This window comes from Streptomyces sp. NPDC002853, from assembly GCF_053591915.1.
Genome location: NZ_JBSFUS010000010.1, coordinates 340,116 through 395,947, shown reverse-complemented (window position 1 = coordinate 395,947; position 55,832 = coordinate 340,116). Strand labels below are relative to the sequence as shown.

General features: G+C 70.9%; 53 protein-coding genes and 1 pseudogene (2 of these 54 cut by a window edge). 26 read left to right on the top strand and 28 right to left on the bottom strand.

What is annotated here, in order from left to right; genetic code table 11:
• Positions 1 to 989 carry the 5' portion of a BACON domain-containing protein gene (locus ACWD02_RS28755; protein WP_451215307.1) on the bottom strand. Its footprint begins 748 nt before the window's first position, so the window shows 989 of its 1,737 coding nt (coding positions 1-989); its start codon is at positions 987 to 989; its stop codon lies off the left edge, out of view.
• Positions 990 to 1,187: 198 nt separating this feature from the next.
• Here ACWD02_RS28755 and radA point away from each other — a divergent pair, with 198 nt between their 5' ends.
• A complete protein-coding gene (radA, locus tag ACWD02_RS28750; protein WP_451215305.1) occupies positions 1,188 to 2,597 on the top strand; it encodes a DNA repair protein RadA in 1,410 nt (469 codons plus the stop codon).
• 79 nt (positions 2,598 to 2,676) lie between these two features.
• Positions 2,677 to 3,801, top strand: a complete 1,125-nt coding sequence (gene disA / locus ACWD02_RS28745) for a DNA integrity scanning diadenylate cyclase DisA (protein WP_363210644.1) — start codon at positions 2,677 to 2,679, stop codon at positions 3,799 to 3,801.
• Positions 3,802 to 3,858: 57 nt separating this feature from the next.
• On the opposite strand, the gene ACWD02_RS28740 is transcribed toward disA, so the two are convergent.
• Positions 3,859 to 4,680, bottom strand: coding sequence for a hypothetical protein (locus tag ACWD02_RS28740; protein ID WP_451215303.1), 822 nt, complete (start codon positions 4,678 to 4,680; stop codon positions 3,859 to 3,861).
• 184 nt (positions 4,681 to 4,864) lie between these two features.
• Here ACWD02_RS28740 and ACWD02_RS28735 point away from each other — a divergent pair, with 184 nt between their 5' ends.
• Complete coding sequence (locus ACWD02_RS28735; protein WP_451215301.1) at positions 4,865 to 5,536, top strand: phosphatase PAP2 family protein; 672 nt, start codon at positions 4,865 to 4,867, stop codon at positions 5,534 to 5,536.
• A gap of 16 nt (positions 5,537 to 5,552) precedes the next feature.
• Here the strand turns inward: ACWD02_RS28735 and ACWD02_RS28730 are convergent, their stop codons facing one another.
• Together ACWD02_RS28730 and ACWD02_RS28725 are read right to left on the bottom strand one after the other, a co-directional pair.
• Positions 5,553 to 6,206: a response regulator transcription factor gene (locus ACWD02_RS28730; protein WP_451215299.1), complete on the bottom strand. Its 654-nt coding sequence runs from the start codon at positions 6,204 to 6,206 to the stop codon at positions 5,553 to 5,555.
• A complete protein-coding gene (locus ACWD02_RS28725; protein ID WP_451215297.1) occupies positions 6,203 to 7,738 on the bottom strand; it encodes a sensor histidine kinase in 1,536 nt (511 codons plus the stop codon). The genes ACWD02_RS28730 and ACWD02_RS28725 overlap by 4 nt, the downstream gene beginning before the upstream one ends.
• A gap of 186 nt (positions 7,739 to 7,924) precedes the next feature.
• Here ACWD02_RS28725 and ACWD02_RS28720 point away from each other — a divergent pair, with 186 nt between their 5' ends.
• From ACWD02_RS28720 to cseC, 5 genes are all read left to right on the top strand, one after another.
• Positions 7,925 to 8,848, top strand: a complete 924-nt coding sequence (locus tag ACWD02_RS28720; RefSeq protein WP_451215295.1) for an A/G-specific adenine glycosylase — start codon at positions 7,925 to 7,927, stop codon at positions 8,846 to 8,848.
• Positions 8,849 to 8,996: 148 nt separating this feature from the next.
• Positions 8,997 to 9,545, top strand: a complete 549-nt coding sequence (locus ACWD02_RS28715) for a SigE family RNA polymerase sigma factor (protein ID WP_344524701.1) — start codon at positions 8,997 to 8,999, stop codon at positions 9,543 to 9,545.
• 20 nt (positions 9,546 to 9,565) lie between these two features.
• On the top strand, positions 9,566 to 10,186 hold the full coding sequence (locus tag ACWD02_RS28710) for a hypothetical protein (RefSeq protein WP_451215293.1): 621 nt from the start codon (positions 9,566 to 9,568) through the stop codon (positions 10,184 to 10,186).
• 18 nt (positions 10,187 to 10,204) lie between these two features.
• On the top strand, positions 10,205 to 10,918 hold the full coding sequence (cseB, locus tag ACWD02_RS28705) for a two-component system response regulator CseB (protein ID WP_451215291.1): 714 nt from the start codon (positions 10,205 to 10,207) through the stop codon (positions 10,916 to 10,918).
• 68 nt (positions 10,919 to 10,986) lie between these two features.
• A complete protein-coding gene (gene cseC, locus ACWD02_RS28700) occupies positions 10,987 to 12,405 on the top strand; it encodes a two-component system sensor histidine kinase CseC (protein ID WP_451215289.1) in 1,419 nt (472 codons plus the stop codon).
• A gap of 82 nt (positions 12,406 to 12,487) precedes the next feature.
• On the opposite strand, the gene ACWD02_RS28695 is transcribed toward cseC, so the two are convergent.
• Positions 12,488 to 14,125: an MDR family MFS transporter gene (locus ACWD02_RS28695; protein ID WP_451215287.1), complete on the bottom strand. Its 1,638-nt coding sequence runs from the start codon at positions 14,123 to 14,125 to the stop codon at positions 12,488 to 12,490.
• Positions 14,126 to 14,327: 202 nt separating this feature from the next.
• Between ACWD02_RS28695 and ACWD02_RS28690 the strand changes: the two genes are divergently transcribed.
• Positions 14,328 to 14,903, top strand: a complete 576-nt coding sequence (locus ACWD02_RS28690; RefSeq protein ID WP_451215285.1) for a TetR/AcrR family transcriptional regulator — start codon at positions 14,328 to 14,330, stop codon at positions 14,901 to 14,903.
• Between the two features lie 13 nt (positions 14,904 to 14,916).
• Here the strand turns inward: ACWD02_RS28690 and ACWD02_RS28685 are convergent, their stop codons facing one another.
• Complete coding sequence (locus tag ACWD02_RS28685; protein WP_451215283.1) at positions 14,917 to 15,597, bottom strand: M23 family metallopeptidase; 681 nt, start codon at positions 15,595 to 15,597, stop codon at positions 14,917 to 14,919.
• A 530-nt stretch (positions 15,598 to 16,127) separates the two neighbouring features.
• On the opposite strand from ACWD02_RS28685, the gene ACWD02_RS28680 reads away from it, so the two are divergent.
• Both ACWD02_RS28680 and ACWD02_RS28675 read left to right on the top strand, forming a co-directional pair.
• A complete protein-coding gene (locus tag ACWD02_RS28680) occupies positions 16,128 to 19,400 on the top strand; it encodes an NACHT domain-containing protein (RefSeq protein ID WP_451215281.1) in 3,273 nt (1,090 codons plus the stop codon).
• Between the two features lie 45 nt (positions 19,401 to 19,445).
• A pseudogene (locus ACWD02_RS28675) lies at positions 19,446 to 19,589 on the top strand (hypothetical protein); the annotation flags it as partial.
• A 27-nt stretch (positions 19,590 to 19,616) separates the two neighbouring features.
• On the opposite strand, the gene ACWD02_RS28670 reads toward ACWD02_RS28675, so the two are convergent.
• Complete coding sequence (locus ACWD02_RS28670) at positions 19,617 to 20,342, bottom strand: DUF4232 domain-containing protein (protein WP_451215279.1); 726 nt, start codon at positions 20,340 to 20,342, stop codon at positions 19,617 to 19,619.
• Between the two features lie 205 nt (positions 20,343 to 20,547).
• Between ACWD02_RS28670 and ACWD02_RS28665 the strand changes: the two genes are divergently transcribed.
• Together ACWD02_RS28665 and ACWD02_RS28660 are read left to right on the top strand one after the other, a co-directional pair.
• Positions 20,548 to 20,982 (top strand): PPOX class F420-dependent oxidoreductase, encoded by a 435-nt coding sequence (locus ACWD02_RS28665; RefSeq protein WP_451215278.1) that lies wholly within the window; start codon positions 20,548 to 20,550, stop codon positions 20,980 to 20,982.
• A gap of 189 nt (positions 20,983 to 21,171) precedes the next feature.
• Positions 21,172 to 23,736, top strand: a complete 2,565-nt coding sequence (locus tag ACWD02_RS28660) for an NACHT domain-containing protein (protein WP_451215277.1) — start codon at positions 21,172 to 21,174, stop codon at positions 23,734 to 23,736.
• A gap of 146 nt (positions 23,737 to 23,882) precedes the next feature.
• Here ACWD02_RS28660 and ACWD02_RS28655 read toward each other — a convergent pair whose 3' ends face one another.
• Positions 23,883 to 26,408 (bottom strand): ATP-dependent Clp protease ATP-binding subunit, encoded by a 2,526-nt coding sequence (locus tag ACWD02_RS28655; protein WP_344524723.1) that lies wholly within the window; start codon positions 26,406 to 26,408, stop codon positions 23,883 to 23,885.
• Between the two features lie 441 nt (positions 26,409 to 26,849).
• Here ACWD02_RS28655 and ACWD02_RS28650 point away from each other — a divergent pair, with 441 nt between their 5' ends.
• Positions 26,850 to 27,443, top strand: a complete 594-nt coding sequence (locus ACWD02_RS28650; RefSeq protein ID WP_451215276.1) for an SCO3374 family protein — start codon at positions 26,850 to 26,852, stop codon at positions 27,441 to 27,443.
• Here the strand turns inward: ACWD02_RS28650 and ACWD02_RS28645 are convergent.
• From ACWD02_RS28645 to ACWD02_RS28595, 11 genes are all read right to left on the bottom strand, one after another.
• A complete protein-coding gene (locus ACWD02_RS28645) occupies positions 27,422 to 27,760 on the bottom strand; it encodes a histone-like nucleoid-structuring protein Lsr2 (protein ID WP_451215275.1) in 339 nt (112 codons plus the stop codon). The genes ACWD02_RS28650 and ACWD02_RS28645 overlap by 22 nt on opposite strands.
• Before the next feature lie 223 nt (positions 27,761 to 27,983).
• Positions 27,984 to 28,517: an amino-acid N-acetyltransferase gene (locus tag ACWD02_RS28640; RefSeq protein ID WP_451215274.1), complete on the bottom strand. Its 534-nt coding sequence runs from the start codon at positions 28,515 to 28,517 to the stop codon at positions 27,984 to 27,986.
• 9 nt (positions 28,518 to 28,526) lie between these two features.
• Positions 28,527 to 28,997: a BlaI/MecI/CopY family transcriptional regulator gene (locus ACWD02_RS28635; RefSeq protein WP_451215273.1), complete on the bottom strand. Its 471-nt coding sequence runs from the start codon at positions 28,995 to 28,997 to the stop codon at positions 28,527 to 28,529.
• 152 nt (positions 28,998 to 29,149) lie between these two features.
• Complete coding sequence (locus ACWD02_RS28630; protein ID WP_451215272.1) at positions 29,150 to 29,320, bottom strand: hypothetical protein; 171 nt, start codon at positions 29,318 to 29,320, stop codon at positions 29,150 to 29,152.
• A 13-nt stretch (positions 29,321 to 29,333) separates the two neighbouring features.
• Complete coding sequence (locus ACWD02_RS28625; protein ID WP_451215271.1) at positions 29,334 to 29,975, bottom strand: hypothetical protein; 642 nt, start codon at positions 29,973 to 29,975, stop codon at positions 29,334 to 29,336.
• Positions 29,976 to 30,050: 75 nt separating this feature from the next.
• Positions 30,051 to 30,392, bottom strand: coding sequence for a hypothetical protein (locus tag ACWD02_RS28620; protein ID WP_451215270.1), 342 nt, complete (start codon positions 30,390 to 30,392; stop codon positions 30,051 to 30,053).
• Between the two features lie 138 nt (positions 30,393 to 30,530).
• Entirely contained in the window at positions 30,531 to 31,337 is an 807-nt protein-coding gene (locus ACWD02_RS28615; RefSeq protein ID WP_363210616.1) for a type III pantothenate kinase, read from the bottom strand.
• A gap of 7 nt (positions 31,338 to 31,344) precedes the next feature.
• Positions 31,345 to 32,328, bottom strand: coding sequence for a carboxylating nicotinate-nucleotide diphosphorylase (gene nadC / locus ACWD02_RS28610; protein WP_451215269.1), 984 nt, complete (start codon positions 32,326 to 32,328; stop codon positions 31,345 to 31,347).
• A 2-nt stretch (positions 32,329 to 32,330) separates the two neighbouring features.
• Complete coding sequence (locus ACWD02_RS28605) at positions 32,331 to 34,043, bottom strand: L-aspartate oxidase (protein WP_451215268.1); 1,713 nt, start codon at positions 34,041 to 34,043, stop codon at positions 32,331 to 32,333.
• On the bottom strand, positions 34,040 to 35,041 hold the full coding sequence (gene panC / locus ACWD02_RS28600; protein ID WP_451215267.1) for a pantoate--beta-alanine ligase: 1,002 nt from the start codon (positions 35,039 to 35,041) through the stop codon (positions 34,040 to 34,042). Before panC ends, ACWD02_RS28605 begins: the two co-directional genes overlap by 4 nt.
• On the bottom strand, positions 35,038 to 35,982 hold the full coding sequence (locus ACWD02_RS28595) for a Rossmann-like and DUF2520 domain-containing protein (RefSeq protein ID WP_451215266.1): 945 nt from the start codon (positions 35,980 to 35,982) through the stop codon (positions 35,038 to 35,040). The genes panC and ACWD02_RS28595 overlap by 4 nt, the downstream gene beginning before the upstream one ends.
• Positions 35,983 to 36,129: 147 nt before the next feature.
• Here ACWD02_RS28595 and ACWD02_RS28590 point away from each other — a divergent pair, with 147 nt between their 5' ends.
• On the top strand, positions 36,130 to 37,293 hold the full coding sequence (locus ACWD02_RS28590; RefSeq protein ID WP_451215265.1) for a threonine aldolase family protein: 1,164 nt from the start codon (positions 36,130 to 36,132) through the stop codon (positions 37,291 to 37,293).
• On the opposite strand, the gene ACWD02_RS28585 is transcribed toward ACWD02_RS28590, so the two are convergent.
• The gene (locus ACWD02_RS28585; RefSeq protein WP_451215264.1) at positions 37,250 to 37,477 is read right to left on the bottom strand and encodes a hypothetical protein; all 228 of its coding nucleotides are present in this window, start codon (positions 37,475 to 37,477) and stop codon (positions 37,250 to 37,252) included. The genes ACWD02_RS28590 and ACWD02_RS28585 overlap by 44 nt on opposite strands.
• Before the next feature lie 222 nt (positions 37,478 to 37,699).
• On the opposite strand from ACWD02_RS28585, the gene ACWD02_RS28580 reads away from it, so the two are divergent.
• Positions 37,700 to 38,812 (top strand): DUF5937 family protein, encoded by a 1,113-nt coding sequence (locus ACWD02_RS28580; RefSeq protein WP_451215359.1) that lies wholly within the window; start codon positions 37,700 to 37,702, stop codon positions 38,810 to 38,812.
• A gap of 32 nt (positions 38,813 to 38,844) precedes the next feature.
• Here ACWD02_RS28580 and ACWD02_RS28575 read toward each other — a convergent pair whose 3' ends face one another.
• Both ACWD02_RS28575 and ACWD02_RS28570 read right to left on the bottom strand, forming a co-directional pair.
• Entirely contained in the window at positions 38,845 to 39,519 is a 675-nt protein-coding gene (locus ACWD02_RS28575) for a response regulator (protein WP_451215263.1), read from the bottom strand.
• 102 nt (positions 39,520 to 39,621) lie between these two features.
• The gene (locus tag ACWD02_RS28570) at positions 39,622 to 40,824 is read right to left on the bottom strand and encodes a sensor histidine kinase (protein ID WP_451215262.1); all 1,203 of its coding nucleotides are present in this window, start codon (positions 40,822 to 40,824) and stop codon (positions 39,622 to 39,624) included.
• A 162-nt stretch (positions 40,825 to 40,986) separates the two neighbouring features.
• On the opposite strand from ACWD02_RS28570, the gene ACWD02_RS28565 reads away from it, so the two are divergent.
• A complete protein-coding gene (locus tag ACWD02_RS28565; RefSeq protein ID WP_451215357.1) occupies positions 40,987 to 41,970 on the top strand; it encodes an SAM-dependent methyltransferase in 984 nt (327 codons plus the stop codon).
• Here ACWD02_RS28565 and ACWD02_RS28560 read toward each other — a convergent pair.
• Positions 41,935 to 43,086: an NADH-quinone oxidoreductase subunit D gene (locus tag ACWD02_RS28560; RefSeq protein ID WP_451215261.1), complete on the bottom strand. Its 1,152-nt coding sequence runs from the start codon at positions 43,084 to 43,086 to the stop codon at positions 41,935 to 41,937. The genes ACWD02_RS28565 and ACWD02_RS28560 overlap by 36 nt on opposite strands.
• Positions 43,087 to 43,149: 63 nt before the next feature.
• Here ACWD02_RS28560 and ACWD02_RS28555 point away from each other — a divergent pair, with 63 nt between their 5' ends.
• Entirely contained in the window at positions 43,150 to 43,668 is a 519-nt protein-coding gene (locus ACWD02_RS28555; protein ID WP_451215260.1) for a PH domain-containing protein, read from the top strand.
• A complete protein-coding gene (locus tag ACWD02_RS28550; protein ID WP_451215259.1) occupies positions 43,665 to 45,008 on the top strand; it encodes a PH domain-containing protein in 1,344 nt (447 codons plus the stop codon). The genes ACWD02_RS28555 and ACWD02_RS28550 overlap by 4 nt, the downstream gene beginning before the upstream one ends.
• 82 nt (positions 45,009 to 45,090) lie before the next feature.
• On the opposite strand, the gene ACWD02_RS28545 is transcribed toward ACWD02_RS28550, so the two are convergent.
• The 4 genes from ACWD02_RS28545 to ACWD02_RS28530 all read right to left on the bottom strand — a co-directional run bounded on the left by ACWD02_RS28545 (position 45,091) and on the right by ACWD02_RS28530 (position 48,684).
• Complete coding sequence (locus ACWD02_RS28545) at positions 45,091 to 46,092, bottom strand: hypothetical protein (protein ID WP_451215258.1); 1,002 nt, start codon at positions 46,090 to 46,092, stop codon at positions 45,091 to 45,093.
• 153 nt (positions 46,093 to 46,245) lie between these two features.
• A complete protein-coding gene (locus ACWD02_RS28540; protein WP_451215257.1) occupies positions 46,246 to 47,220 on the bottom strand; it encodes an ABC transporter substrate-binding protein in 975 nt (324 codons plus the stop codon).
• A 58-nt stretch (positions 47,221 to 47,278) separates the two neighbouring features.
• A complete protein-coding gene (locus ACWD02_RS28535) occupies positions 47,279 to 47,959 on the bottom strand; it encodes an ABC transporter permease (protein WP_451215256.1) in 681 nt (226 codons plus the stop codon).
• Positions 47,956 to 48,684: an ABC transporter permease gene (locus ACWD02_RS28530; RefSeq protein WP_451215255.1), complete on the bottom strand. Its 729-nt coding sequence runs from the start codon at positions 48,682 to 48,684 to the stop codon at positions 47,956 to 47,958. The genes ACWD02_RS28535 and ACWD02_RS28530 overlap by 4 nt, the downstream gene beginning before the upstream one ends.
• A 132-nt stretch (positions 48,685 to 48,816) precedes the next feature.
• Between ACWD02_RS28530 and ACWD02_RS28525 the strand changes: the two genes are divergently transcribed.
• Entirely contained in the window at positions 48,817 to 49,974 is a 1,158-nt protein-coding gene (locus ACWD02_RS28525; RefSeq protein WP_451215254.1) for an ABC transporter ATP-binding protein, read from the top strand.
• 4 nt (positions 49,975 to 49,978) lie between these two features.
• Here the strand turns inward: ACWD02_RS28525 and ACWD02_RS28520 are convergent, their stop codons facing one another.
• Positions 49,979 to 51,097 carry an alpha/beta hydrolase gene (locus ACWD02_RS28520; protein ID WP_451215253.1) on the bottom strand — a complete coding sequence of 373 codons (1,119 nt, stop codon included), beginning with the start codon at positions 51,095 to 51,097 and terminating at the stop codon, positions 49,979 to 49,981.
• 187 nt (positions 51,098 to 51,284) lie between these two features.
• On the opposite strand from ACWD02_RS28520, the gene ACWD02_RS28515 reads away from it, so the two are divergent.
• From ACWD02_RS28515 to ACWD02_RS28490, 6 genes are all read left to right on the top strand, one after another.
• Complete coding sequence (locus tag ACWD02_RS28515; RefSeq protein ID WP_451215252.1) at positions 51,285 to 53,162, top strand: phosphatidylglycerol lysyltransferase domain-containing protein; 1,878 nt, start codon at positions 51,285 to 51,287, stop codon at positions 53,160 to 53,162.
• Between the two features lie 30 nt (positions 53,163 to 53,192).
• Entirely contained in the window at positions 53,193 to 54,065 is an 873-nt protein-coding gene (gene folP / locus ACWD02_RS28510) for a dihydropteroate synthase (protein WP_451215251.1), read from the top strand.
• The gene (locus ACWD02_RS28505; RefSeq protein ID WP_451215250.1) at positions 54,062 to 54,589 is read left to right on the top strand and encodes a nuclear transport factor 2 family protein; all 528 of its coding nucleotides are present in this window, start codon (positions 54,062 to 54,064) and stop codon (positions 54,587 to 54,589) included. The genes folP and ACWD02_RS28505 overlap by 4 nt, the downstream gene beginning before the upstream one ends.
• 133 nt (positions 54,590 to 54,722) lie before the next feature.
• On the top strand, positions 54,723 to 55,082 hold the full coding sequence (folB, locus tag ACWD02_RS28500) for a dihydroneopterin aldolase (RefSeq protein WP_160506392.1): 360 nt from the start codon (positions 54,723 to 54,725) through the stop codon (positions 55,080 to 55,082).
• On the top strand, positions 55,079 to 55,690 hold the full coding sequence (gene folK / locus ACWD02_RS28495) for a 2-amino-4-hydroxy-6-hydroxymethyldihydropteridine diphosphokinase (protein WP_451215249.1): 612 nt from the start codon (positions 55,079 to 55,081) through the stop codon (positions 55,688 to 55,690). Before folB ends, folK begins: the two co-directional genes overlap by 4 nt.
• 84 nt (positions 55,691 to 55,774) lie before the next feature.
• Positions 55,775 to 55,832 carry the 5' end (the start) of a DUF3180 domain-containing protein gene (locus ACWD02_RS28490; protein ID WP_451215248.1) on the top strand. It continues 428 nt past the right edge of the window, so 58 of the gene's 486 nt are visible here — the first part of the coding sequence; the start codon lies at positions 55,775 to 55,777; its stop codon lies beyond the right edge, outside the window.

Below are 55,832 nucleotides of genomic sequence, written 5' to 3'. Positions count from 1 at the left end.
GTCGTCGTCACGGCACGCGCGCGCATCCGGTCGCGGCGGGCGGCGTGGTCCTTGGGGTCCATCGGGAATCCGTGCCGGTCGAAGCGCGGACCGCCGCCCCGCGCGCGCGGGACGTGCGCCATCGCCACGTGCACGGCGGCCCGCGGGGCCTCGATGACCGGCAGGGCGGCGGGGGACGCCGCGGTGCCGGGCCAGGCCGGGGATCCGGCGCGCTCGGCGGTGCGGCGGCAGCGCGGGCAGTCGTCGACGTGCCGGACGAGCTCGCGGCGCAGGGCCGTGCCGAGCAGGAGTTGGTTGTCGCCGGTGAGGCGGGCGACGATCGGGCAGGTGCCGGTCTCCACGACGGCGAGCGCGGCCCGGGTGCGCTCCACCTCGCAGGCGGCGGACGCGAGGAGGTCGCGGGTCTTCACGAGGTCCATGCCGATGACCGCGGCGACTTCCTTGGCGCTGAGCTGGTGGCGTACGGCGAGCTCCAGGGCCTCGCGCTGTTCGGGCGTCGTTCCCGCGGCCTCGGGCCAGGCCAGCTGGGCGAGTTCGCGGCGCCGCTGCCGCTCCTTCTCGTCCGGGAGCGTCTCGGGGCCGTCCGCGGGGCCGTTCGCGGGTCCGTGCGCGGGTCCGTCCGGTTTCGGTGCGCGGGGAGCCGCTCCGGAGGCGTGGGCGCCGCCCTGCCGCTTGCGCTTGGCCTCGGCGAGGGCGCGCAGGCAGACCCAGCGGGCGAGTGCGTACAGCCAGGACCTCAGTTCGGCCTCGGTGGCGGGGCCGCGTGAGCCGCGTCGCTCGGCGATGGCGAGCACGTCGCCCAGGGCGGCGGTCGCGGTGTCGTGATCGCAGAGCACGGACAGGCAGTACGTGAACAGGCCGTCCAGACAGGGCTCATAGCGTGCGGGCGGCGCCTGCGGCACCGAGCGGGGCACAACGCGCTGGCGCGCGTCACGATGCGCCCGGTGTGCGCCGGTTGCTTGGGTGGGGGTTTCCGGCCTGCTGCTCATCACCCGTGCGAAGTTAGGCGGATGATGCCGGGCCTCTCCTCCCACTTGAGCACATTTAATCCTTACGGGTGAACAGATCCCTCAAAAGGGGACAGGAACCCATGATTCCGTGACCCGCGCACGCGCCCGAAACGGTTCGCCTCTCGCACAGTCGGCCGCCGTCGGTGAATGTCAGTGGGGCCCGCTACGGTTCGGTTCATGGCTGCCCGTACGAAGTCCGGCAAAGACCGGCCGTCCTATCGCTGCACCGAGTGCGGCTGGCAGACGGCCAAGTGGCTCGGCCGCTGCCCCGAGTGCCAGGCCTGGGGCACGGTCGAGGAGTACGGCGCGCCCGCTGTCCGCACCACCGCCCCCGGCCGCGTCACCTCCACCGCCCTGCCCATCGGCGAGGTCGACGGCCGCCGGGCCACCGCACGCTCCACCGGCGTCCCCGAGTTCGACCGCGTCCTTGGCGGCGGCCTGGTGCCCGGCGCCGTGGCCCTGCTCGCCGGCGAGCCCGGCGTCGGCAAGTCGACGCTGCTCCTGGACGTCGCGGCGAAGTCGGCAAGCGACGAACACCGCACGTTGTATGTGACGGGTGAGGAGTCCGCGAGCCAGGTCCGGCTGCGCGCCGACCGCATCAAGGCGATCGACGACCACCTCTATCTCGCGGCGGAGACCGATCTGGCCGCCGTCCTCGGGCACTTGGACGCGGTGAAGCCCTCCCTCCTCATCCTCGACTCGGTCCAGACGATCGCCTCCCCGGAGATCGACGGGGCGCCGGGCGGCATGGCCCAGGTCCGCGAGGTGGCGGGTGCGCTGATCCGCGCCTCCAAGGAGCGCGGCATGTCCACGCTCCTGGTCGGCCACGTCACCAAGGACGGCGCCATCGCGGGACCCCGCCTCCTGGAACACCTCGTGGACGTCGTCCTGTCCTTCGAGGGCGACCGCCACGCGCGCCTGCGTCTCGTACGAGGCGTCAAGAACCGCTACGGGACGACGGACGAGGTCGGCTGCTTCGAACTGCACGACGAGGGCATCACCGGCCTCGCCGATCCCAGCGGCCTCTTCCTCACCCGCCGCACGGAGGCCGTCCCCGGCACCTGTCTGACGGTCACGCTCGAAGGCCGCCGCCCCCTGGTGGCCGAGGTCCAGGCCCTCACCGTCGACTCCCAGATCCCCTCCCCCCGGCGCACCACGTCGGGTCTGGAGACCTCCCGCGTCTCGATGATGCTGGCCGTCCTCGAACAGCGGGGCCGCATCACCGCACTCGGCAAGCGCGACATCTACAGCGCGACGGTCGGCGGCGTGAAGCTCTCCGAGCCCGCCGCGGACCTCGCGATCGCCCTCGCCCTGGCCAGTGCGGCGAGCGACACCCCGCTGCCGAAAAATCTCGTCGCGATCGGCGAAGTGGGCCTGGCGGGCGAGGTCAGACGGGTCACGGGAGTGCAGCGCAGGCTCGCCGAAGCGCACCGTCTGGGCTTCACGCACGCCCTTGTCCCGGCCGACCCGGGCAAGATCCCGGCCGGTATGAAGGTCACCGAAGTCGCCGACATGGGGGACGCGCTACGGGTACTTCCGAGGTCGCGTCGCAGAGAGGCCCCACGGGAGGCCGAAGAGCGCCGGTAGACTTTGCCCTGGTCTCGCCCATCCGTACGAAGCGGTCGTACGGACCGGGGCTTGGACAACCCGCGACCCGAGGAGTGCAGTGGCAGCCAACGACCGGGCGTCAGCTCCCGGCAAGCCCGGTGGGAGTTCCGGCGCCGACGGGCTGATGCGCGCCTCCCTGAGCGCGGTCGCGCCCGGCACGGGCCTGCGCGACGGACTGGAACGCATCCTCCGCGGCAACACCGGAGGGCTCATCGTCCTCGGCTGGGACAAAACCGTCGAATCGATGTGTACGGGCGGATTCATCCTGGACGTCGAGTTCACGGCGACGCGGCTGCGCGAGCTGTGCAAGCTCGACGGCGGCATCGTCGTCGACAAGGACATCACCAAGATCCTGCGGGCGGGCGTGCAGCTCGTCCCCGACCCGACGATCCCCACCGAGGAGACGGGCACCCGGCACCGCACCGCGGACCGCGTGTCCAAGCAGGTGGGCTTCCCCATCGTCTCCGTCTCCCAGTCGATGCGCCTCATCGCGCTCTACGTGGACGGGCAGCGCAAGGTCCTCGAGGACTCGGCGGCGATCCTGTCCCGCGCGAACCAGGCCCTCGCGACCCTGGAGCGGTACAAGCTGCGCCTCGACGAGGTGGCGGGCACCCTGTCCGCCCTGGAGATCGAGGACTTGGTGACGGTGCGGGACGTCACCGCCGTCGCCCAGCGCCTGGAGATGGTCCGCCGCATCGCCACGGAGATCGCCGAGTACGTGGTGGAGCTGGGCACCGACGGCCGTCTTCTCGCCCTCCAGCTGGACGAGTTGATCGCGGGCGTCGAGCCCGAGCGCGAGCTGGTCGTCCGGGACTACGTGCCCGAGCCGACCGCCAAGCGCTCCCGCACGGTCGAGGAGGCGCTCTTCGAACTGGACGCGCTGAGCCACGCGGAACTTCTCGAACTGCCCACCGTGGCACGGGCTTTGGGTTACACCGGCTCCCCCGAGGCGCTGGACTCCGCGGTCTCCCCGCGGGGCTTCCGCCTGCTCGCCAAGGTGCCGCGCCTTCCCGGCGCGATCATCGACCGCCTGGTCGAGCACTTCGGGGGGCTGCAGAAGTTGCTCGCCGCGAGCGTCGATGACCTGCAGACCGTGGACGGGGTGGGGGAAGCGCGGGCCCGGAGTGTCCGTGAGGGTCTCTCGCGCCTGGCCGAGTCGTCGATCCTGGAGCGGTACGTCTAAAGCGGGAGGATGCTGCTGGGTGGGTGGTTCACGCCCACCCACCCGGTCACCCGACGGTCAGCTGTCCTCCAGGACGAACGACGTCTTCACCGAACCCAGTCCGGGGGACTTGGCCTCCACGAGATACGTGCCGGGGGACGCGCTGCCCGCCGAAGGCGTCGCGCAGTTCGGCTCGCTCCCCCGGCGGTCCCACTCCACGGTGTGCGTGACGCGCCCGTCGCCCGGCACCCGCAGCAGGAGGCTGCCGCCGCCCGCGGGGCAGTCCGCCGAGGACCAGATCTCCTTGTCGCCGTCCGCCTGAGTGATCGTCAGCACCGTCTTCTTGCCGCCGAGATCCACCTTGCATGCCTTGCCCGCGCTGTTCTGGGCGACGAGTTCGAACTTCGGCTTCTCGCCGACCTCGTACCGGTTGTGGATGCTCTTCAGCTTCAACTTCACGTCACCGCTCACGCAGTTGGGCAGGCTCGACCCCGCGGGCAGTTGTCCGCCCGCACCGCCGCCGCCCTTGGCGCCGTCGTCCGAGCCGCTGCCGTCGCCGCCGCCGGAGCCGCCCGAGCCGTCGGACCCTCCGGGGTCACCTGAGCCGCCGCCGGAGCCACCGGAGCCGCCCGAGCCGGAGTCGCCCCCGTCGCCCGACTCCTCGCGCCCGCCCGGGTTTTGACTGATGGCGGGCCCGGAGCCGGAAGGCCCTGGCGTGATGGACGTGGCGGGCCCGGAGCCCGACGGGCCGTCGGCACCGTCCTTCTTGCCCCCACCGCCCATGGTGATCACCCACACGGCCAGCAGCGCCAGCAGTCCGATCAAGGACAGCAGAACGGCCCTCCGACGCCAGTAGATGGTGGAGGGAAGCGGCCCGACCGGATTGCGCAGAGATCCCACGGCCCAAACCTTACGAGAGATCCGGGCCTTGTCCTGCCCCACCCGCCGCCCAGAGTCACAAAGTTTGCGGATCATCATCACGGAACCACTAACTCCGCTTTCTTACCCCTGTCTTTCGTCAGGGGGCGTGACGGGTCGATCGCCGGGTGTGACGATTCGGACCCACTACGTACCGTCCGTAATCATGGACACCATGACCGACGATCTCTATCGCGATGTCACCGACTTCGCCAACGACACCCCTACCTGGTTCCAGCATCTCGCCGAGGTGTGGACGGAACTCGGACTGCTGCTTTTCGGTGCGCTCTTCATCGTCGCCTGGTGGCGGGCACGGCGTTCGGACCCCCGCGCCCTCGCGATAGCTGTCCTCGCGCCCCTCGTCACGGCGGTGGCCTACGTCTGCAGCGAGATGCTCAAGTCCGCGATCGACGAGGAGCGTCCGTGCCGGGCCGTCGCCGGCGCGGTCACCTCGATCGTCGAGTGCCCCGCGTACGGCGACTGGTCCTTCCCCAGCAACCACTCGACGATCGCGGGTGCCGCCGCCGTGGGTCTGGCGCTCGCCTGGCCGCGGATCGCGGCGCTGACGCTGCCGATGGCCGTCCTCATGGCGTTCTCGCGGGTCTTCGTGGGCGTGCACTATCCGCATGACGTGGCGGTGGGCCTGCTTCTGGGCGCCGCGCTCGCCCTCCTGCTCGTACGTCTGGCGACCCGTCCCGTGGGGCGGGTCGTCGAGACGATGCGCGGTTCGTCGACGGGCGTCGTCAGGTGGTTCGCGGGGCCGGGTGATCCGGCGTCGGCAGCGCAGGAGGGGGCGCGGGCGGGATCGCACCGGCGGCCCGCTTCGCACCGCCGCTGAGGTTCGTGCGGGGGCGTCAGAGCCGCACAAGTCCCGCCTCGTAGGCCACGATCGCCGCCTGGACGCGGTTCTTGACCCCGAGCCGGTCGAGGACCGCGCTCACGTATGCCTTGACCGTGCCCTCCACCAGATGGAGCCGGGCGGCGATCTCCGGGTTGGACAGGCCCTCGCCGACGAGCCCGAGCACCTCGCGCTCGCGCGGGGTGAGGACCGCGGTCCGCGCGCGGGCGTCGGCGCCGCGGGCCATGCGCTGGGCGCCGTAGCCGTCGATGACGTGGCGGGCCACCTTGGGCGAGAGGAAGGCGGCGCCGCCGGCCACCGCGCGTACGCCCGCGATGAGTTCGTGCGGGTCACCGGACTTCAGCAGGAAGCCGGTGGCTCCCCCGCTCAGCGCTCGTGCGACGTACGCGTCCTCGGAGAAGGTCGTCAGCATCGCGACCGCGGTGCCGGGCACCGTCCGTACGATCTCCTCGCCCGCGGCCAGGCCGTCGAGCCCCGGCATACGGATGTCGAGCAGGGCGACGTCGGGCCGGTGGGCCTGGGCCAGGGTGATGGCCTCTCTCCCGTCGCCCGCCTCCGCGACGACCTCGATGTCCTCGCCCGCGCCGAGGATCGCGCGGACGCCCGCGCGGATCATCGCCTCGTCGTCGGCCAGCAGTACGCGGATCACCGCACCCGCTCCTTTCCGTGCTCGGCCCCCGCTTTGGGGATCACGCTCTTGTCCACGAGGGCCCCGTCCCTGAAACAGACCCTGAAGTGCCGGACGGTGACGAAGAGTTCACCGCTGGCGCGGTAGTAGCGGCAGTCCGCTCCTTCGGGCGGCGGAGTCGGGGCGCGCTCCGCGGGCGGGTCGGACGCGGTCAGGCCCGGGAGCAGGCGTTCGGCCTCGGCCTGGGCCTGGCCGACCGACAGGCGGGCGAAGTCGGCCGGTCGCAGGACGGCGTGCGACCGCGAGTACGCGTACCAGGCGAAGGCGCCGCCGACGAGCAGGACTCCGGTGGCCAGGGCGGCGCCGAAGGCGAGCAGGGTCCGGCGGCGGGCATGGGCGAGACCTGGGCCGGTGGGCGCCGGTTCCGCCACCGGGCCGGTGGGCCGCGCGGGAAGCGGCGCTTCGGCGCGGGCCTGGACCCGGGCTTCGACCCGGAAACCGTCGTCGTGCGGGCCCGCGTCGAGAGTGCCGCCGAGGTCTTCGACCCTGGCCCGCAGATTCACCAGGCCGGAGCCCGCGCCGGGGCCGGAACCGGGGCGCTGGGGCGCTCCGTTGGTGACGACGACCGCCGTTTCGCGCACTTCTACCGTGACGGGGGCGCCGGGGGCGTGTCTGGCGGCGTTGGTGAGGGCTTCCTGGACGACGCGGTAGAACGTCCGCTCGGCGGCTTCCGTCCGGGTCACCTCCGTACGCTCCCCTCCCTCACCGTCGTGCAGGTACCGCACCGGCAGCCCTGAATCGGCGGCTCGCTCGACGAGGGCCCGTACGCTTTCGCCCGCCGGGCCGAGGGGTGCGGCCTCGTCGCCCTCCTCCCTCAGCAGCCCGATGATCTCGTGCAGCCGGTCGGTGGCGTCCGACGCGGCCACGCGAAGGTCGGCGGCGGCGGTGCGGTGCCGGTCCGGCAGGTCGGCGGCCACCTGGAGGGCGCCTGCCCGCACCGCGATGAGGCTCAGTTCGTGGCCGAGGGAGTCGTGCATGTCCTGGGCGATGCGGGCGCGTTCCCGCAGCCTGGCCCGGTCGGCGACGATGCGCTGCTCGCGCTCCAGTTGGGCGGCGCGGGTCCAGCCCGCGGCGGAGAGTTCGCGGGCCTGGCGGAGGTAGCGCCCGGCGAGCCAGGGGAAGACGGCCCCGAAGAGCAGGGTTCCCATGAGCACGAGCCACTCCACGACGGGGTCGGCGCCCCGTACGGCGATCTTGGCTGTGCCGATGAGCGCGGTGGCCCCGAAGACGAGTGCCGCGGGGCGGAGTTGGGCGGACCGGCGGCCCATGAGCAGCGCGAGGACGGCCAGGGCGGGGCCGTACGAGACGGTGAACAGGGAAGGTGCCGTGGCGAGGCCAAGTGCCGCGGCCACCGCGAAGGCTCCGGCCGGCCGGCGGTGCCGGACGGCCACGGCCAGGACCAGGGCGGTGGCTCCGGCCGCCTGCAGCCATGCCGGTCGCGGCTCGTTCAAGCCCAGTGGCCCCGCGCTCACCGCGGGGATCACCAGGGCCACCCATAGGAGGGCTCCCCGCCCCCGGCCACTCTTCACCCCCCGAAGCTACTTCTCCCTCCCCGGGCCCCACCCCTGCCGATCGTCAGGTCCTCCCGGCAGAGGAGAGGCCGGCCCGAGCGGGTGGCCGGCATAAAGCGGCCCCGCCTGGCCCGCCCCCCGGTGGGGGCGTGGCAGGATCGTCGTGCCATGACTGCGCCCACGAAGCCCATGCCAATGTCAGACAGCCCCGAGCCCGCCGGCGAGGCCCTGCACGGTCCCGTCATCGCCTGGTTCGACGCGAACGCGCGCGACCTGCCGTGGCGTCGGTCCGACGCCGGGCCCTGGGGCGTGATGGTCAGCGAGTTCATGCTGCAGCAGACGCCGGTCAGCCGCGTCCTGCCGGTGTACGAGCAGTGGATCGCCCGCTGGCCCCGCCCCGCCGACCTCGCCAAGGAAGCCCCGGGTGAGGCCGTCCGCGCCTGGGGACGCCTCGGCTACCCCCGCCGGGCGCTCCGCCTGCACGGCGCCGCCGTCGCCATAACGGAACGGCACGGCGGCGACGTACCGGCCAAGCACGCGCAGCTCCTCGCGCTGCCCGGCATCGGCGAGTACACCGCCGCGGCCGTCGCCTCGTTCGCGTACGGCCAGCGGCACGCCGTGCTCGACACGAACGTGCGCCGCGTCTTCGCGCGCGCCGTCACCGGCGTGCAGTACCCGCCCAACGCCACCACCGCCGCCGAGCGCAAGCTGGCCCGCGCCCTCCTCCCCGAGGACGAGCGCACGGCGTCCCGCTGGGCCGCCGCCTCCATGGAGCTCGGCGCCCTCGTCTGCACCGCCAAGAACGAGAACTGCGCACGGTGCCCCATCGCCGCGCAGTGCGCGTGGCAGGGCGCCGGCAAGCCGGCGCATCAAGGGCCGGCCCGCCGGGGCCAGACGTACGCGGGCACGGACCGCCAGGTCCGCGGCAAGCTGCTCGCGGTGCTCCGCGAGGCCGTCGCCCCCGTGCCGCAGGCGGCCCTCGACCGGGTGTGGGACGAGCCCGTGCAGCGGGCCCGCGCCCTGGACGGACTCGTCTCCGACGGTCTCGTCGAGCCGCTTCCCGAGGGGCTCTACCGGCTCCCCCTGACCTAGCTTTACGCCCCGCCTACTTCTGTTACACAACCGACGGAAGGCCGTGCGCCCGCCGGTGGCTGCTCCGCACAGCCTCGTGACAACGCCTCCGTAGCTTCATAGCCGTACCGCACAAGCAGCGGTGGTCGGTGAACGGAGGCGGTTGGGTATGGCGCACGGCGAGGTGCTCGAGTTCGAAGAGTACGTCCGCACTCGGCAGGACGCCCTGCTGCGCAGTGCCCGGCGCCTGGTCCCCGACCCCGTCGACGCCCAGGACCTCCTTCAGACCGCGCTCGTGCGGACGTACGGCCGCTGGGACGGCATAGCCGACAAGCGGCTCGCGGACGCCTACCTGCGCCGCGTCATGATCAACACGCGTACGGAGTGGTGGCGGGCCCGCAAGCTCGAAGAGGTCCCCACCGAGCAGCTGCCCGACGCCCGCGTGGAAGACTCCACCGAACAGCACGCGGACCGTGCCCTCCTGATGGACATCATGAAGGTCCTCGCACCCAAGCAGCGCAGCGTCGTCGTGCTGCGACACTGGGAGCAGATGTCCACGGAGGAGACGGCCGCGGCACTCGGCATGTCCGCGGGAACGGTCAAGAGCACCCTGCACCGGGCGCTCGCCCGGCTCCGCCAGGAGCTGGAGAGCCGCGACCGCGAGGAGCCCGCCACCGGCGCGCTCGAACGTGAGGAGCGGGAGCGTTGCGCGGCCTAAGCACCCGGGCTGGCAGGACGATGAGGGCGGGGAGCGCGGCGGCTGTCGCACTCGCCGCCATCGGCCTTTTCCTCACCGCCTGCTCGACCGGCGGCTCCGGCGCCCGCGACGAGGGCCCCGGCAACCGCGGCGAGACGGTGATGACCCCCTCGCCGTCCCCGACGCCGTCGACGACGTCCGCGCCTTCGCCGCCCTCCAGCCTGGAGGCAGTCGCACTCGTCAAGGACGACCCGAAGGTGAGCCGGACGGTCAAGCGCGACCTGAAGCCCTGCGTCGCCGACGAGTATCCCGTCGACGTCTCGTACGGCAACCTGACCGGAGGCTCCGCCTCCGATGTCGTGGTGAACATCATGACCTGCGGCGATGCGGTCGGCACCAGCAGTTACGTGTATCGCGTCGAAGGCAAGAAGTACGAGAATGTCTTCCAGGACGAGGAGCCGCCCGTCTACGCGGAGATCGACCGCGGCGACCTGGTGGTGACCAAGCAGGTGTACGAGAAGGGTGACCCGGTGTCGTATCCGTCCGGCGAGGAAGTCATCACGTACCGCTGGTCCTCGAACCACTTCACCGAGACGGACCGCACCCGCAGTCACTACAGCAGCGCGGCGGGCGGCGACGCACCCGCTCCGACGGAGAACTGAGAGAACTGAGAGCCCCCGATGGCAGAGCACACGCATGTCCTGTTCGTCGAGGACGACGACGTCATCCGCGAGGCGACGCAGCTCGCGCTCGAACGGGACGGCTTCGTCGTCACCGCGATGCCCGACGGTCTGCGGGGCCTTGAGGCCTTCCGCGCCGACCGCCCCGACATCGCGCTGCTCGACGTGATGGTGCCGGGGCTCGACGGCGTCTCCCTGTGCCGCCGCATCCGCGACGAGTCGACGGTTCCGGTGATCATGCTCTCGGCGCGTGCCGACTCCATCGACGTCGTGCTCGGCCTGGAGGCGGGTGCCGACGACTACGTGACCAAGCCCTTCGACGGCGCCGTCCTGGTCGCCAGGATTCGCGCCGTCCTCCGCCGCTTCGGGCACGCGAGCGGTGCCGACTCGGGGGCGCCCGTCGGCGGTGAGGGCGGTTCGCCGGACGGCGGCGTACTGCACTTCGGTGATCTGGAGATCGACACGGAGGGCATGGAGGTCCGCAAGGACGGCGCCCCGGTGGCGCTGACGCCGACCGAGATGCGCCTGCTGCTCGAATTCTCGTCCGCGCCCGGCACGGTCCTCTCCCGCGACAAGCTCCTGGAGCGCGTGTGGGACTACGGCTGGGGCGGTGACACCCGCGTCGTCGACGTCCACGTGCAGCGGCTGCGCACGAAGGTGGGCCAGGACCGGATCGAGACGGTCCGCGGCTTCGGCTACAAGCTCAAGGCGTGAGCCGACGGCATGGCTGATCTCATTCACGTCACGCGGCTCGCAGGCGTGGCGCATTCCGGGGGACACATATGAGCGGGGGCACGGTGGCCGGGCTGCGCGCCCGCCTGCGCACGAGGCAGGGCTCAGGCCTGCGCACGAGGCAGGGCTCAGGCCTGCGCGCGAGGCTGGGCTCCGGCCTGCGCACCGGCGTGCGCTGGAAGATCAGCGCGGCCATCGCGCTGGTCGGCGCGCTCGTCGCGGTGGCGCTGAGCCTGGTCGTGCACAACGCGGCGCGCGTGTCGATGCTCGACAACGCGCGCGACGTGCAGGACGAGCGGATTCTCTACGCCCAGCGGATCTACGAGACGTCCGGGCGCACGGGCCAGTTCGGCATGAAGATCGACGACCCGGAGATGCCCAAGGACCTCCTGACGAAGGTGCTCGCCGGGCGGCGCGCGACGTACGTGGAGGACCACGAGGGCGGCGTGCCGGACATCTGGGCGGCGGTGCCCCTGAGCGACGGCCACATCCTGTCGCTGCACACCCGGTTCACCGACCGCAGCGCCACCGTGATGAAGGACCTCGACCAGGCCCTGGTCATCGGCTCCATCTCGGTCGTCTTCGGCGGCTGCGCGCTCGGCGTGCTCATCGGCGGCCAGCTCTCGCGGCGCCTGCGCAAGGCGGCGACCGCGGCGCAGGAGGTCGCCCAGGGGCAGACGGACGTGAGCGTCCGGGATGCCATCGGCGGCGTCGTACGCGATGAGACCGATGACCTCGCGCGGTCGGTGGACGCGATGGCGGACGCGCTCAAGCAGCGCCTGGAAGCGGAGCGGCGGGTGACGGCGGACATCGCGCACGAGCTGCGTACGCCGGTGACCGGCCTGCTCACGGCGGCCGAACTGCTTCCGCCGGGCCGCCCGACCGAGCTGGTCAGGGACCGGGCGCAGGCGATGCGCACACTGGTCGAGGACGTGCTCGAAGTGGCGCGGCTGGACAGCGCGGCCGAGCGTGCCGAGCTGCAGGACCTGATGCTCGGCGAGTTCGTGACGCGGCGGATCGCGGTGCTGAACTCGGACGTGAGCGTGACGGTGGTGCACGAGTCGGAGGTGACCACCGACCCGCGCCGCCTCGAGCGCATCCTCGGCAACCTCCTCGCCAACGCGGCCAAGCACGGCAAGCCGCCGGTCGAGGTCAGCGTCGAGGGCCGCGTGGTGCGGGTGCGCGACCACGGCCCCGGGTTCCCCGCGGGTCTCCTGGAGGAGGGCCCGAGCCGTTTCCGCACCGGCAGCACGGACCGCGCGGGCGTCGGGCACGGCCTGGGCCTGACGATCGCGGCGGGCCAGGCGCGGGTCCTGGGCGCGCGGCTCACCTTCCGCAACGTGACCCCCGCGGGCGCGGCCCCGCAGGACCCGGCGGAGGGCGCGGTGGCAGTCCTCTGGCTGCCGGAACACGCCCCGACGAACACGGGCAGCTTCCCGATCCTGCAGCTCCCGGACAAGTACAAGTAGCGAGTCAAAAGCGGCAGGAGAAACGGGCCCCGGCACCAGAAGGTGCCGGGGCCCGTTCGCTCGGGGGAACAGGGGCCGCAGGTCAGACGGTCTCCGCGACCGCGTCCCGCGGACCGGGGGCGGCGTCCCCAGCCGCACCCTCGGCCGGCTTCTCGCCCCCGGGGGCGGACTCCTCGGGCCCGTCCCCCTTGCCGGGCGCGGCCCCCCGCAGGGGAACCTCCTTGACGAAGAGTGCCGCGATCAGCGCGGCGACCCCGATGATCGCGCCCAGCAGGAACGCCGAGTGCGTACCGGCGGACACCGCGTGCTGGTACGCGTCCCGCACCGCCTCCGGCAGCTTCGCCAGACTGTCCGCGTCCAGCTGCGCCGACTGCTCGGTGACCTTGCCGCCGAGCTCCCCGGCGCGCGAGGCCATCGTGTCCTCGACCCGGCTGTTGAAGAGCGCCCCCATGATCGCGACGCCGAACGAGGAGCCGAGCGTACGGAAGAGCGTGGCCGAGGACGACGCGACGCCCATGTCCTTCATCTCGACGCTGTTCTGCGCGACCAGCATGGTGATCTGCATCAGGCAGCCCATGCCCGCACCGAGCACCGCCATGTAGAGGCCCGACGTGAACCGCGAGGTGTCGGTGTCCATCTGCGACAGCAGGAAGAGGCCGAGGACCATCAGTACGGTGCCGGCGATCGGGAAGATCTTGTACTTGCCGGTGGAGGTGGTGAACCGGCCCGAGAAGAACGAGACGACCATCATCGAGAGCAGCATCGGCAGGAGCAGAAGCCCGGAGTTGGTGGCCGAGGCGCCCTGCACCGCCTGCTGGTAGAGCGGCAGGAACAGCATCGCGCCGAACATCACGAACCCGGTGAGGAAGCCGATCACCGACATGAGCGTGAAGTTGAGGCTGCGGAAGATGTGCAGCGGCAGGATCGGCTCGGCGGCCTTCTTCTGCACGATGACGAAGCTGATGAGCGCGACCACCCCGATCGCGATGAGCTCCATGATCACGGTCGAGGACCACGCGTACTCCGTGCCGCCCCAGGTGGTGACGAGCACGAGCGAGCTGATGCCGACGGTCAGGAGCGCCGCGCCGAGGTAGTCGATGCGCCCCTCCGCCTTCTTCTTCGGCAGGTGAAGGACCGCGGTCACCATGGCGAGCGCGACGGCGCCGAGCGGCAGGTTGATGTAGAAGGCCCAGCGCCAGCCGAGGTGGTCGGTGATGGTGCCGCCGACGAGCGGCCCGCCGATCATGGCGACCGCCATGACGCCGGTCATCATGCCCATGTACTTGCCGCGCTCCCGCGGCGTGACGAGCTCACCGATGATCGCCATGACGCCGACCATCAGGCCGCCCGCGCCCAGTCCCTGCACGGCTCGGAAGCCGATCAGCTGGCCCATGTCCTGCGCCATGCCGCTGAGCACGGAGCCGAGCAGGAAGATGACGATGGAGGTGAGGAAGACGCCCTTGCGCCCGTACATGTCGCCGAGCTTGCCCCAGATGGGGGTCGAGGCGGCGGTCGCGAGCATGTACGCGGTGACGACCCACGACAGGTGCTCCATGCCGCCGAGGTCACCGACGATCGTCGGCATCGCGGGGCTGACGATCATGTTGTCGAGCATCGCGAGCAGGATGGTGACCATCAGCGCCAACATCACGACGCGCACACTGCGCGCCGGCGGCGCGTCCTTCGCCTGCTCCCCCGGCTGTATCTCTGTCTCGGCCATGTTCCCCACTCCCCGGTTCCCCACGTCGTACTCCTACTTACTTGCCGACCGGCAAGCTGACTACACTGAGGGAAACTAGACCCCTAACTAGCCGGGCGTCAAGTAAGTAAAATCGGGTCCAAGGATTCGAGTGTCCGAAGATTCGAGTGTCCGAAGATTCAGGTGTCCGAGGATTCGAGCAGAGGGAGCCAGGGAGCAAGAGATGGTCACCGGCAAGCAGCAGCGCCGCGGGGACACCCGCCAGCGCATCCAGGACGTGGCCCTCGAACTCTTCGCCGAGCAGGGGTACGAGAAGACGTCACTGCGTGAGATCGCGGAGCGTCTGGACGTCACGAAGGCGGCGCTCTACTACCACTTCAAGACCAAGGAAGACATCCTCACCAGCATCTTCGAGGACCTGACCAGGCCGATCGACGAGCTGGTGGAGTGGGGCACGGAGCAGCCGCGCACGCTGGAGACCAAGCGGACGATCCTGACCAGCTACAGCGAGATCCTCAAGGACGCGTCCCCGCTCTTCCGCTTCATGCAGGAGAACCAGGCGACGATGCGGGACCTGAAGACGGGCGAGACCTTCAAGGACCGCATGCTCAGCCTGCTCGACATCCTGCGGGACCCGGACGCGCCGATGACGACCCAGGTGCGCTGCTTCAGCGCGCTGTTCACGATGCACGGCGGGATGTTCGTGCTCAAGGACGCAGAAGGCGACCCCGAGGAGAAGCGCAAGGCCATCCTGGAGGTCGCCATCGATCTGGTGACACAGGCGCACGAGGGCGCCTGAGCAGTCGGGTGGGTCAGACGGTGACACCGTTGGAGCGCAGGAACGCGACCGGGTCGACCGCCGAGCCGTAGTTCGGGGTCGTACGGATCTCGAAGTGCAGGTGCGGGCCGCTGGAGTTACCGGTGTTGCCGGAGGCGGCGATGTGCTGGCCCGTGCCGACGCTCTGGCCGACGCGCACGTCGATCTTCGACAGGTGCGCGTACTGCGAGAACGTGCCGTTGTCGTGCTTGATCACGATGGCGTTGCCGTACGCGGGACCGTCGCCGGCGCCGTTGCCGCCGGCCTTGACGACGGTGCCGTTGTGCACGGCCTCGACCGAGGTGCCGATCGACACGGCGAAGTCCTGGCCGGAGTGCTTGCTGGACCACATGTTGCCGCCGAGACCGAAGGACGCGGAGAGCGTGTACTTGTCGACCGGGTCCTGCCAGCCCGCGGCCTTCTTGGCGGCGGCCTGCTTGGCCTTGGTGGCGGCCTGCTGAGCCTTGGACGCGGCCTTGGCCTGGGCGTCGGCCTGCGCGGCTATCGAGTTGGCGGAGACGCCGGGCAGCGCGCCGCCCTTGGCGTCGGCCGCGGCCGCGATGCCGGTACCGAGAACGGCGGAGGCGCCGAGCCCGAGGGTGGCGACGGTGACGACGGCCGTCCGCGTACGGAGCAGGGACAGGCCGGACTGGGTGGACGTGGCGCGCTTCGACATGGCGGATGACCTCCGGGATGGGGAGCGTGTACGTGACACCGCCGCTGTCGCTGCGTGGCACGTGGGGCTGGTACTGCGTCTGTGACTGCGTCTGGGTCTGGGTCCGAGACACAGAGGGACCCGGCACACGCTTCGCTGCGTTTCCGCCGGGGCCCCACCTTGGTAACCCGCACCCCGCCCCCTGCTCAAACACCCCATCTACTACCTAATGCCGTAGCCAACCGCCCCTCTTTCGACCCCTTGACACCGACAAATTCCGACAATTCCCCCTTCAACCATCTGCCGGAATTGGCGCTCGGAGTCAGGTTTAACCCCACTTCCAAAGGGCACCTCGGGCCAGCACTGGCACGTTCCGCGGGGGGACCCTCCCGACGCACCCAAGGTCCCGGGGGTTGCGGGCCGAAGGTCCCGGCCACCGGTCGGGCCGGTCCCACTATTCCGCCTAGTACCGGACATATCGCCTGTGCGTCATGTCACCGGCTCCCGAGATCCACAACCTCCCGAATGTGACCGGCGCTACGCTGCGGCGCATGGATCCCGCGGCCATAGGCTCCGTCACCCGACTCGCGTCGAGCGTCGTCACTCCCCTGGTCAAGCGCCTCTTCGTACGTGAGGGGCCCGGGGCGGCCCTGGTGGACAAACCCGTCCGCCTCTCGGGGCTCGTGTCCTTCCGGGGCGAGAAGCGGAAGCTGACCGACAAGGATCTGGCGAAGCTTGCGTCGGAGCTGGTGCGCCAGGCCGTACGGACCTCCGGCGAGAGCGCCGTCCCAGCCGACGAGGAGCAGGCGGTGGTCGACGCGCTGGCCCGCACCCTGCACGCCCTGGGCGACCTCACCCTCACGGACGTCCAGGCGGTCGAGCTCGGCCACAACGCCCTCGCCCTGCGCCTGCGCCGGACGAGCGGCAACCCCGACCGTGACCTGTCCGCCGACGCGGCGTACTTCTACGACCGCCTGCTCGACACGACGTGCCTGCACATCCTGCACTTCTTCACGCAACGCTCGGCCTTCGTGGCCCGGACCCTGGTGGAACAGAGCCGCCGCCAGTCGGAACTGATCACCAAGATCGACGAACTGATCGCCCGCAATCCCCTTCCCGGGGCGGAGGACGTGGCCTTCGAGCAGCGGTATCTGGCATACGTCGCGAAGAAGCAGGGGAAGCTGACGATCTTCGGGATCGATCTGGCGAATTCACCGGGCCGATGGCCGCTGGACGCGGCGTACATGCGGCTGGAGGCTGCTCCGTCCGGGGCCTGGAAGGAGATCGCGCAGTCGGTGTGGTCGGCGCACGATCGCCTTCGCGGGCAATACGGCACCTCACACGGCCGCTCCCCCGTACTCGACACGGAGAGGGAGGCGGAGGCCGCCCACGGAGCAGCACAGCGGGAGCACCTCGCACCAGGTGCTTTACGTCCGCTCACCCGGGCCACGACCTACAGAGACGCGGAAACCGCGCACATCCAGGCGGCTGACGCCCCGACCCCCCTTCGCGCCGATCAAGTGCTCAACACCCTCGACCGCGTCCTCCTGCGGGGCGAGGCCGGCTCCGGCAAGACCACGCTCGTCCAGTGGCTGGCGGTGAGCGCCGCGCGTTCCGCCCCGGGCGACGACCACATGACGTACCTCTACGACCGCATCCCTTATGTCCTGCCCCTGCGCACCCTCACCCGGCACGGCGAGCGCCTTCCGGCTCCCGCGGACTTCCTTGCGGCGGTCGGTTCCCCCCTCGCCGGCACGCAGCCCAAGGGCTGGGAGTCCCGCGTACTGACGGCGGGCCGTGGCCTGGTCCTGATCGACGGGATCGACGAGATCCCGGACGCCGAGCGCTCCCGCACCCGCGCCTGGCTCGGCGACCTGATCGACGCCTATCCCGGCAACCGTTGGCTGGTCACATCACGCCCCTCGGCCGTACGTGAGGACTGGCTCGCCGAGGAGGACTTCGCCGAGCTCACGCTCTCCCCGATGAGCCGTGCGGACGCCGCGACGTTCATCAAGCGCTGGCACGTGGCCGCGCGTACGGGTGTGGCGGACGAGGACGCCACGCTCCTTTCGTACGAGAGTCAGCTCCTCGACGCGGTCCACACGAAGCCCGACCTGGGCCTGTTGGCGACCAACCCCCTCATGTGCGGCCTGATCTGCGCGCTGCACCGCGACCGCAGGGGCTTCCTCCCTCTCGGCCGCAAGGACCTCTACACGGCGGCCCTGTCCATGCTCCTGCTCCGCCGGGACCGCGAGCGGCACATGGACGTGCCCGACCTGCGGGAGGAGCCGCAGCTCCAGCTCCTCCAGCGCCTCGCCTACTGGCTGATTCGCAACGGCCGTACGACCATGGACCGTTCGCGGGCGGAGGCGATCATCGCGGACCTGCTCCCCGCGATCCCGGAGGTGGCAGCACTAGGCGACGCCAAGGCGGTCTTCGAGCACTTTCTCCACCGCAGCGGGCTTCTCCGCGAACCGGGACCAGGCACAGTCGATTTCATCCACCGCACGTTCCAGGACTTCCTGGGCGCGCGGGCGGCAGTCGACGAGGGCGACTTCGGTGTGCTGGCACGTCACGCGGCGGACGACCAGTGGGAGGACGTCATCCGCATGGCGGTGGCGCACGCGCGTCCTCGCGAACGAGCCGAACTCTTCCGGGAGTTGCTTGCGTTCGGCGACGGTCACGCCCAGGAGCGGGCGCGGGTGCGAGTCCATCTGCTGGCGGCAGCCTGCCTGGAGCACGCGGCGGAACTCGCACCGGATGTGCGTGAGCAAGTGGAGCTACGGGTGGCGGAGGTGATTCCGCCCCGCACCCCGGAGGATGCCCGCGAGCTGGCGATGGTCGGGCCCATGGTCCTGGACCTGCTGCCTGGTCCGGACAGGCTGGACGAGGAGGAGGCCAGTAACGTCGCGATCACCGCGACAAGCATTCCGTCGGATGCCGCGATCCCCTTCCTCGCGCGGTTCGCCCGCCATCCCGCACTCGGGGTACGCAGCCAGCTCATCTGGGGGTGGAGCCGCTACGACTGCCGCAGGTACGCAGAAGCCGTCATCTCTCAACTGGACGACGGCCAGACTCACTTCACGCTGAGAAGTGACGATCAGGTATGTGAGCTGGAACGCCTGCAGATCCGCCCGAAGCTGCTGGACATCCGCGAGACCGTGACCCCCGAAGCCGCCTCCCGCCTGATCGCGGCGTGCACCCCCTCGTTCCTCGCCATGAAGGTGCCGCCCGGTCGGCTCTCGCCAGCCGCGCTGCACGGGCTGCGTGACCTGAACCAGCTCCGCCTCGCGGGCATCACCGAGCGTTGGAGCCTCGACCTGTTCCCCGCTGATGCTCCGCTGCACATGCTGGGCGTGTTCGACTCCACGGAGGCCGCAGAGGCTCTTCACGGCCTGGACAAGTGGCAGGAGCTGGAGTGGGTCCTGTTCGGTGAAACGGACGGGCCCAGGTCATCCGCCGTCTGGGAAGCTCTCACACGCCTCCCGCACCTCATCCGGCTGGATCTGACGTCCGGCGGACTCCCCCACGCACCGGAAGGGCTGACGTTTCCCGGCGTGACGGAGCTGTCCCTGATGCACGAGGGGCTGCACGAATCCATCGACTGGGCGTCAGCGGCAGCGCACGTCACGCGGCTCTTCCCTGACATCACGCACCTGTCCGTGTACGGGTTCAGCGGACGGGAGAGGGTCAGCGTCGCCCCCTTGGCCCGGCTCACCGCCCTGCGGCACCTGACGATCTCCACGCTCGTGGCGACCGACATCGACGCCCTTCCCCCGCACGTCGAGATACGAGAGCCCCGCGCCCTTCACCGATTGAGCTGAGACCACACCCCTTCCCACCCCCGGTGGGCAGGCGGAGGCGCCAACTGCGGCTGCGTGGCCGCCACCCACGAACCGACCGCGACCATCCATCTCCGGGAGAGCGACACCCCGGAGACCACCCTCACCACGACACCCGGGGCCCTCGCAGCCCTGATGCGTACTCTCAGGAGCTGTCGGGGCCCGGCGTGACGATGGTTCCGCTCAGAGCCAGGTGGCTTACGACGCGCCGCCCTGGCCCGCGCTGCCGATCGGGCCGACGGTGACCGAGGAGCCGGTGCCGTCGCTGACGGGGAGCGTGGCGGCGCCCGGCCACTCCAGGGAGTACGACTTCGTCTCACCGGGAGGGGTCACCACGAGGCCCGTGACGCGGACCCCGGAGCCGCCCGTGTCGTTCATCGGGTAGCTGACGTTGAAGGACACCGACTCCCCGCCCGTGAGAACCATCTGCTCGGCAGGCTTCCCCTCGCGCGTGGCGGACAGATTCCCCGCATTGGTCTTCAGGTCGACGCCCGCGAACCCGGAGAGCAGGCAGCCCCGGTCGCCGGGGTTCTTGAACGTCACCGCGACCGAACCCTTGTCGTCACCGTCGATGGTGCTGTCCGTCGCCGAGATGTCGAGATCATCCGTACGGCACTTCTCGGCCCGCTCGACGTTGCCAGCATCGCTCCCGGCGGCCGTGCCCTGCCCGCCCGAGTTCTTCCCGGCCGAGTCCTTGCCGCCGCCCTGCTCCGAACCGCCCTGCTCCGAACCGCCCGAGCCGGAACCGCCCTGCTCCGACCCGCCGCCCGTGGAGGACGAGCTGGAGGCGGCCGACGGGTCACCCTGCCCCGTCACGTCGTCGCCGTTGCAGGCCGTGAGCGAGAGGCTCGCGGCGACGGTCAGGGCCGCGGCGGCGATGCGGAGGGTGCGGCGACGAGCGGTGGCGGTGGTGTTGGAACGCATGGCGGGATCCCCTGTAGGTAGTTGGTGTCGTCCCCTCCTCGGGAACAGGACCGACTCTGGTCGAGCCCACTAATGCCGAACTCCTACTCGACTAACATCCGCCTAACGAACCGTGCTGAGCAGGGAAAAGGGCCCGGAAAGTCGGTGGGACGCCCCGGGCACGGCGCGACGGAATACCTCGCCCCCGCCCCCAGGTTGGCCCCACATGACGACTGACGCACCCTTCGATCCCCACGCCCTGCTCGCCGGCAGCAGCCTCGGCGTGCTGGCGACCATCAAGGCCGACGGGCGGCCCCAGCTCTCGCCCGTGATGCCGTCGTACGACCAGGCCGCGGGCGTCATCCGCGTGTCGACGACCGCGAGGACGGCGAAGTTCGCGAACCTGCGTCGCGACCCCCGCGCCGCGCTCGAGGTGACGAGCCCCGACGGCCGCGCCTGGGCCACGGCCGAGGGCGACGCCACCCTCATCGGGCCCGGGACCGACCCGCAGGGCCCTGAGGTGCAGGCCCTCGTGGACTACTACCGGGCCGCCGCCGGTGAGCACCCGGACTGGGACGAGTACCGCAGGGTCATGGTCGACGACCGCCGGGTGCTGATCACGATGACGGTCGACAAGGTGTACGGCACGGAGCTCAGCTGAGACCTCGCCACACCGGCGTACGAGGTGCAGGAAAATCCCATCGGCAGTGGCAACCCGGCCGCTCCTGGTGGGATTTCCTTGCAACCCATCCCCCTCACGCTCCCCAAGCCCCCTCCCGCGCGGCCGAGTTGACCTACCCTTGACCCTCCACGGCACGAGAAATCCCACCCGCAGGGACCCCCTATGTCCATGGAGCCCGTTGTCCGCATCCCCTCGACGCTCGCGGCACCCCTCGTACAACGGCTCATCCGCACGCCCCCACCGCGGCCGCCCGCCGCGCCCGACCTGATCGCGGCCCTCACCACCTGGCGCGGCGCCGACGCCCCCGCGACACCGGACGACGTACGCCGCATCGCCGCGGACCTCGCCCACCTCGCGGCCGAGGCGCACTCCGCCCCGGTGGCCGAACTCGCCCCGGTGATCGACGTGTTGACGCGGACCCTCCTCGCGGCCGGCGAGCTCGACCTCACGGACGTGGACGCCGTGCGCCTCGGCCCGCAGGACTACGCGCGGCGCCTGAGGGGCGCCGTGCAGGGCGCGGACCGTGCGCTGTCCCCCGACGCCGCGTCGTTCCACGACAAGCTGCTCGTGGCCGTGTGCCTGCATCTCCTGTACCACTTCGTCCGCCGCTCCCCGCACATCCAGCGGGACCTGGCCGAGCGGGCGAGCCGCATCCGCCAGCTCATCGACCTGAACGACGCGGAGGCCGCCGCCCGCCAGCCCGAACGCTCGCAGGAGGACCGGGACTTCGAGGCCGCGTACGCCGAAGAGGTCGTACGACAGCACGGCTGGCTCACCATCGTCGGCGTGGACCTCGCCAACGCGCCGGACCGCTGGCCCCTGGAGGACACCTACCTCAGCCTGGAGGCCGAGGAGAGCAGCGGCAGCGGCGTACCGGGCGAGCCGCGCACCGTGCTGCTCGCCGACCGGGCCCTTGAGGGGCACGAGCGGGTGCTGCTTCGCGGTGTCGCGGGCTCGGGCAAGACGACCCTTGTCCAGTGGCTCGCCGTGGCCGCGGCGCGCGAGGGCGCCCGCGTGCCCTTCGTCCTGCCCGTACGCCGCTTCGCCCGCGAGGGCTTCCCCGCCCCGGACGACTTCCTGCACGCCGTCAGCCACCCGCTTGCCGACCAGGCTCCGGAGGGCTGGGTCGTGCGCACCCTCCTCGCGGGCCGCGCCATGCTCCTGGTCGACGGGATCGACGAGGCCCCGGAGGCGACCCGCGGCGAGCTGCGCAACCAGCTGCGGCGCCTCCTTCGCATCTTCTCCGGCAACGGCTGCCTGGTGACGTCCCGCCCCTCCGCCGTCGAGGACGGCTGGCTCGCCCAGGAACGCCTCGCCGAAGAGGGCTTCAAGGAACTCTTCCTCGCGCCGATGTCACGCGACCAGGTCACCCACTTCATCCACGACTGGCACGCGGCGGCGATGAGCGACGACCAGTGCAAGGAGCAGTCGGAACGCGACAAGCTGCGGGAGTACGAGCAGCGCCTCCTGCACTCCGTGCGCATCTACCGCGAGCTGCGCCAGCTCGCCACCAACCCCCTGATGTGCGGCCTGATATGCGCCCTCAACCGCGACCGCTCCGGCTCCCTGCCCAAAGGCCGCAAGGAGCTGTACGACGCGGCCCTGGAGATGCTCCTCCAGCGCCGCGACCCCGAGCGTGACGTGTTGTACGCCGATGACGTGCGCCTGCAGCAGGGCCCGCGCGAGCTGCTCCTGCGCAAGCTGGCCCACGCGATGGTGGAGGAGGGCGTATCCGAGCTGCCGCGCGAGCGCGTGGTCGCGATCCTGGACAGCGCGCTGCCCGCCATCCCCTCCGCGCGTGCCGAGGGCGACGGCGAGAAGATCTTCCGTCATCTGCTGCACCGCACGGGGCTCCTGCGTGAACAGGCGGGCCTGTCGGTGGACTTCATCCACCGCACCTTCCAGGACTATCTCGCCGCCAAGGAGATAGTGGCCCGCGGAAAGTTCCGCACCCTCGTCGAGCACGCGCACCGCGCCGAGTGGGAGGAGGTCATCCGCATGGCCGCCGCCCACGCACGCCCCGAGGAGTGCGCCGACTTCCTGGAGCGGCTCCTCGCCGCCGCCCCGAACCTGCGCCGCCCGCACGTGAACCACCGGCGCCTGATGGCCGCGGCCTGCCTCGAGCACGTCACCGAGCTGGACCCGGAGGTGCAGCGGCTCGTTCACGAGCGTACGAAGAACCTCGTGCGCCCCACGACGGAGCTCGCCGCCCGCAGCCTCGGCTGGGTCGGACCCATCGTCCTGGAGCAACTGCCGGACCCCGAGCAGGTGCCGAGCGACCAGCAGGCGCTCCTCCTGGCGATCACGGCCACCCGCGTCCAGGACGACGCCGCCATCGACTACCTCGCCCGTATGCGCCACCGCTCGGCGCTCTCCATCCGGGCCGAGCTGGTCCGCCCGTGGCGCCACTTCGACACGGAGCGGTACGCACGCGAGATCATCGCCCACCTCGATCCGCTCGGCCTGTACTTCCCGGTGTCCGACACGGCCGAGCTGGCGGCGCTGCGGCAGCTGGGCGGGCGCCCGTGGATCCAGGTCGTCGGCGTGATGCGCACCGAGGAGCTCCTGGACGGCCTGGAGCACGAACAGCTCACCCACCTGTGGATCACGGCAGAGCTGGCCGACACGGACATGTCCTGGCTCTCCCGCTTCCCGAACCTGAGCGTCCTACGGGTCAACCCCCGCCTGCGCCGCGTACGGAACGTTCCGGAGGGCATCACGATCACGTCATAACCGCCGGAGGCGCCCCATAGGGGCGCGGGGAACTGCGCGACCAGCCACAAGGCACCCGCAGCCAAAGGTCAAACCAAAAGAGGCTGCCCCGGACCGTAGAAACGATCCGGGGCAGCCCCTTTGATCCTGCTAGCCGGGCCGGAGGCTTACGCCTCCTTGCTCAGGTTCGGCCCCGCGCCACCAGCCGCCTGCTCGATCGGCGGGACATCCGGAAGCGCCGCCTTCTCCTCGCCGCGGAAGGTGAACTTGGCTTCCTCGCCCTCACCCTCCGTGCCGACGACCACGATGTGGCCGGGGCGGAGCTCGCCGAAGAGGATCTTCTCCGACAGGATGTCCTCGACCTCGCGCTGGATCGTCCGGCGCAGCGGCCGGGCGCCCATGACCGGGTCGTAACCCTTCTTCGCGAGCAGCTTCTTCGCGTCACCGCTGAGCTCGATGCCCATGTCGCGGTCCTTGAGACGCTCGTCCACCTTGGCGATCATGAGGTCGACGATCTGGATGATGTCTTCCTCGGTGAGCTGGTGGAAGACCACCGTGTCGTCGACACGGTTCAGGAACTCCGGGCGGAAGTGCTGCTTCAGCTCGTCGTTGACCTTGGTCTTCATGCGCTCGTAGTTCGTCTTGACGTCACCCGACGCGGCGAATCCGAGGTTGAAGCCCTTGGAGATGTCACGCGTGCCGAGGTTGGTCGTCATGATGATGACCGTGTTCTTGAAGTCCACGACCCGGCCCTGGGAGTCGGTCAGACGACCGTCCTCAAGGATCTGCAACAGCGAGTTGAAGATATCCGGGTGCGCCTTCTCGACCTCGTCGAAGAGCACGACCGAGAACGGCTTGCGACGGACCTTCTCCGTCAGCTGACCGCCCTCTTCGTAACCGACATATCCGGGCGGCGAACCGAAGAGACGCGAGACCGTGTGCTTCTCGCTGAACTCCGACATGTCGAGGGAGATCAGGGCGTCCTCGTCACCGAAGAGGAATTCGGCGAGCGTCTTGGAAAGCTCCGTCTTACCGACACCGGACGGGCCGGCGAAGATGAACGAGCCACCGGGACGCTTCGGGTCCTTCAGACCGGCGCGCGTACGGCGAATCGCCTGCGAAAGCGCCTTGATGGCGTCCTTCTGGCCGATGACCCGCTTGTGGAGCTCGTCCTCCATGCGCAGCAGACGCGAGGACTCCTCCTCGGTCAGCTTGAAGACCGGAATGCCGGTGGCCGTGGCCAGGACCTCGGCGATGAGCTCGCCGTCGACCTCGGCGACGACGTCCATGTCGCCGGCCTTCCATTCCTTCTCGCGCTTGGCCTTCGCCGCGAGCAGCTGCTTCTCCTTGTCGCGGAGAGAGGCCGCCTTCTCGAAGTCCTGGGAGTCGATGGCCGACTCCTTGTCGCGACGCACGCCCGCGATCTTCTCGTCGAACTCGCGGAGGTCCGGCGGCGCGGTCATCCGGCGGATGCGCATCCGGGAACCGGCCTCGTCGATCAGGTCGATCGCCTTGTCGGGCAGGAAGCGGTCCGAGATGTACCGGTCGGCCAGGGTGGCGGCCTGGACCAGCGCCTCGTCCGTGATGGAGACCCGGTGGTGGGCCTCGTAACGGTCGCGCAGACCCTTGAGGATCTCGATGGTGTGCGGCAGGGACGGCTCCGCGACCTGGATGGGCTGGAAGCGGCGCTCGAGGGCCGCGTCCTTCTCCAGGTGCTTGCGGTACTCGTCGAGCGTCGTGGCACCGATGGTCTGCAGCTCGCCTCGCGCCAGCATCGGCTTGAGGATGCTCGCGGCGTCGATCGCGCCCTCGGCGGCGCCGGCACCCACCAGGGTGTGGAGCTCGTCGATGAACAGGATGATGTCCCCGCGGGTGCGGATCTCCTTGAGGACCTTCTTCAGGCGCTCCTCGAAGTCACCGCGGTAGCGGGAGCCGGCGACGAGTGCGCCGAGGTCAAGCGTGTAGAGGTGCTTGTCCTTCAGCGTCTCGGGGACCTCGCCCTTGACGATGGCCTGCGCCAGGCCCTCGACGACGGCGGTCTTGCCGACGCCGGGCTCGCCGATGAGCACGGGGTTGTTCTTCGTACGGCGGGACAGCACCTGCATGACCCGCTCGATCTCCTTCTCGCGCCCGATGACCGGGTCGAGCTTGGACTCACGAGCGGCCTGGGTGAGGTTCCGGCCGAACTGGTCGAGCACCAGGGACGTGGAAGGCGTGCCCTCCGCAGGACCGCCTGCGGTGGCGGTCTCCTTGCCCTGGTATCCGGAGAGCAGCTGGATGACCTGCTGCCGCACCCGGTTGAGATCGGCGCCGAGCTTCACGAGGACCTGGGCGGCGACGCCCTCGCCCTCGCGGATCAGGCCGAGCAGGATGTGCTCCGTGCCGATGTAGTTGTGGCCCAGCTGAAGGGCCTCGCGGAGCGAAAGCTCCAGGACCTTCTTGGCACGGGGGGTGAAGGGGATGTGGCCGGACGGGGCCTGCTGGCCCTGACCGATGATCTCCTCCACCTGCTGGCGGACCGCCTCGAGCGAAATCCCGAGGCTCTCCAGGGCCTTAGCGGCGACACCCTCGCCCTCGTGGATCAAGCCCAGGAGGATGTGCTCGGTGCCGATGTAGTTGTGGTTGAGCATCCGGGCTTCTTCCTGAGCCAGGACGACAACCCGCCGCGCGCGGTCGGTGAACCTCTCGAACATCGTTAATCGCTCCTCAGAGCGGTCAGGCAGTAAGGGGGCTGTCCCCTCCCTGTCCTTCCGCAGCTTAGTCCCGCAAGCGGGGACCGCTCATTCCAACTGCCGACACCCGGCCGAGAACAAGAGGTGCCTCCTGACCCCGAACGCCGACAACTGCTCCAACCCGATGGTGCGAGACGATGTTCCCGCAGGCCAAGCACTTACCCTCACCACAGCTACGCCGATGGCGAACGTGAGACGGCCTCGCGCGTGTGTCGCCCCTCCCCACTAGGGATGTCTTACCCGCAAGGACTGACACTCCATGCGGCGCGCGCCGGTTCCCTCCGCTACGGGCGAACAGCCTTGCGCCGCCGAACACGCCCTCACGCCCTTTTTCCGGACACTGAGAGCAATCACCAAGCCACTCTGCGTAACCCAAGACGCTTCCGGCCGGTTGCTCCATGCATGGCCTTCACCGTTCCCCAGCCCCGTGTACCGGTCGAGCAGAGCGACGCGGTGCGGCAGTGGTACGCGAACGAACTCGGCTGGGCGACCGATGAGCGCCGCCCGGGGCTGCCGGTGCAGCTCCTGACGGGGCTCCGCTTCGATGTACTGCAGCTGCCCGCCGAGGCCGGCTTCGCCGCGCTGAGGCATCTCGGGCCGAAGGCACCGGTGGCCCTGCGAGGAGAATCGATGCGGCTCTTCGTGGCCGCGGGGAGCGCCGACGAGCTGCCGGGGCTCCTGGACTGGCTGGAGTGGGGCGGCATCCCCCTGGACCTCACGGCCGTCGGGGCGGGCGGACGGATCGACGCGCCCACGCCTCCGGGGTGGTCCGGCACGCAGGGGGCCGCCGTGTGGCTGCGACCCCCAGAGCCCGGGTGCGAGGTGGAGCCGACGCTGCCGGCATTGCCGTCCCTGTCCTGCGTGGGGGGTGGCGCCATGCCCCACAGCGACCCCGCCGTGGGCTCCGGTCTCGTACGACTTGTGGACACGGCGGCGACGCAGTGCCACCGGGTCCGGTTGCGAAGGACCCGTCGTCAGCCGTTGGCCTTCTCGTAGGCCTCGCGGATGGACGCGGGGACGCGGCCGCGGTCGTTGACCTCGAAACCGTTGTCCTTGGCCCAGGCACGGATCGCCGCGGTGTCCTGACCGCCGCTCGCGGCAGAGGCACGCGTCTTGGAACGCCCGGCCGAACCACGGCCACCGGTACGACGACCGCCCTTGAGGTAAGGCTCAAGAAGACCGCGGAGCTTGTCCGCGTTCGACGTGGTGAGGTCGATCTCGTACGACTTGCCGTCCAGCGCAAACGTCACGGTCTCGTCTGCCTCGCCACCGTCGAGGTCATCGACAAGAAGGACCTGAACCTTCTGTGCCACCGGATTTCCTTTCATCGATAACTTAGGGCCGGATCGCACGGCGCGAGCCGCAGAATCGCCGCCCCCTGTTATATGCAGTACTGCAGTACGTCGGAAAGCAAACCGCTTTTGCTGGGAAAACACAAACCCCCGGGAGAGACCGGGGACCCCGAGAACCCAGGAAACATGCGCGTTTCGGACATAGGGAACCGGGGCAGCAGGCAGCCCGGAATACCGGCGACGATCACAGATGCAGAAGCATCCGGCTGTTGCCCAAGGTGTTCGGTTTCACTCGTTCGAGGCCCAGGAACTCCGCGACACCCTCGTCTTTGGAACGCAGCAGCTCGCTGTAGACATCTCCGTCGACAGGTGTCTCACCGATCTCCACGAAGCCGTGCTTCGCGAAGAAGTCGACTTCGAAGGTGAGACAGAAAACCCTGCGGACACCGAGCCAGCGAGCGGTCTGCAGCAACTTCCCCAACACCTGATGTCCCACTCCGACGCCCTTGACGTCGGGGTTCACGGCGAGAGTGCGTACTTCCGCGAGGTCTTCCCACATCACGTGCAGGGCACCGCAGCCGACGACCTCGGCGTTGTCGTCGCGTTCCGCCACCCAGAACTCCTGGATGGACTCGTAAAGGGCGACCGTCGCTTTGTCGAGCAGGATCCCCTGACGGGCGTAGGAGTCCAGGAGGTTGCGTACGACCGGCACATCGGCTGTGCGCGCCCGGCGTACGGAGACTGCTTTAGCGCTGAGTTCAGGGGGTTCTGCTGGCATGACCGGACGCTATCGCTCTGCTTCGGGCTCCGCCTCGCCGGGGTTCTGCGGGGCTTGAGTGGCGGGGCCTTGAGAGATCGGGGCTTCGGAGATCGGGGCTTCGGAGATCGGGGGCTGAGAGATCGGGCCCACGATCCGCATCGCGTCACCGAGTGCTTCGCGCTGTTCCGCCGACATCATCCCGAAGAACGCGACGAGAGCGGCCGCGGGGTTGTCGCTCTGCGACCAAGCTTCGTTCATCAGTGCGGCGGCGTAGGCGGCCCGAGTGGAGACCGCCTCATATCGATAGGCACGGCCTTCCGCTTCACGGCGCACCCAGCCCTTCTGATGAAGATTGTCCAAAACGGTCATGACGGTGGTGTACGCGATGGACCGTTCCTGCTGAAGGTCTTCCAGGACTTCTCGAACGGTCACGGGGCGGTTCCACTTCCACACCCGTGTCATGACTGAGTCTTCGAGTTCTCCCAAGGGGCGAGGCACACGAGAACAATAGTGGGAGATGTCACTAATGACGTGACGGACGTGGCGGAGGTGCCATTTCCCCAACAAAAAGGGCGTACGACTCGGAATGGGAGCGAGTCGTACGCCAAGGGTGTGCGGGTGGTGACCTCAGGTCACCGAGGATCAGACCGTCAGGCCTTGGGGGTCTGCCGGACGCCTTCGGCGCCGGCGATCACGGCGTCGACGGCCGCGTCCTCCTTGGCCTTGTTGGCGCCGCCCTGGGTCTTCACGATCGTCACGATGAGACCGCCGAAGAACACGGCCATCACTACGGGGGGCAGGAGCGCGGAGACGTATTCCATGCCCCCAGAGTAGCTAGCCCGCGGCGAGCTGGTGCGGCGGGTCCGTCGGGCGGCGCTTGGGAGGGAAGACCTCGGCCGGGGTCGGCACGGGGCGTGGCGGCTCCGGGGCGGCCGGTTTCGCCGGAGGGGAGCTCGGCGTCTTGGGCTTGGGCGCCGCCCGGTCACCGGCCTCGCTCCGGCCGCCGGGGAGGGCGAGCAGGCGCGTGCGCGAGGCGGGGACGAGGGGGCGTGGCGCCGGGACGGCCGCGCGGGACCGGCCCGCGAGACGGGCGCGTACGGCCTGTTCGGCGACGGTCCGGCAGCGGTCGAGGAGGGCGGCGGCCACCGGGTTGCCGCGCAGGGCGCGCAGCGCGGCGAGATCGTCGGCGCCCGGCTGGTAGCCGGTGCCGAGGACGTCCTCCAGGAGTGCGAGGTAGCCGGTTGCGGTGCCGGGCAGGGCCGCCCGGTAGCGGGCGAGGTCGGCCAGCAGGAAGGCGCGGAGCCTGGCGCCCTCGCTCACCGCCTGGTCGACGGCGCCGGCTAGGCGTAGGCAGTCCTGGACGTCCTCGGCGGAGACGGGGCTGGGATGCAGGGCGAGGGCCAGAGCGCGGCGGAGCACACGCAGTTCCTCCGCACCGAAGGCCATGCCGCCGCGAGATCCGTATGGCGTGGGCATGGACTGACGATACGTGCAAAGTGGACAAAATCCGCTTAACGCCAATATGTGGCGTGGCTCGGTCGGCTTACGCAGCTACTCCGAGCGGCGGCGGATCATCGCGAAGACGACCGCGCCGACTCCGAGGGCGCCGGCCGCGGCGGCGGCTATCCAGGAGAGGACGTTCGCGCCGGTGTCGGCCATCTTGCCGTCGGGGACTTCGCGGGCGTCCGGTGACGTGGTGGAGGTGGGGGTCACACCGGAAGGCGCCGTGCTGGAGGTCGTGGACGGTGAGGCCGGCGCCGCCGGGACGCTCACCGCGTACGCGGGACGTCCCTCGTCGAACCCGGTGGCCGTGTTCGCCGTCGCGGACGGACCGGCGAGGCCGGCCAGCACCCCGGCGGCCACTGCCGCGGCCAGTCTTCCCCTACGCCCCATTTGCTCCACGCCCGCTCGAACTTCCCAAGTCCCGTCCCTGCGCAGACTCTTGTATGGGTCGCAGGGTTGTGTGCGCAAGCCCCGCTTATGAGCCGCCGGTTATGAGCCGACGGCTTCGCTGGGCTCAACTGCGCGACATCAACTCCGGGACACGTTCCGCTCGTAGACCAGGCGGAGGCCGATGAGGGTCAGCCATGGCTCGTGCTCGTCGATGACCGTGGCCTCGCCGAGCACCATGGGCGCCAGGCCGCCGGTCGCGATGACCGTCACGTCGTCCGGGTCGCCGCCCGGGCCCGCCAGTTCCCGGGCCATGCGCTGCACGACGCCGTCGACCTGGCCCGCGAAGCCGTACAGGATGCCGGACTGCATGGCCTCCACGGTGTTCTTGCCGATGACGCTGCGCGGCCGGGCCAGCTCGATCTTGCGGAGCTGGGCGCCCCGCACGCCGAGGGCCTCCACGGAGATCTCGATGCCGGGGGCGATGACGCCTCCGGTGTACTCCCCGCGCGCGGAGACCGCGTCGAACGTCGTCGCCGTACCGAAGTCGACGACGATGGCGGGGCCGCCGTAGAGCTCGACCGCCGCGACCGCGTTGATGATGCGGTCGGCGCCGACCTCCTTGGGGTTGTCCATCAGGATCGGCACGCCGGTCTTGATGCCGGGCTCCACCAGGACGGCGGGCACGTCTCCGTAGTACCGCCTGGTGACCTCGCGCAGTTCGTGCAGGACGGAGGGGACCGTCGAGCAGATCGCGATGCCGTCGATGCCGTCGCCCAGCTCGTCGCCGAGCAGCGGGTGCATGCCCATCAACCCGTTGAGGAGCACGGCGAGTTCGTCGGCGGTGCGGCGGGCCTCGGTGGAGATGCGCCAGTGCTCGACGATCTCCTCGCCGTCGAAGAGGCCGAGGACGGTGTGGGTGTTTCCGACGTCGATGGTCAGCAGCATGTCGTCGTCACTCCGCCGCGCGCAGGTCGAGGCCGATGTCCAGGATCGGCGAGGAGTGGGTGAGGGCGCCCACCGCGAGGAAGTCGACGCCCGTCTCCGCGTACGCGCGCGCGTTCTCCAGGGTGAGGCGGCCGGAGGACTCCAGGATCGCGCGGCCGTCGACGATGGCCACGGCCTCCTCGGTCTCGCCCGGCGTGAAGTTGTCCAGGAGGATCAGGTCGGCGCCCGCGTCCACGACCTCGCGCAACTGGTGCAGGGTGTCGACCTCGACCTCGACGGCCAGGTCGGGGAAGGCCTCGCGGACGGCCTTGAAGGCCTGCTCCACGCCTCCGGCGGCCACCACGTGGTTGTCCTTCACCAGGGCCGCGTCGGAGAGCGACATGCGGTGGTTCACGCCGCCGCCCATCCGCACCGCGTACTTCTCCAGGGCGCGCAGTCCCGCGGTCGTCTTGCGGGTGTCGCGGACCTCGGCCTTGGTGCCCTCCAGTGCGTCGGCCCACGCGCGCGTGGCCGTCGCCACGCCGGAGAGGCGGCACAGGAGGTTGAGCGCGCTGCGCTCGGCGGTGAGCAGGTCGCGGGTGCGGGTGGTGACGCTGAGCAGCTTGTCGCCCGCTGCCACCCGGTCGCCGTCCTCGACGTGCCGCTCCACCTCGAAGGTGTCCGTGCAGACGATGGAGATGACGGCTTCGGCGATGCGCAGGCCCGCCGCGGTGCCGGCCTCGCGCGCGGTGAAGTCACCGGTGGCGACGGCCTCTTCGGAGATCGTGGCGACGGAGGTGACGTCCACGCCGCCCGCCAGGTCCTCCTCGATCGCCATGTGCGCGATGTCCTCGACCTGCACGGGGTCGAGCCCCGCCTCGGTCAGGAGCTGCGCGAGAGCGGGGTCGAGGCCGCACTCCATGGGGTCGTACGCGTCGTCCGAGCCGCAGCCGCAGGCATCGCCGCAGCCACCGCCTGTGGGGGCGAGGGGGAGGTCGTCGGGGGTGCTCACGGTCACTTCTCCTGAAGGCTGGTCGTCGGAGGGAAGTCTGCGGTCTCGGTGGTCTGCAGGGCCAGGGTCCGGTCCGCGTTGAGGCGTACGACGATGTGGCGCCGCCAGGCCTCGTCGTCGCGGTCGGGGCGGTCCTCGCGCCAGTGGCAGCCGCGGGTCTCCTCGCGGCGCTGCGCGGCGGCCACCAGGACGCGGGCGACGCACAGGAGGTTGGTGGTCTCCCAGGTGTCGACGCCCGGCTCGGCGGTCTTGCCGTCCTCGGCGAGCGCGCCCGCGGCCTCGGCGTGGATGCGGGCGAGCCGGGCCGCGGCCTCGGAGAGGGAGTCGGCGGACCTGAGCACTCCGGCGCCGTCGGTCATCACGCGCTGGATGGCGAAGCGGGCCTCGGGAGGCAGCAGGGGGTGCGCGGGGGTGTCGGGGTGGGAGACGGGTGCGGGCACGCGCGCGTGGAGCGTCTTGCCCGCGTGCAGCGTCGCGATGTCGGCGGCGATGCGCTCGGCGTAGACCAGGCCTTCCAGAAGGGAGTTGGAGGCGAGGCGGTTCGCTCCGTGCACGCCGGTGCAGGCGACCTCTCCGCAGGCGTACAGTCCCGGGACCGTGGTGCGGCCGTGCGGGTCGGTGCGGACGCCGCCGGAGGCGTAGTGCGCGGCCGGCGCGACGGGGATGGGCTCGGTCACCGGGTCGATGCCGTGGGCGCGGCAGGCGGCGAGGATCGTCGGGAAGCGGTTCTCCCACATCTCGGCGCCGAAGTGCCGGGCGTCCAAGTACATGTGCTCGACGCCCAGTTCCTGCATGCGCCGCGTGATGCCCTTGGCGACGATGTCCCGGGGCGCGAGCTCGGCGAGCTCGTGCTGTCCGACCATGAAGCGCCCGCCGTCCGCGTCCACGAGGTGGGCTCCCTCGCCGCGCACCGCCTCGGAGACCAGCGGCTGCTGGCCCTCCGCGTCGGCGCCCAGGAAGAGCACGGTGGGGTGGAACTGCACGAACTCCAGGTCGCTGACCTCGGCGCCCGCGCGCAGGGCGAGCGCGACGCCGTCGCCCGTCGACACGGAGGGGTTCGTGGTCGCCGAGAAGACCTGGCCCATGCCGCCGGTGGCGAGGACGACCGCGGGGGCGTGCACCGCGCCCACGCCGTCGTGCTGGCCCTCTCCCATGACGTGCAGGGAGACACCGGCGGTGCGTCCTTCGGCATCCGTGAGCAGGTCGAGTACGAGGGCGTTCTCCACGGTCGGGATGGCCTGCGCGCGCACCGCTTCGACCAGGGCGCGGGAGATCTCCGCGCCGGTCGCGTCGCCGCCCGCGTGGGCGATGCGGCGGCGGTGGTGGCCGCCCTCGCGGGTCAGCTCGATGGCGCCTTCGGGGCCGGTGTCGAAGTGGGCGCCGGTCTCGATGAGGCGGCGCACGGCGTCGGGGCCCTCGGTGACCAGGGTGCGCACGGCCTCCTCGTCGCACAGGCCCGCGCCCGCCACGAGGGTGTCGTCCAGATGCTGCTCGGGGGTGTCGCCCTCACCGAGTGCCGCGGCGATGCCGCCCTGGGCCCAGCGCGTGGAGCCGTCGTCCAGGCGCGCCTTGGTGACCACGACGGCCCTCAGGCCCGCCGCCGAGCAGCGCAGGGCCGTGGTCAGTCCGGCCACTCCGGAGCCGACGACGACGATGTCGGCTTCCAGGGACCAGCCGGGGGCGGGGGCGTGCAGCCGTATTCCGGTGGCGCTCATGGGGTGGCTCCGAACGTGAGCGGGATGTTGTCGATCAGCCGGGTCGCGCCGACCTTGGCCGCGACGGCGAGGACCGCCTCACCGGTGTGGCCCGGCTGTACGTCGGTGAAGTCGGCGGGGTCGACCAGCGCCAAGTAGTCCAGTTCGAGCGGGGGCCTGCTGCGGGCCGCCTGGTCGAGGACGTGGCGGGCGGCGGCACGGACGGCCGCGGGGCCGCCGGGCACGGACGGCGTGACGGACTGGGCGACCGCATGGGTGTCGGCCGCGGCGCGGGACTCCCCCAGGGCGTTCAGGGCGTCGGCGCGCGCGTGCGTGACGGGGGCGAGCGCGGCGCGCGCGTGGAGGGCCTCCTGCGCGGCGTGCCGGTCGCGGCCCGCGAAGAGGGCCTGGGAGAGCGCGAGCGCGGTGCGCCGCTCGGCCGGCGAGAGGTAGCGGTTGCGGCTGGAGAGCGCCAGGCCGTCGTCCTCGCGCACGGTGGCTACGCCGACGATCTCGACGCCGAAGTTCAGGTCGCGCACCATGCGGCGGATGAGGGCGAGCTGCTGTGCGTCCTTCTGGCCGTACAACGCGACGTCGGGCCGGGTGAGGTGCAGCAGCTTGGCGACGACCGTGAGCATGCCGTCGAAGTGTCCGGGGCGTGTGGCCCCTTCGAGGAGGGCGCCCATGGGGCCGGCGCTGATCCGGACCTGCGGTTCGCCGCCGGGGTAGACCTCGTCCACGGAGGGGGCGAACACGAAGTCCGCGCCTTCCTGTTCGGCGATCTTGACGTCGGCGTCCAGGGTGCGGGGGTAGCGGTCGAGGTCCTCGCCCGCTCCGAACTGGAGGGGGTTCACGAAGACCGTGACCACGACTTCGCCCTCGTCGCCCGCGATGCGGCGTGCGGTGCGGATCAGGGTGGCGTGGCCCTCGTGCAGGGCGCCCATGGTCATGACGACGACGCGGCGCCCCGTACGCGTACGCGTGCGCAGCGGCTCGGCGGTGTGCACCAGGCGGGTCATCGGGCTCCTCCGTCGGCGTCGCCGGTCCCGGTCCCGCCCCCGCCGTCGGCCAGGACCCCCAGGAGGTCCTCGGCGAGCTCGGGCTTGAGCAGTCCATGGGCGAGGGCGCGGTCGGCGGTCGCGCGGGCCATCGCCAGATAGCCGGCGACGGTCTGCGGGGCGTGCTTGCGCAGCTCGGCGACGTGCGCGGCGACGGTGCCCGCGTCCCCGCGCGCGACGGGCCCGGTGAGGGCGGCGTCGCCGGACCGCAGCGCGTTGTCCAGGGCGGCGCCGAGCAGCGGGCCGAGCATCCGGTCGGGGGCGGAGACGCCCGCTTCCTTGAGCAGGTCCATGGACTCGGCGACCAGCGTGACCAGGTGGTTCGCGCCGAGCGCGAGCGCCGCGTGATACAGCGGCCTGGCCTCCTCGGCGATCCACTCGGGCTCGCCGCCCATCTCGATGACCAGGGCCTCGGCGGCGAGGCGCAGCTCCTCGGGCGCGGTCACGCCGAAGGAGCAGCCCGCCAGGCGCTGCACGTCGACGGGGGTGCCGGTGAACGTCATGGCGGGGTGCAGGGCGAGCGGCAGGGCGCCGGCACGCAGCGCGGGTTCAAGGACCTGGGTGCCGTACCGCCCGGAGGTGTGCACCAGGAGCTGGCCGGGGCGGATGGCCCCGGTCTCGGCGAGGCCCTCGACCAGGCCCACGAGGGCGTCGTCCGGAACGGTCAGGAGGACCAGGTCGGCGCGCTCCAGGACCTGGGCGGGCGGGACGAGGGGGACGTCGGGCAGCAGGGTCGCCGCGCGTCGTACGGACGCGTCGGAGACCCCTGACGCGGCGACCGGGCGGTGCCCGGCGAGCTGGAGTGCCGCGGCGAGCGCGGGGCCGACACGGCCCGCTCCCACGACGCCCACCGTGAGCCTCGCGGGGCGGTCCCGCGGGTCTGGCTGATGAGGTGCGTTCACGCGATGACGCCTTCCCGTTCCAGTCCGCTCGGGGTACCGGACGATTTCTCGTCATGCTAACGCGATTGGTCGGCGCCGCGTCCTCGGCTGTCCACAGGCTGTGGGTATTCGTATGACCGGTGGCCGCCGGCACGCCATGCTCGGGGGATGACTGCACACGACGGAGAATCCGAGGTGAGCGAGCAGGACCTGCTCGCCGCCCGCCGCCGGTCCGCCGCACTCGGCGCCACCCGCACCCTGCACCGCTGGTCCGCGCACCTCCCGCTCGCGACGCGGCTCTCCGCGCTCGCGGACGCGGCTTCGGAGGTCGTGGACCCGGACGAGCCCGTCGACATCTACGGCAACGCGGTCGTCGCGCGCCTGGAGGACGAGGTCGCACGGCTGCTCGGCAAGGAGTCGGCAGCCTTCTTCCCGACCGGCACGATGGCCCAGCAGGTCGCCCTGCGCTGCTGGGCCGGCCGCACCGGAAACGCGGCGGTCGCCCTGCACCCGAGGGCCCACCCCGAGGTGCACGAAGGGGGCGCCCTCAGCGCGGTGAGCGGGCTGCGCACGGTGCATCCGACGAGGGAGCCGCGGCTGCCCACGGCCGACGAGGTGCGGGACTTCGAGGAGCCCTTCGGGACGCTGATGCTCGAACTGCCGCTCCGGGACGCCGGTTTCGTCCTGCCGTCCTGGGAGGAGCTCGAAGAGGTCGTGGAGGCGGCCAGGGAACGGGACGCCGTCGTGCACTTCGACGGTGCGCGCCTGTGGGAGTGCACGCCGCACTTCGACCGCTCCCCCGCGGAGATCGCCGGCCTCGCGGACACCGTGTACGTGTCGTTCTATAAGTCCCTGGACGGCCTGAGCGGCGCGGTGCTCGCGGGCCCGCGCACCCTGGTCGACGAGGCACGCACCTGGCGTCACCGCTACGGGGGCCAGGTCTTCCAGCAGTTCCCGGCCGCCGTCGCCGCTCTGCTCGGCCTGCGGAACACCCTCCCCCGGCTGCCGGATTACGTCGCCCACGCGCGCGTGGTCGCCGACGCGCTGCGGGAAGGGTTCGCGGCGGCCGGGGTGCCCTGGTCGCGCGTGCACCCCGGGCAGCCGCACACGCACCAGTTCCAGGTCTGGCTGCCGTACGACGCCGAGGCACTCACCGAGGCGGCGCTCGGTCAGGCCGAGGAGACCAAGACCCAGCTGTTCGGCCGCTGGTTCCCGGACGGGCCGCCCGGCCTCTCGGTCACGGAGGTCACCGTGACCGAGGCGGGCCTGGAGTGGTCGTCCGACGACGTCAATGATGCGGTCGCGGAGTTCGTGCGACGGATCCCCGGATGAGCCGTGACAGGGCGGCCCGGATCCTTCCGTGGGCGGGGCGTTCCTCGACGACGGCACGGAAGCGGCCGTAGTCGCGTACCTCGCGGACGACCTGCCAGTCATGCCGGCCGGGGGCGGGCGGGGTGCGCTCGTCGTGCTGGGCGGCGCGGTAGCTGTCGAGCAGGTACTGCTGGGTGATGCTCATGACGGGTTCGCCTCTCAGGACAATTGTTACTTATCGGGCACCCTTGGGTCGACGGGAAGCAGAGTCGGCACAAGGAGGTGGAGACCGGGGTCCGGTGGAGTCGTCGTCCGGCCCTGTCACCACAGACTGCTCCCGCCGTCCCGCCGTCGTCGCGCCGATTGACACCGGGCGTCAATCGGCGGCCGGGATGTCGGTGGCGCGGTGCACGATGGGTCCATGAGCGTGCACATCGAGATCGCGGGCCTGCCGCCGGAGCGGATCTTCTTCGACCCTTCGCCCCTGGCGGAGCTGGGCGTCGCCCTGCACGCGCTGGCCGAGCCCGGCCATCATCCGGGGCTGCACGGCTGGGCCACGGCGACCACCGCCTGCCTCAAGCCGGACCTCGCCGACCGGCTGTGCGAGGCCGACTTCCTGTGGCGGAACACGTTCTCGGACGTCTTCATGCCGTTCGCCGGGCTCGTCGAAGGCGACGGCAGGCCGGGCGCCACGCTCACCGACGAACTGGACCTCCTCGACCGCCTGGACGACGAGCGATTCGTCATGGCGGCCCTGGAGTTCACCTGCGGCACGACGTACAACGAAGGCGGCCCCTCGCCGCTCACCGACCCGGTCCGCGGTGCGCGCGCCCTGGAGCTCGCCGCCACCCGCGGAACGCGCCAACTGGACTTCGCACGACGCCTGCTGAGCGATCCGCACACCGTCCGGGAGTGGCTGCGCCGCCTCCTGGAGGACTGCGACGAGGCGTTCTTCGCGGACACCTGGCGGCGGGTGCGCGTCCAACTGGCCGCCGACGCCCGGCACAAGACCGAGATACTCCGCCACAAGGGCCTGGCCGAGGTGCTGTCCTCAGTCTCGGCGGCCCTCTCCGTGGACGCCGACAGCCGTCGCATCACCGCGGACAAGCTCGTGCCGGGCCGCACGACCGCCCTGGACCACTCCCTGGGCGCGGGCCTCACGTTCGTGCCGTCGCACTTCTCCTGGCCGCACCTGATGGTCCTGCACGCGCCCGGCTGGCGCCCGGTGATCCACTACCCCGTGTCCGCGCCCGACCTGGCCAAGCCCACCTCGGTGGAGACCCTGGAGAAGCGGCTCACGGCCCTCGCGCACCCCGTACGCCTGCGGTTGTGCCGCGACATGGCCCGCGCGCCCTTCACCACCGGCGAGCTGGCCCACGCGACCGGCCTGACGGCCCCCGAGGTCTCCCGGCACCTCACCCTCCTCAAGAAGGCGGGCCTGGTGACCACGGCCCGGCGCGGCCGGTACGTGATGCATCAACTGGACGTCTCCGTGGTGGCCCGCCTGGGCAGCGACTTCCTGGAGGGCATCCTGCGCTGACCCGCGCGAAGCCGCGTCCCCGTGGGCAGCCGTCAGGCCGCCCCGCCGCCCGCCCGCACCAGACCCGTCTCGTACGCGAGAACCACCACCTGCACCCGGTCCCGCAGGCCGAGCTTGGTCAGGATGCGGCCCACATGGGTCTTCACCGTGGCCTCCGACAGGACGAGCCGCGCCGCGATCTCCCCGTTCGAGAGCCCCTGGGCGACCAGGATCATGACCTCGCGCTCGCGGTCGGTGAGCCGCTCGAGCTCCTTGTGCTGGGGCTGCCCGCCCGCGTTCGGCAGCATCGGCGCGAAGCGGTCCAGAAGGCGCCGTGTCGTGGACGGCGCGACCACCGCGTCGCCGCTGTGCACGGAGCGGATCGCGGCGAGCAGCTCACCCGGAGGCACGTCCTTCAGCATGAAGCCGGAGGCGCCCGCCTTCAGCCCCGAGAAGGCGTACTCGTCGAGGTCGAAGGTCGTCAGGATCAGCACCTTCGGCGGGTTCGTGTCCTGGCAGATCCGCCGGGTCGTCTCCACGCCGTCCAGCTTCGGCATGCGTACGTCCATCAGCACCACGTCGACCTCGGTCGTGCGCAGCGCCTGGAGCGCCTCGACCCCGTCACCCGCCTCCGCGACGACCTCCATGTCCGGCTGTGCGGCGAGCACCATCCGGAACCCCGTGCGCAGCAGCGCCTGGTCGTCGACGAGCATGACGCGGATCGACATCAAAGGCCCCTTCGTGAATGTGCTCGTGAAACTGCTTCGTGAGCGAACGGATGTGGCGTACGTGGTCAAGAGCGTATGGCGTGGACGTTTCGGTGACAGGTGTCAATTTGCGGGCTTGAGCGGGAGAAGCGCACTGATGCGGAAGCCGCCGCCCGGCCGCGGCCCCGCGTCCAGCGTGCCGCCGACCATGCCGACGCGCTCCCGCATGCCGATCAGGCCGTGCCCGCTGCCGTCCGCGCCGCCGTCCTCGTACAGCTCGTGGGGCGCGCCCTTGCCGTCGTCCTCGACAAGGAGCCCCAGGCCGTCGTCGAAGTAGACGAGGCGCACGCTCGCGCCGGTGTTCTCGCCGCCGTGCTTGCGGGTGTTGGTGAGCGCCTCCTGCACGATGCGGTACGCCGTGAGCTCGACGCCGCTCGGCAGCGGGCGAGGGGTTCCCTCGACCTTGAAGTCGACGGGGAGGCCTGCCGTGCGCACCTGCTCGATGAGCTCGTCGAGCTGCTCGACGTCGGGCTGCGGGACGTACTCACCGCCCTCCTGGTGCTCGCCGGTGCGCAGCACGCCCAGCAGCCTGCGCATCTCGGCGAGTGCCTGGCGCCCGGTGCCCGAGATGGTCTCCAGGGCCTGCTTGGCCTGCTCGGGGGCGGCGTCGAGTACGTACGCAGCGCCGTCGGCCTGGACGACCATCACCGAGACGTTGTGCGCCACGACGTCGTGCAGCTCGCGCGCGATCCGGGCCCGCTCGGCCGCCACCGCGACCTTGGACTGCGCCGCCCGCTCCTTCTCCAGGCGGTCGGCGCGCTCCTCCAGCTGGGCGAAGTAGGCGCGGCGGGTGCGGATGGAGTCGCCGAGCACCCAGGCCAGGGCGAAGGGCACCATCTGGAAGATCGCGAAGAAGATGCTGCCGAAGGTGCTTATGCTCTCCTCCGGCCAGCGCAGCGACGACAGCGGAGCCGCGCACAGGCCGCCTATGAGGGCGAACCGCGAGGCCCACTTCGTGCCGTCGGCCGACGCGGTGTAGATGATCACCAGCATCGCGAAGTCGGCCGGCATCGTCTTCACGTCGAAGATCAGCTGGGCGACGCCGAGCACGACGGCGAGGATGAGCATCTTCTCGACGTACTTGCGGCGCAGCGCCACCACGACGGACATTCCGAGGACGATGACGGCGGCCGCGACCTTCGGGTCATGGCCTTCCGCCTCGGCCATGGAGACAAGACCGATGCCGGAGACCCCGAGCAGGACGAGGGCCCAGAAGCCATCGACCCCGGTCGGGTGTCTGCGGAGGAAGTCATAGACGCGCTGCACGTAACCCAGCGTAGGCAGCGGGACGGCCCTCCGGGGTCAACCGGAGGTCCGATCCGTACCGCTCGCGTGTACTCCCCAAGGTGGAGGCCCGCTTAGCCTTCTCGCGTGACGAACGAGGTCCGAGGTGAGCGGAAAGACGCGCGGCGCGGCTGGCGGGAGGCCATGGAGGCCGCTCTGTACGGGCCCGGCGGCTTCTATCTGCGCCCCGAGGGACCCGCGGGACACTTCCGGACGTCGGTGCACGCCTCGGCCCATTTCGCGGGCGCGGTGGCCCGGCTGCTGTGCCGGGTGGACGAGGCGCTCGACCACCCGGACGAGTTGGCCTTCGTCGATCTTGGCGCGGGGCGCGGTGAGTTGACCGCGGGCGTCCTCGACGCGCTGCCCGCCGACGTGGCGCCACGCGTGCGTGCCTGCGCGGTCGAGCGGGCCGGTCGCCCGGCGGGGCTCGATCCCCGGGTCGAGTGGCGCGACCTGCCGCCCACCGGCGTGACCGGCCTGCTCTTCGCCAACGAATGGCTCGACAACGTCCCCCTGGACGTAGTCGAGGTGGATTCCGAGGGCCTGGCGCGTCAGGTGCTCGTCGGCGACGACGGCAGCGAGGTCCTCGGCGACGTGGTGCAGGGTGCGGACGCCTCCTGGCTCGCGCGCTGGTGGCCGCTCGCCCCGGAGCCCGGCCTGCGCGCGGAGACCGGCCGGCCACGGGACGAGGCGTGGGCGAGGGCCGCGGCGACACTGACGCGCGGCCTCGCGGTCGCCGTGGACTACGCGCACGACCGCTCCGCACGGCCGCCCTTCGGGACGCTGACCGGCTTCCGGGCGGGCCGCGAGACGGCGCCCGTGCCCGACGGCACCTGCGACATCACCGCCCATGTGGCACTCGACGCGTGCGCGCTGCCCGGCGCCCGCCTGCTCACCCAGCGGGCGGCTCTGCGGGCGCTCGGCGTGAGCGGTGGCCGCCCGCCGCTCTCCCTCGCCTCCAGCGATCCGGTGGCGTACGTACACGCCCTCACGAGAGCGGGAGAGGCGGCCGAACTGACCGCCGACGGCGGTCTCGGCGACTTCGGGTGGCTGCTCCAGCCGGTGGGGATCGATGACGCGCCCGGCGGGCCGCTACTTGTCGATGTCGCCGACCACGAAGAACAGTGACCCCAGGATCGCCACCATGTCGGCGACCAGCTGCCCCGGAAGCAGCTCGGCGAGGGCCTGGATGTTGTTGTACGACGCCGAGCGGAGCTTCAGGCGGTACGGGGTCTTCTCGCCCTTGGACACCAGGTAGTAGCCGTTGATGCCCAGGGGGTTCTCGGTCCACGCGTACGTGTGGCCCTCGGGGGCCTTGAGCACCTTCGGGAGGCGCTGGTTGACCGGCCCCTGCGGCAGCTCGGCGAGCCGCTCCAGGCAGGCGTCGGCGAGGTCGAGGGCGTTGTGGGTCTGCTCGAGGAGCACCTCGAAGCGGGCCAGGCAGTCGCCCTCCTGCCGTGTGACGACCTTCAGGGTGTCCTGGAGCTCCCCGTACGCGAGGTAGGGCTCGTCGCGGCGCAGGTCGAAGTCGACCCCGGAGGCGCGGGCGATGGGACCGCTCACTCCGTAGGCGTGCACCGCCTGGGGGGACAGCACGCCGACGCCGCGCGTACGCCCCCGGAAGATCTCGTTGCCGAGCACCAGCTTGTCGTACACGTCCATGCGGGAGCGGACCGAGGCGACAGCGGCACGCGCGCGTGCAGCCCATCCGGCGGGCAGGTCCTCCTTGAGGCCGCCCACGCGGTTGAACATGTAGTGCATGCGGCCGCCGGAGATCTCCTCCATCACGTTCTGGAGCTCCTCGCGCTCCCGGAAAGCGTGGAACACCGGGGTGATTCCGCCCAGTTCGAGGGGATAGGACCCGAGGAACATCAGATGGTTCAGCACGCGGTTCAGCTCGGCGAGGAGCGTGCGCATCCAGACGGCGCGCTCGGGCACCTCCATGCCGAGCATCCGCTCCACGGCAAGGACGACCCCGAGTTCGTTCGAGAACGCGGACAGCCAGTCGTGCCGGTTGGCGAGCACCACGATCTGCCGGTAGTCACGCGCCTCGAAGAGCTTCTCCGCACCGCGGTGCATGTAGCCGATGACCGGCTCGGCGTGCTGGATCCGCTCGCCGTCGAGTACGAGGCGCAGCCGCAGCACGCCGTGCGTGGACGGGTGCTGCGGGCCGATGTTGAGCACCATGTCGGTGCTCTCCGCGGCGCCGCCGATGCCGAGCGTGGTCTCCGTCGTGGGGCTCATGCGCGCATTCTCTCGTATGCGCGCACATACGCGACTGTCACGTCGGCTACGTACGCTTGAGGCATGGAAACGGGGACGGCGGGACCGGCACGCCCGGCACGGCCGGGAGAGTCAGACGCGGAGCCGGTGTGGACCGGGCTGCCGCGGGGGGTGCTGCGGATGCGGCGACTGCTCCTCGTGGTGTGGCTGGTGCCGCTCGCGGCGGGCGTCGGGGTGCTGCTGTGGATCTTCGCCGGGCCCTCGTGGGCGGCGTTCGCGGCCATCCCCCTGGCGTTCGTCGCGTGGGGCTGGCCGATGCTGGGGCGCAACTGGCGCTCGTGGCGGTACGCGGAGCGGGTGGACGACCTCCTGATCAGCCGGGGCGTGCTCTGGCGCGAGGAGACCGTCGTCCCGTACGGCCGGATGCAGCTCGTCGAGGTGACATCGGGGCCCGTGGAGCGCTACTTCGGCCTGGCCGGGGTGCAGCTGCACACGGCGGCCGCCGCCACGGACGCCCGCATCCCCGGCCTCGTCCCCGAGGAGGCGGAGCGGCTGCGCGACCGGCTCACCGAACTGGGCGAGGCCCGCTCGGCGGGGCTGTGAGCGGCGTACGGGAGGTGGCGGGGGAGGAACACGCCGCCGGCGTCGAAGTCGTACGAGAGAGGCGTCTGCACCCCGTCACGCCCCTGCGCCGGGCCTGGGCACCGGTCGCGGTTCTCGTGGGCTTCGCGGTGCACGACCCCGGCGGCACGCAGCGGCGGGTCTCCGAGCTCCCCGTGACCGGGCTGCTCGCCGGCGTCGCCGCCGTCCTCCTTGGCGGGGCCCTCTACGGATTCATGAGCTGGTGGTTCACGCACTTCGCCGTCACCGAAACCGAGCTGCGCATCCGCACGGGCCTGATCTTCCGGCGCACCGCACACATCCGGCTCGACCGGCTCCAGGCGGTGGACGTGACGCAGCCGCTCGCCGCCCGGATCGCGGGCGTCGCCAAGCTCAAGCTGGACGTCGTCGGGACGGAGAAGAAGGACGAACTGGCCTATCTGGGGCAGGAGGAGGCTTCGTTCCTGCGGGCCGAACTGCTCGCGCGCGCGGCCGGTTTCGCACCCGAGACGGCCCACGAGGTCGGCGAGGCACCGGTCGACAACCTGGTGCACGTACCGCCGCGCATGCTCGCGATCGCCCTGCTCCTGACCGGCACGACGTGGGCCATGCTCGTCGCCACGCTCATCGTGCCGCCCTTCCTGTGGTTCGCCACCCACAACCTGTGGACGGTGCTCGCAACGGGACTGCCCATGCTGGGCGGCGCGTTCGCCGGCAGCGTGGGCCGGTACATCGCGGAGTACGACTGGAAGGTGGGCGAATCCCCCGACGGCCTGCGCATCGACCACGGACTGCTCGACAAGGCACACGAGACGGTGCCCCCGGGACGCGTGCAGACGGTGCGCGTCGTGGAGCCGTGGCTGTGGCGGCGGCGCGGCTGGGTGCGGGTGGAGCTGGATGTCGCGGGGTCGTCCAACGGCGTCCTGGTGCCGGTCGCGCCGCGCGAGGTCGCGGAGGCCGTGATCGCGCGCATCCTGCCGGGGGTGCGGGTGCCGGACGCCGCCGAGCTCGCCCTGCCTCCCGCGCGGGCCGCGTGGTGCCTTCCGGTGTGGTGGAAGGGGTACGGCCTGACGGTGACGGACACGGTGTTCGCGGCGCGGCACGGTCTGCTGCGCCGCCGCCTGTCCCTGGTCCCGCACGCGAAGGTGCAGAGCGTGCGGCTCACGCAGGGGCCCTGGGAGCGCTTCAAGGGGGTGGCGGACGTGCACGTCGACACCGGCGCCGACAAGACGGTGACGGCGCGGTTGCGGCCCACGGAGGAGGCCGTCGCGCTGCTTTCCGCGCAGGCGGAGAGGTCGCGTACGGGACGGCGGACCGCGCGGCCGGATCGGTGGATGGCCTGACAGGCCGGATTTCAGCCCGTCCGGCGTTCGAGGACGAGCCCGGCGGAGCCGGTGATGACGGCAACCAAGGCCCGGGGGCCGCCTATGCCCGCAACGCCGTCCGCAGCTCCGCCACGTCGATCTGCTCGGTCTCGTCGTGCGCCGTCAGGTCGATGACCTGGCCCACGCCCCGCGCGGCGGCGTCCTGCGGCGCGTTCTTGAACTCCGCCTCGGACTCCGCCTTGTGCACGGCGAGTGCCTCCTCGCCCACGACGTCCGCGAGGTCCACGTTCTGCACGGACTCCAGCGCACCGGCGGTCGCCTCGCTCTTCGTGCCGAAGAAGTCGAAGCCGCCCTGGACGCCCTGGCGTCGCCTCTGCGCGGGCGGCGCGACGGCGACCGCGCGCTCATGCCCGCCGTACCCCTCGGCCGCCCCGGGCTTCCCCCGCGCTTCGTCCCCGTCCGCGCGCTGCCGGGAGGCATCGTCCTCGGGGGAAGGCTTCGGAGTCAGCCGGTCGAGGGCCATGTTCGCCCTGTCGTACAGCGAAGGGGGCGCGATGGACCCCGGGCGCACGACGGGAGCCGGCGCCTCGACCCGGGCCGCGGACTGCGCGCGCGTGGGGGCCGGCGGCAACGCCCGCGCCGGGGTGGACGCCTCGATGGCGAGCAGTCGCCGCCCCTCGAGGGCGCTCGCGCGCTCGGTCTCCGCCGTCGCGTACCGCCGCAGGAGCGCCGCGTGTTCGTTGCGCAGGGCCGCGAGCTCGGCCCGCTTGGACCGCAGCTTCGTCTCCAGACGGCCCCGGATCTCGCGGGACTCGTCGAGGTCGGACTCGCACTCGGCTATGCGTTCCTCGTAGCGCCACTCGTCGCTCTTGCGGGCCCGGCCCAGCTCGGCGACCTGCTTGCCGGCCGCCAGGTCCCAGCGCCGCATGACGACCGAGCCCACGACGGCGGCCGCGGCCGCGGCCGCGGCGAGGCCGCGGAGCACGACGGGTTCCGCGAACAGCCAGGCGCCGCCGGCGCAGACAAGGGAGAGACCTGCGACCGTCGAGGGAGGCAGCAGCCTGTGCAGGGGTGGGGAATGGCGGTGACGTCCACGTGGCATGGCCAGAAACTTACCGCGCGTAGGCGAACTATGGTGCCCCGCCCGCCAAAATGAGAGCGTCACAGCGCTAACTCCCCACCCTTCACGGTCCTCTTCGGCCACTCAACTCCACTTTCGGCCGTGCTACTTCGAGGATGCCCCGTCCGGCCCGCTCTACTTCTTGATCAATCCCTTCGACTCCAGATACTCCCTGGCGACATCGGCTTCCTTCTGCCGCTCCACATCGACCTTCCGGTCGAGTTCCGCGAGATCTTCCGTCGTCAGGGTCTTGGTCAGCTTCCCGAGCGCGTCGGCTATCTCCTTGTCGCCCGCTTCCTTCGCGTTCACAACCGGAAGGATGTTGTCCGCGTTCTGCAGCTTCTTGTCGTCCTCAAGGGCGACAAGACCGAAGCTGTCGAGCGTCGCGTCAGTGGTCGTGGTGAGCACCACCTGGTCCGTGCCGTTCTTCACGGCCTGCTTGGACTGCGTGGTGCCGACGCCCTTGGGATCGATTCCCGCGACATCGATGCCGTACGTCTTCTTGAGTCCCGGGGCGCAGAACGGGCGCGACTCGCATTCGTCGCTCGCGGCGATCTTGACCTTCTCGCCCGACTTACCGAGATCCGAAAGCGTCTTGAGCTTGTGCTCCTTCGCGTATTCCTTGCTCACCGCGAAGGCGTTCTGGTCGACCGCCCCGCCGACGGGCAGCACCTTCAGGCCCTGCGGTTCCGCGAGCTTCTTCAGAGCGGTCACCGTGTCGTCCACGTCATTCGAGGCGACCGGCTTCGCCTTCGGGCCGTTCTTGCCGAGGTTGAGGAACTCCGCGAGCGTCGCCGCGTATTCGGGAGCGACATCGATCGAGCCCTTCTTGAGCTCGGGTTCGTACACCTCGCGGTTCTGGACGGTCTTGACCTCGGCGTCGTATCCGGCGTCCTCAAGGACGCCCACATAGAGCTCGGCGAGCACCTTCTGCTCGGTGAAACGGGCGGACCCGACCACGATCTTGCCCTTGCCGCCCGCCTTGTCCCCCTCGCCCTTGCCGTCCTTCTCCAGGCTGTCACCGCCGCACGCGGTGAGCCCCGCGGTCAGCGCCACGACGGCCATGGCCGCCCCTGCCATCCGTCGTGCGCGACGCGTTGTGCTGTTCATGGGTGAACCACCATTTCGAAAGACCCGGGAAAACTGGAAAACTTGGGGATCTCGGGAATCACCGCGCGACCCCCGAGCGCCCCCGCATGGGGCTGAACACCTTCCCCACGACGACGAGCACCAACTCCACGAAGAGCGCGAGCAATGCCACGAGGAGCGCGCCCGCCACCACCTGGGGCGTGTTCTGCAGGTTGAACCCGGCGGTGATGATCCGGCCGAGGCCCCCCTCGCCCGCCATCGCGGCCAGCGTCGCCGTGGCGACGACCTGTACGCCCGCGGACCGGACGCCGGTCATGATCAGTGGGTACGCGAGGGGCAGTTCGACCCGCGCGAACAACTGGCGGCCGCTCATGCCCATCCCCCGGGCCGCCTCCACCACCGCCCGGTCGACCTCGCGCATCCCGATGTACGCGTTGGTGAGCAGCGGCGGCACCGCGAAGAGCACGAGCGCGATCAGCGTCGGGATGTCCCCGTGCTCGCCGAGCGGGGTGAGCGTGAGCAGCACGAGCACCGCGAGCGTCGGCACCGCGCGGCCGACGTTCGAGATGTTCACCGCGAGGGCGCCGCCCTTGCCGATGTGGCCGAGGTACAGGGCGATCGGCAGCGCGATCAGGCACGCGACGGCGAGGCAGACACCGCTGAAGTAGAGGTGCTCGGCCAGGCGGTGCCACACCCCCTTCTCGCCCTGCCAGTTGGCACTCGTGGTCAGCCAGTCGTACGCGCCGGTTATCGCGTTCATGCAGGTTCAGCCACCTTGGCCGTGCGTTCCGCCGGGGCGGGACGCTTCGTACGTATGCGATGGACGCGGGTCCACGGCGTCAGCCACCGCTGCAGCGCGAGGAGGAGCAGGTCGGCGACGACCGCGAGGACCACGCAGAGCGCGGACGCGGTGAGCACCTGCGCCTTGAAGGTCGTGTCGAGGCCGTCGAGGATCAGCGATCCGAGGCCTCCGTAGTCGACGATCGCGCCCACTGTCGTCAGGGCCACCGTCGAGACCGTGGTGATGCGGACTCCGGCGAGCAGGGCGGGCAGGGCCAGCGGCAGCTCCACCTCCCACAGCAGCCTGAGCGGGCCGTAACCCATCCCCTTGGCCGCGTCCCTGGCCTCGTCCGGCACGGCCTGGAGCCCCGCCAGGATGTTCCGCACCAGGATCGTCAGGGAGTACAGCACGAGGCCCGTGACGACCAGCGACGCCGAGAGACCGAAGAACGGCAGCAGGAGCGAGAACATCGCGAGCGACGGAACGGTGTAGAGCACGGTCGTCACGCCGAGGATCGGTCCCGCCAGGAAGCGCCAGCGCCGGGCGAGCAGCGCGAGCGGCAGCGAGACGGCGACACCGATGGCGACCGAGGCGGCGGTGATGCCCACGTGCTGCACGGTGGCGTCGATCAGCTCCTGGCTGCGGGAGCTGACGTACTCCCCGCAGATCCAGTCGTTCGTCACCAGACAGTTCGCTTCGCTCATCCCGCCGCACTCCCCCCGAGTCCCGTTTCCTGAGGCCGTCTGGCGACCCTAACGCGCAGCACCGACAATCGCCGAGACTCGTCGTACTGGCGCAACATGGGCTTTACACAACGCCCGCAACAATGGGGAATCATGATCCGGTTCGAGCACGTCACCAAACGGTACGAGGACGGCACCACGGCCGTCGACGACCTGTCCTTCGAGGTCGCCGAGGGTGAACTGGTCACGCTCGTCGGCCCGTCGGGCTGCGGCAAGACGACGACGATGAAGATGGTGAACCGTCTCATCGAGCCGTCCGAGGGCCGGATATTCGTCGAAGGCGATGACATATCCACCACCGACCCGGTGCAACTCCGGCGCCGTATCGGCTATGTCATCCAGCAGGTCGGCCTCTTTCCGCACAAGACGGTCCTGGAGAACACGGCGACCGTCCCGCACCTGCTCGGCGTGAAGCGCGGCAAGGCCCGCGAGCGTGCCGCCGAACTCCTCGACCTGGTCGGCCTCGATCCCGCCACCTTCGGCGACCGCTACCCCGAGCAGCTCTCCGGAGGGCAGCGCCAGCGGGTCGGTGTGGCCCGCGCCCTCGCGGCCGATCCGCCGGTGCTCCTGATGGACGAGCCGTTCGGCGCGGTCGACCCCGTGGTGCGCGAGCACCTGCAGAACGAGTTCCTCCGCCTCCAGCAGGCCGTCCGCAAGACCGTCCTCTTCGTCACGCACGACATCGAGGAGGCGGTCCGCCTCGGCGACCGCATGGCCGTCTACGGAGACGGACGCATCGAGCAGTTCGACACCCCGTCGACGATCCTGGGCGCACCGGCCAACGAGTACGTGGCGGACTTCGTCGGAGCGGACCGCGGCCTCAAGCGCCTCTCCGTGACGCCCATCGAGGAGGGTGACCTGGAGCAGCCCCCCGTCGTGCACCTGGACGACGCGCTGCCCGCGCGGCTCGACGCCCAGTGGGCGGTCGTCCTGGACGGCGAGAACAACCTGCACGGCTGGATCTCCGCCGAGCACGCGCACACCGGCAAGGGGGCCGTCCGGGATCACGCCCGCCGCATGGAGGCATGGCTCCCGGTGGGCGCCACCCTCAAGCAGGCGTTCGCCACGATGCTCCAGCACGACGCGGGCTGGATCGCGGTCATCGACAAGGACAGCGAGGGCCGCTTCCTCGGCGTCCTCACCCCGGCCCGGCTGCACGAGGCGCTGCGCAGGTCGACGGCCGCCGACGCGCGTGACATCGCGCGCGGAGAGGTCGAGTTGGAGACCATCACGGCCATCAGCAAGCTCTGAGGCGCTACTTGCCGTTCAGTCGTCCGCTGATCCACTCCAGGGTCGCGGGGATCTCCCGGCGCCAGGTGTTGAAGTTGTGCCCGCCGCTGTCGAGCGTGATGGACGAGACCCTGGTGGGCGACTTCACCTTGTCGATGAACTTCTCGGTGTCCGCGAAGTTGTCCTCTCCTTGTCTGCTGGTGGTGACAAGGAGAGACGTCTTGGGCGCCGGCATGTGGTCGAGGTACCACATGAGGTCGGCACGCTCCTCCAACTCCTTGTCGCCGTGGAAGAGATCGCCCGTCGTCACGTCGATGGGCGCCTTGTAGTACGCGGAGAGCCCCGCCCCGGCGGCGTACACGTCGGGATGGTGCATGGCGAGCTTCAGGGCGCAGTAGCCGCCCGTCGAGTCACCGATGACGCCCCAGCTCCCCGCCGTGCGCCCCGCCCTGTAGTGCTCGGAGATGGCGTTCGGCAGGTCCTTGGCGAAGAACGTCTCGGTCTGCGGTCCGCCGGGGATGTCCACGCACTCGGTGTCGCGCGGCGGCGCCACGGTGGGCCGCATCATGACCAGGATCATCGGCTGCATCCTGTCCCGCCTGGCCAGCGAGTGGGCGGTCTGCGGGTAGTGCAGGCCCTTGATCAACGCCTCGGCGGTGCCGGGGTAGCCGGTCAGCACGACGGACACCGGGAACGTGCGGTTCTCGTACCGCGGCTGGAAGTACTCGGGCGGCAGGTAGACGTACGCGGGGCTCGCTATGTCCGCCTCCTTCCCGCTGACGACCACCTTCTGGATCTGGCCGCCCGTCGAGGGCCTGCCGCCTCCGGGCACGTTCACGGGCCGGGTGCCGCGCACGTCGACCGGGGACCCGCCCTTGGCGGGATCGTGGTCGACGACGACACCGGGGCTCGTCTCCTGGCCGAAGAGGTCCGCCCACGTGGCGTAGAAGCCGAACGCCTGGTTGGCGGCGAGGCCGACCGAGGCGAAGATCGCCAACTGGGTGGCGATGAGCAGCCCGATGCGGCCGGTGACGGTCCGCCAGGACTGGCGGGCCAGGCGCGGCCAGAACCAGACCGTGCCGATGAACAGCAGGACGGCGAGGAGAACCGCCAACACGAGGAGCTTGTTGCTCGTCAGACCCATGGAACGTTCTGCCTGCGCTTTCTGCCTGTTCCGTGGTTCTTTTCCGGCGGTTTTCCGATCGGGAGTGAACCCGACTCCCAGAAGGACCGTCCTAGAGGGCGCAATGTCGCCGGATGCCGTTTTGGTGCCGGAATCAAGGTCTCTCGCAGAACCACGGGATGCGATGTCTGTCAGGATAGATGCGGAAATGTCGGGTGGGGTTCCGGACAGTGAGGGCAGCCGCCCCGAGGGACGGCGCCGTACCGGCGGGCTCCGTGATGGCGGGCTCCCCGACCGGCTCCGTGACGGCAGACTCGGCCGGCTGCTCCGCGGCCCGAGCCCGGAGTCCGTACCGACCCTCGTCGCCCGCGCCTGCACCCTCGTGGGCCTGCTGAACGTGGCGGCCGGCGTCTTCCCGCGCTTCCGGCACAGCCGTATGCACGCCATCGCCGAGGTCCTGCCCGGCGCGCTCGGCCCCTTCGCCGCCGCGCTCGCGCTCAGCTCCGGCGTCCTTCTGCTGCTTCTCGCGCACGGCCTGCGCCGCCACAAGCGGCGGGCCTGGCGGGCCGCCGTGGTGCTGCTACCGGCCGGTGCCGTCGCGCAGTTCGCCTACCGGCACTCGGTCATCGGCGTACTGATCTCGCTCGCCCTCCTGACGCTGCTCCTTCGCCACCGGAGCGAGTTCGCCGCGCTGCCCGACCCGCGCAGCCGCTGGCGCGCCCTCGCCAACTTCGTGCTCCTCGGGGCCGGTTCCATCATCCTTGGCCTCGTGATCGTCAGTGTCCACCCGGGCAAGGTCATCGGGGACCCGAGCATCACGGACCGCCTCGCACACGTCCTGTACGGCCTGTTCGGCTTCGAGGGGCCCGTCGACTACTACGGACGCACGTCCTGGACCGTCGCCTGCTCACTGGGCGCCCTGGGCCTGCTCACCGCCATCACCACCATCTACCTGGCCTTCCGCCCCGAGCACCCCGCCGCGCGCCTCACCGAGGACGACGAGGCCAAGCTGCGCGCCCTGCTCGACAAGCACGGCGCCCGCGACTCGCTGGGCCACTTCGCGCTCCGCCGCGACAAGGGCGCCGTCTTCTCCCCCAGCGGCAAGGCCGCGGTCACCTACCGCGTCGTGTCCGGGGTGATGCTCGCCAGCGGCGACCCCATCGGTGACGTGGAGGCCTGGCCCGGCGCGATCGAGCGCTTCATGGACGAGGCGAAGGCCCACTCCTGGACGCCCGCCGTGATGGGCTGCTCCGAGACCGGCGGGGAGGTCTGGACCCGCGAGACCGGCCTGGACGCCCTTGAACTGGGCGACGAGGCGGTGGTGGACGTCGTGGATTTCTCCCTGGCCGGGCGTGCGATGCGCAACGTACGCCAGATGGTCAAGCGGATCGAGCGCAATGGCTACGAGACGCGCGTACGGCGCGTGCGTGACCTCGGGGAGCGTGAACTGGAGCGGATACAGCGCGCCGCCGACGACTGGCGCGGCACCGACACCGAACGCGGCTTCTCCATGGCGCTCGGCCGCATCGGCGACCCGGACGACGGCGACTGTCTGATCGCCACCGCCCACAAGGCAGACGACGAACCGGGCCCCTACGGAGACCTCAAGGCCGTCCTGCACTTCGTCCCCTGGGGCGAGGACGGCGTCTCCCTGGACCTCATGCGCCGCGACCGCGCCGCCGACCCCGGCATGAACGAGCTGCTCATCGTGGCCGCCCTGCAGGCCGCCCCGAAGCTCGGCATCGCCCGCGTCTCGCTCAACTTCGCGATGTTCCGCGCGGCCCTCGCCCGCGGCGAGAAGATCGGCGCGGGACCCGTCCTGCGCGCCTGGAGGGGCCTGCTCGTCTTCCTCTCCCGCTGGTTCCAGATCGAGTCCCTGTACAAGTTCAACGCGAAGTTCCGCCCCCGCTGGGAGCCCCGCTTCGTCGTCTACCGCTCCTCCAAGGACCTCCCCCGCATCGGCTTCGCGGCCATGCAGGCCGAGGGCTTCGTGACCCTCGCGATGCCCCGCGTCCTGCGCAAGGCGGGCGCCCAGCGCCGCCCCTGCCCGCACCGGAGCGCGGAGCGTGAGGTCCGGGCGGCATAGCGTCCGCCCGCTCGGGCCTAGGCTGGAGGCATGAGTACGTTGCGCGGGCGGGGATCGGTCGAAGGGCTGCCCCAGTGGGGCCGCTGTGCGGTCATGGGGGTCGTGAACGTGACCCCCGACTCCTTCTCCGACGGAGGCCGCTGGTTCGACACCACGGCCGCCGTCAAGCACGGCATCGACCTGGTCGCCCAGGGCGCCGACCTGGTCGACGTGGGCGGTGAGTCCACCCGTCCCGGCGCCACGCGCGTGGACGAGGACGAGGAGCTGCGACGCGTGGTCCCCGTCGTGCGGGGCCTGGCCGCCGAAGGCGTGACGGTCTCCGTGGACACCATGCGCGCCACCGTCGCCGAGCAGGCCCTGGCCGCGGGCGCCGTCCTGGTCAACGACGTCAGCGGTGGCCTCGCCGACGAGCGCATGGTCCCCGCGGTCGCCGCCGCGGGCGCGCCCTTCGTGGTCATGCACTGGCGCGGCTTCCTCGCCGACATCCACGCCACGCCCGTGTACGAGGACGTGGTCCGCGAAGTCGTCGACGAGCTCCACGCGCGCGTGGCGGCCGCCATCGAGGGCGGCATCGCCCCCGAGCGCATCGTCGTCGACCCCGGCCTCGGTTTCTCCAAGAACGCGGAGCACGACCTGGCGCTCCTGGCCCGCATCGACCGCCTGCGCGAGCTCGGCCACCCGATCCTGGTCGCCGCCTCCCGCAAGCGCTTCCTCGGCCGCGTCCTCGCAGGACCCGAGGGCGCGCCGCCGCCCGCCCGCGAGCGCGACGCGGCCACCGCCGCGGTCTCCGCCATCGCCGCCCACCAGGGCGCGTGGGCGGTCCGTGTGCACGAGGTGCGGGCCACCGCCGACGCCGTCCGTGTCGCACACGCCGTGACCAGCGCGGCGGGCGGTCCCCTGTGACCGGGGCAAGGACCGACGTCGAACAGGTCGAGCTGGCCAACACGGCCTTCTACGAAGCACTGGAGCGCGGCGACTTCGACGAGCTCTCCGACCTCTGGCTGGACGCGGACGCGGCGCCCGAGCCGCACGATCCCGACGCCCGGGACGACGAGGACATCGCGGAGGACGGCGCCGAAGCCGCGATCTCCTGCGTGCACCCCGGCTGGCCGGTGCTCACGGGCCGCGGCGAGGTCCTCAGGTCGTACGCGCTGATCATGGCGAACACCGAGTACATCCAGTTCTTCCTGACCGACGTGCACGTCGGTGTGGCCGGTGACACCGCCCTGGTGACCTGCACGGAGAACATCCTCAGCGGCGGCCCGCCCCCCGAGGCGGGCGGCGAACTCGGTCCGCTCGTCGGCCAGCTCGTCGTCGCCACCAATGTGTTCCGCCGCACAGTCGACGGATGGAAGCTCTGGTCGCACCACGCCTCACCCGTACTCGCCGAAACCGACGACGAAGAGGGCGAGGACACACCCTCTTGAGTGGGTAGGGGCGATTCCGGGAGCCCCCGCGGACGAGGGCTGTCAGTGCGCGCAGGTAGATTCGATCGAGGCTGGTGTGCCGACCGCACTCGGTGCAGGCCTGCCGATAACGACGATTGCAGGAGTGATTCGCGTGGATCGTGTCGCGCTGCGCGGCCTCAAGGCCCGTGGACACCACGGCGTCTTTCCGCGGGAACGCGAAGAGGGCCAGACCTTCATCGTGGACCTGGTTCTTGGCCTGGACACCCGTGCGGCCGCCGCCGACGACGACCTGGCGAAGACCGTGCACTACGGCGTCGTGGCCGAGGAGGTCGTGGCCGCCGTCGAAGGCGACCCGGTGGACCTCATCGAGACCCTCGCCGAGCGCATCGCACAGACGTGTCTGAAGCACGAAGGAGTCCTGGAGGTCGAGGTGTGCGTCCACAAACCGGACGCCCCGATCACCGTCCCCTTCGACGACGTGACCGTCACCATCACCCGGAGCCGAGTATGACCGCGTTTTCCACGCAAGGGCAGAGCGACCCGACCGTCCAGCCGGTGCCCACCGCCGTCGTGGAGCAGGTCGACGCCGCCGACACCACCCTCTCCAACCCCAAACGCGCCGTGATCTCCCTCGGCAGCAATCTCGGCAACCGCCTGGAGACGCTGCAGGGCGCCGTCGACGCCCTGGAGGACACCCCCGGCCTGCGCGTCAAGGCCGTCTCCCCGGTGTACGAGACGGAGCCCTGGGGCGTCGACCCCGGCACCCAGCCGTCGTACTTCAACGCGGTGGTCGTGGTGAAGACGACCCTGCCGCCCTCCTCGCTCCTGGAGCGGGCGCACGCCATCGAGGAGGCCTTCCACCGCGTACGCGACGAGCGCTGGGCCGCCCGCACGATCGACGTCGACATCGTGGCGTACGCGGACGTCGTCTCGGACGACCCCGACCTCACGCTCCCCCACCCGCGCGCGCACGAACGTGCCTTCGTGCTGGCCCCCTGGCACGACGTGGAGCCCGAGGCCCAGCTGGCCGGACGTGGCGAAGTGGCCGACCTGCTCTCCAAGGTCACCCGCGAAGGCGTCACGCCCCGTGTCGACCTGGAACTCCGCCTGCCCGAGTAATCGTTAGGGTCTATCGGACCCGCACGATCGAGATCGACAAGAAGCTCGACAAGAAGCGGTCCGTACGACGATGAAGGGTCATCCGTGAAGCAGCTGCGCATCAGGACACTGATCGGCCTCTTCCTGGTGGCCGGCGTGCTGT

What these genes read in the sequence shown, in the direction of transcription:
- radA (WP_451215305.1), top strand. Translation starts at nt 1,188, where the DNA reads ATGGCTGCCCGTACGAAGTCCGGCAAAGACCGGCCGTCCTATCGCTGC.
- ACWD02_RS28735 (WP_451215301.1), top strand. Translation starts at nt 4,865, where the DNA reads ATGGACACCATGACCGACGATCTCTATCGCGATGTCACCGACTTCGCC.
- ACWD02_RS28720 (WP_451215295.1), top strand. Translation starts at nt 7,925, where the DNA reads ATGACTGCGCCCACGAAGCCCATGCCAATGTCAGACAGCCCCGAGCCC.
- ACWD02_RS28715 (WP_344524701.1), top strand. Translation starts at nt 8,997, where the DNA reads ATGGCGCACGGCGAGGTGCTCGAGTTCGAAGAGTACGTCCGCACTCGG.
- ACWD02_RS28710 (WP_451215293.1), top strand. Translation starts at nt 9,566, where the DNA reads ATGAGGGCGGGGAGCGCGGCGGCTGTCGCACTCGCCGCCATCGGCCTT.
- cseB (WP_451215291.1), top strand. Translation starts at nt 10,205, where the DNA reads ATGGCAGAGCACACGCATGTCCTGTTCGTCGAGGACGACGACGTCATC.
- cseC (WP_451215289.1), top strand. Translation starts at nt 10,987, where the DNA reads ATGAGCGGGGGCACGGTGGCCGGGCTGCGCGCCCGCCTGCGCACGAGG.
- ACWD02_RS28695 (WP_451215287.1), bottom strand. Translation starts at nt 14,125, where the DNA reads ATGGCCGAGACAGAGATACAGCCGGGGGAGCAGGCGAAGGACGCGCCG.
- ACWD02_RS28690 (WP_451215285.1), top strand. Translation starts at nt 14,328, where the DNA reads ATGGTCACCGGCAAGCAGCAGCGCCGCGGGGACACCCGCCAGCGCATC.
- ACWD02_RS28685 (WP_451215283.1), bottom strand. Translation starts at nt 15,597, where the DNA reads ATGTCGAAGCGCGCCACGTCCACCCAGTCCGGCCTGTCCCTGCTCCGT.
- ACWD02_RS28680 (WP_451215281.1), top strand. Translation starts at nt 16,128, where the DNA reads ATGGATCCCGCGGCCATAGGCTCCGTCACCCGACTCGCGTCGAGCGTC.
- ACWD02_RS28670 (WP_451215279.1), bottom strand. Translation starts at nt 20,342, where the DNA reads ATGCGTTCCAACACCACCGCCACCGCTCGTCGCCGCACCCTCCGCATC.
- ACWD02_RS28665 (WP_451215278.1), top strand. Translation starts at nt 20,548, where the DNA reads ATGACGACTGACGCACCCTTCGATCCCCACGCCCTGCTCGCCGGCAGC.
- ACWD02_RS28660 (WP_451215277.1), top strand. Translation starts at nt 21,172, where the DNA reads ATGGAGCCCGTTGTCCGCATCCCCTCGACGCTCGCGGCACCCCTCGTA.
- ACWD02_RS28655 (WP_344524723.1), bottom strand. Translation starts at nt 26,408, where the DNA reads ATGTTCGAGAGGTTCACCGACCGCGCGCGGCGGGTTGTCGTCCTGGCT.
- ACWD02_RS28650 (WP_451215276.1), top strand. Translation starts at nt 26,850, where the DNA reads ATGGCCTTCACCGTTCCCCAGCCCCGTGTACCGGTCGAGCAGAGCGAC.
- ACWD02_RS28640 (WP_451215274.1), bottom strand. Translation starts at nt 28,517, where the DNA reads ATGCCAGCAGAACCCCCTGAACTCAGCGCTAAAGCAGTCTCCGTACGC.
- ACWD02_RS28630 (WP_451215272.1), bottom strand. Translation starts at nt 29,320, where the DNA reads ATGGAATACGTCTCCGCGCTCCTGCCCCCCGTAGTGATGGCCGTGTTC.
- ACWD02_RS28625 (WP_451215271.1), bottom strand. Translation starts at nt 29,975, where the DNA reads ATGCCCACGCCATACGGATCTCGCGGCGGCATGGCCTTCGGTGCGGAG.
- ACWD02_RS28620 (WP_451215270.1), bottom strand. Translation starts at nt 30,392, where the DNA reads ATGGGGCGTAGGGGAAGACTGGCCGCGGCAGTGGCCGCCGGGGTGCTG.
- ACWD02_RS28615 (WP_363210616.1), bottom strand. Translation starts at nt 31,337, where the DNA reads ATGCTGCTGACCATCGACGTCGGAAACACCCACACCGTCCTCGGCCTC.
- ACWD02_RS28605 (WP_451215268.1), bottom strand. Translation starts at nt 34,043, where the DNA reads ATGAGCGCCACCGGAATACGGCTGCACGCCCCCGCCCCCGGCTGGTCC.
- panC (WP_451215267.1), bottom strand. Translation starts at nt 35,041, where the DNA reads ATGACCCGCCTGGTGCACACCGCCGAGCCGCTGCGCACGCGTACGCGT.
- ACWD02_RS28590 (WP_451215265.1), top strand. Translation starts at nt 36,130, where the DNA reads ATGACTGCACACGACGGAGAATCCGAGGTGAGCGAGCAGGACCTGCTC.
- ACWD02_RS28585 (WP_451215264.1), bottom strand. Translation starts at nt 37,477, where the DNA reads ATGAGCATCACCCAGCAGTACCTGCTCGACAGCTACCGCGCCGCCCAG.
- ACWD02_RS28575 (WP_451215263.1), bottom strand. Translation starts at nt 39,519, where the DNA reads ATGTCGATCCGCGTCATGCTCGTCGACGACCAGGCGCTGCTGCGCACG.
- ACWD02_RS28565 (WP_451215357.1), top strand. Translation starts at nt 40,987, where the DNA reads ATGGAGGCCGCTCTGTACGGGCCCGGCGGCTTCTATCTGCGCCCCGAG.
- ACWD02_RS28560 (WP_451215261.1), bottom strand. Translation starts at nt 43,086, where the DNA reads ATGAGCCCCACGACGGAGACCACGCTCGGCATCGGCGGCGCCGCGGAG.
- ACWD02_RS28555 (WP_451215260.1), top strand. Translation starts at nt 43,150, where the DNA reads ATGGAAACGGGGACGGCGGGACCGGCACGCCCGGCACGGCCGGGAGAG.
- ACWD02_RS28545 (WP_451215258.1), bottom strand. Translation starts at nt 46,092, where the DNA reads ATGCCACGTGGACGTCACCGCCATTCCCCACCCCTGCACAGGCTGCTG.
- ACWD02_RS28540 (WP_451215257.1), bottom strand. Translation starts at nt 47,220, where the DNA reads ATGAACAGCACAACGCGTCGCGCACGACGGATGGCAGGGGCGGCCATG.
- ACWD02_RS28535 (WP_451215256.1), bottom strand. Translation starts at nt 47,959, where the DNA reads ATGAACGCGATAACCGGCGCGTACGACTGGCTGACCACGAGTGCCAAC.
- ACWD02_RS28530 (WP_451215255.1), bottom strand. Translation starts at nt 48,684, where the DNA reads ATGAGCGAAGCGAACTGTCTGGTGACGAACGACTGGATCTGCGGGGAG.
- ACWD02_RS28525 (WP_451215254.1), top strand. Translation starts at nt 48,817, where the DNA reads ATGATCCGGTTCGAGCACGTCACCAAACGGTACGAGGACGGCACCACG.
- ACWD02_RS28520 (WP_451215253.1), bottom strand. Translation starts at nt 51,097, where the DNA reads ATGGGTCTGACGAGCAACAAGCTCCTCGTGTTGGCGGTTCTCCTCGCC.
- ACWD02_RS28515 (WP_451215252.1), top strand. Translation starts at nt 51,285, where the DNA reads ATGTCGGGTGGGGTTCCGGACAGTGAGGGCAGCCGCCCCGAGGGACGG.
- folP (WP_451215251.1), top strand. Translation starts at nt 53,193, where the DNA reads ATGAGTACGTTGCGCGGGCGGGGATCGGTCGAAGGGCTGCCCCAGTGG.
- folK (WP_451215249.1), top strand. Translation starts at nt 55,079, where the DNA reads ATGACCGCGTTTTCCACGCAAGGGCAGAGCGACCCGACCGTCCAGCCG.